Origin of the sequence: Shinella zoogloeoides (assembly GCF_022682305.1) — a bacterium.
GTDB classification, from domain to species: Bacteria; Pseudomonadota; Alphaproteobacteria; order Rhizobiales; family Rhizobiaceae; genus Shinella; species Shinella zoogloeoides_B.
This window is the reverse complement of sequence record NZ_CP093528.1, coordinates 4,022,501-4,080,171: the sequence shown is the minus strand read 5'-3', so window position 1 is coordinate 4,080,171 and position 57,671 is coordinate 4,022,501. Positions and strand designations below refer to the sequence as shown.

General features: G+C 62.8%; 41 protein-coding genes, 1 tRNA gene, 2 rRNA genes and 3 pseudogenes (1 of these 47 cut by a window edge). 21 read left to right on the top strand and 26 right to left on the bottom strand.

What is annotated here, in order from left to right; translation table 11 throughout:
• Positions 1 to 2,041, top strand: partial view of a transglycosylase domain-containing protein gene (locus tag MOE34_RS20155; protein WP_242219217.1) — the 3' portion only. Its footprint begins 200 nt before the window's first position; 2,041 of the gene's 2,241 nt are visible here — the last part of the coding sequence; the start codon falls outside the window, past its left edge; the stop codon is at positions 2,039 to 2,041.
• A gap of 20 nt (positions 2,042 to 2,061) precedes the next feature.
• Here MOE34_RS20155 and MOE34_RS20150 read toward each other — a convergent pair whose 3' ends face one another.
• Positions 2,062 to 2,430, bottom strand: a complete 369-nt coding sequence (locus tag MOE34_RS20150) for a hypothetical protein (RefSeq protein ID WP_242219215.1) — start codon at positions 2,428 to 2,430, stop codon at positions 2,062 to 2,064.
• A gap of 502 nt (positions 2,431 to 2,932) precedes the next feature.
• On the opposite strand from MOE34_RS20150, the gene dnaK reads away from it, so the two are divergent.
• The gene (gene dnaK, locus MOE34_RS20145; protein ID WP_242219213.1) at positions 2,933 to 4,834 is read left to right on the top strand and encodes a molecular chaperone DnaK; all 1,902 of its coding nucleotides are present in this window, start codon (positions 2,933 to 2,935) and stop codon (positions 4,832 to 4,834) included.
• A 226-nt stretch (positions 4,835 to 5,060) separates the two neighbouring features.
• Complete coding sequence (gene dnaJ, locus MOE34_RS20140; protein ID WP_242219210.1) at positions 5,061 to 6,194, top strand: molecular chaperone DnaJ; 1,134 nt, start codon at positions 5,061 to 5,063, stop codon at positions 6,192 to 6,194.
• 180 nt (positions 6,195 to 6,374) lie between these two features.
• Here the strand turns inward: dnaJ and MOE34_RS20135 are convergent, their stop codons facing one another.
• The 4 genes from MOE34_RS20135 to gcl all read right to left on the bottom strand — a co-directional run bounded on the left by MOE34_RS20135 (position 6,375) and on the right by gcl (position 11,307).
• On the bottom strand, positions 6,375 to 7,643 hold the full coding sequence (locus MOE34_RS20135; RefSeq protein ID WP_242219208.1) for a glycerate kinase type-2 family protein: 1,269 nt from the start codon (positions 7,641 to 7,643) through the stop codon (positions 6,375 to 6,377).
• 159 nt (positions 7,644 to 7,802) lie between these two features.
• Entirely contained in the window at positions 7,803 to 8,687 is an 885-nt protein-coding gene (locus MOE34_RS20130) for a 2-hydroxy-3-oxopropionate reductase (protein WP_160786807.1), read from the bottom strand.
• A 35-nt stretch (positions 8,688 to 8,722) separates the two neighbouring features.
• Positions 8,723 to 9,502, bottom strand: a complete 780-nt coding sequence (gene hyi, locus MOE34_RS20125) for a hydroxypyruvate isomerase (protein WP_242219206.1) — start codon at positions 9,500 to 9,502, stop codon at positions 8,723 to 8,725.
• 17 nt (positions 9,503 to 9,519) lie between these two features.
• Positions 9,520 to 11,307: a glyoxylate carboligase gene (gcl, locus tag MOE34_RS20120; protein ID WP_242219204.1), complete on the bottom strand. Its 1,788-nt coding sequence runs from the start codon at positions 11,305 to 11,307 to the stop codon at positions 9,520 to 9,522.
• Positions 11,308 to 11,471: 164 nt separating this feature from the next.
• Between gcl and bhcR the strand changes: the two genes are divergently transcribed.
• The gene (gene bhcR, locus MOE34_RS20115) at positions 11,472 to 12,299 is read left to right on the top strand and encodes an HTH-type transcriptional regulator BhcR (RefSeq protein WP_242219202.1); all 828 of its coding nucleotides are present in this window, start codon (positions 11,472 to 11,474) and stop codon (positions 12,297 to 12,299) included.
• 66 nt (positions 12,300 to 12,365) lie between these two features.
• Here the strand turns inward: bhcR and guaD are convergent, their stop codons facing one another.
• On the bottom strand, positions 12,366 to 13,676 hold the full coding sequence (gene guaD, locus MOE34_RS20110; protein WP_242219200.1) for a guanine deaminase: 1,311 nt from the start codon (positions 13,674 to 13,676) through the stop codon (positions 12,366 to 12,368).
• The gene (locus tag MOE34_RS20105) at positions 13,673 to 14,914 is read right to left on the bottom strand and encodes a urate hydroxylase PuuD (protein WP_242219198.1); all 1,242 of its coding nucleotides are present in this window, start codon (positions 14,912 to 14,914) and stop codon (positions 13,673 to 13,675) included. The genes guaD and MOE34_RS20105 overlap by 4 nt, the downstream gene beginning before the upstream one ends.
• 141 nt (positions 14,915 to 15,055) lie before the next feature.
• On the opposite strand from MOE34_RS20105, the gene MOE34_RS20100 reads away from it, so the two are divergent.
• Positions 15,056 to 16,000 (top strand): LysR family transcriptional regulator, encoded by a 945-nt coding sequence (locus MOE34_RS20100; protein ID WP_242219196.1) that lies wholly within the window; start codon positions 15,056 to 15,058, stop codon positions 15,998 to 16,000.
• Here MOE34_RS20100 and xdhC read toward each other — a convergent pair.
• From xdhC to uraH, 4 genes are read right to left on the bottom strand one after another with little or no spacing between them, the layout of a single operon-like run.
• On the bottom strand, positions 15,990 to 16,838 hold the full coding sequence (gene xdhC / locus MOE34_RS20095) for a xanthine dehydrogenase accessory protein XdhC (RefSeq protein ID WP_242219195.1): 849 nt from the start codon (positions 16,836 to 16,838) through the stop codon (positions 15,990 to 15,992). The genes MOE34_RS20100 and xdhC overlap by 11 nt on opposite strands.
• A gap of 4 nt (positions 16,839 to 16,842) precedes the next feature.
• Positions 16,843 to 19,200, bottom strand: coding sequence for a xanthine dehydrogenase molybdopterin binding subunit (xdhB, locus tag MOE34_RS20090; protein ID WP_242219193.1), 2,358 nt, complete (start codon positions 19,198 to 19,200; stop codon positions 16,843 to 16,845).
• A gap of 3 nt (positions 19,201 to 19,203) precedes the next feature.
• Entirely contained in the window at positions 19,204 to 20,688 is a 1,485-nt protein-coding gene (gene xdhA / locus MOE34_RS20085) for a xanthine dehydrogenase small subunit (RefSeq protein WP_242219191.1), read from the bottom strand.
• A gap of 4 nt (positions 20,689 to 20,692) precedes the next feature.
• The gene (gene uraH, locus MOE34_RS20080; protein WP_242219189.1) at positions 20,693 to 21,058 is read right to left on the bottom strand and encodes a hydroxyisourate hydrolase; all 366 of its coding nucleotides are present in this window, start codon (positions 21,056 to 21,058) and stop codon (positions 20,693 to 20,695) included.
• Positions 21,059 to 21,218: 160 nt separating this feature from the next.
• Here uraH and puuE point away from each other — a divergent pair, with 160 nt between their 5' ends.
• Positions 21,219 to 22,637 (top strand): allantoinase PuuE, encoded by a 1,419-nt coding sequence (gene puuE / locus MOE34_RS20075; protein ID WP_242219187.1) that lies wholly within the window; start codon positions 21,219 to 21,221, stop codon positions 22,635 to 22,637.
• Between the two features lie 304 nt (positions 22,638 to 22,941).
• The gene (locus MOE34_RS20070; RefSeq protein ID WP_242219185.1) at positions 22,942 to 23,427 is read left to right on the top strand and encodes an ureidoglycolate lyase; all 486 of its coding nucleotides are present in this window, start codon (positions 22,942 to 22,944) and stop codon (positions 23,425 to 23,427) included.
• Positions 23,428 to 23,568: 141 nt separating this feature from the next.
• On the opposite strand, the gene MOE34_RS20065 is transcribed toward MOE34_RS20070, so the two are convergent.
• The 3 genes from MOE34_RS20065 to MOE34_RS20055 form a co-directional block, all read right to left on the bottom strand.
• Positions 23,569 to 24,861: an NCS2 family permease gene (locus MOE34_RS20065; RefSeq protein WP_242219183.1), complete on the bottom strand. Its 1,293-nt coding sequence runs from the start codon at positions 24,859 to 24,861 to the stop codon at positions 23,569 to 23,571.
• A gap of 232 nt (positions 24,862 to 25,093) precedes the next feature.
• The gene (locus tag MOE34_RS20060; RefSeq protein WP_242219182.1) at positions 25,094 to 25,552 is read right to left on the bottom strand and encodes a YbaK/EbsC family protein; all 459 of its coding nucleotides are present in this window, start codon (positions 25,550 to 25,552) and stop codon (positions 25,094 to 25,096) included.
• 64 nt (positions 25,553 to 25,616) lie between these two features.
• Entirely contained in the window at positions 25,617 to 27,014 is a 1,398-nt protein-coding gene (locus MOE34_RS20055) for a DUF2793 domain-containing protein (RefSeq protein WP_242219180.1), read from the bottom strand.
• Positions 27,015 to 27,367: 353 nt separating this feature from the next.
• Between MOE34_RS20055 and MOE34_RS20050 the strand changes: the two genes are divergently transcribed.
• A complete protein-coding gene (locus tag MOE34_RS20050; RefSeq protein ID WP_242219177.1) occupies positions 27,368 to 29,383 on the top strand; it encodes a methyl-accepting chemotaxis protein in 2,016 nt (671 codons plus the stop codon).
• Positions 29,384 to 29,468: 85 nt separating this feature from the next.
• Here the strand turns inward: MOE34_RS20050 and araD are convergent, their stop codons facing one another.
• Positions 29,469 to 31,211 (bottom strand): L-arabinonate dehydratase, encoded by a 1,743-nt coding sequence (gene araD, locus MOE34_RS20045; RefSeq protein WP_242219176.1) that lies wholly within the window; start codon positions 31,209 to 31,211, stop codon positions 29,469 to 29,471.
• A 280-nt stretch (positions 31,212 to 31,491) separates the two neighbouring features.
• Between araD and MOE34_RS20040 the strand changes: the two genes are divergently transcribed.
• From MOE34_RS20040 to MOE34_RS20025, 4 genes are all read left to right on the top strand, one after another.
• Positions 31,492 to 31,797: a putative quinol monooxygenase gene (locus tag MOE34_RS20040; RefSeq protein WP_242219174.1), complete on the top strand. Its 306-nt coding sequence runs from the start codon at positions 31,492 to 31,494 to the stop codon at positions 31,795 to 31,797.
• A gap of 77 nt (positions 31,798 to 31,874) precedes the next feature.
• Positions 31,875 to 32,732 (top strand): sigma-70 family RNA polymerase sigma factor, encoded by an 858-nt coding sequence (locus tag MOE34_RS20035; protein WP_242219173.1) that lies wholly within the window; start codon positions 31,875 to 31,877, stop codon positions 32,730 to 32,732.
• Between the two features lie 443 nt (positions 32,733 to 33,175).
• Positions 33,176 to 35,095 carry a methyl-accepting chemotaxis protein gene (locus tag MOE34_RS20030; protein ID WP_242219172.1) on the top strand — a complete coding sequence of 640 codons (1,920 nt, stop codon included), beginning with the start codon at positions 33,176 to 33,178 and terminating at the stop codon, positions 35,093 to 35,095.
• Between the two features lie 140 nt (positions 35,096 to 35,235).
• Positions 35,236 to 37,026 carry a putative bifunctional diguanylate cyclase/phosphodiesterase gene (locus MOE34_RS20025; protein ID WP_242219171.1) on the top strand — a complete coding sequence of 597 codons (1,791 nt, stop codon included), beginning with the start codon at positions 35,236 to 35,238 and terminating at the stop codon, positions 37,024 to 37,026.
• A gap of 649 nt (positions 37,027 to 37,675) precedes the next feature.
• Here the strand turns inward: MOE34_RS20025 and MOE34_RS20020 are convergent.
• The 5 genes and pseudogenes from MOE34_RS20020 to MOE34_RS20000 form a co-directional block, all read right to left on the bottom strand.
• Positions 37,676 to 38,728: pseudogene (locus MOE34_RS20020) on the bottom strand (recombinase family protein); the annotation flags it as partial.
• Between the two features lie 19 nt (positions 38,729 to 38,747).
• Complete coding sequence (locus MOE34_RS20015) at positions 38,748 to 39,008, bottom strand: toxin-antitoxin system HicB family antitoxin (RefSeq protein WP_160788210.1); 261 nt, start codon at positions 39,006 to 39,008, stop codon at positions 38,748 to 38,750.
• A complete protein-coding gene (locus MOE34_RS20010; protein ID WP_242219168.1) occupies positions 39,005 to 39,424 on the bottom strand; it encodes a putative toxin-antitoxin system toxin component, PIN family in 420 nt (139 codons plus the stop codon). The genes MOE34_RS20015 and MOE34_RS20010 overlap by 4 nt, the downstream gene beginning before the upstream one ends.
• A 108-nt stretch (positions 39,425 to 39,532) precedes the next feature.
• On the bottom strand, positions 39,533 to 39,775 hold the full coding sequence (locus MOE34_RS20005) for a hypothetical protein (RefSeq protein ID WP_160788212.1): 243 nt from the start codon (positions 39,773 to 39,775) through the stop codon (positions 39,533 to 39,535).
• Positions 39,765 to 39,980: a helix-turn-helix transcriptional regulator gene (locus tag MOE34_RS20000; protein ID WP_160788213.1), complete on the bottom strand. Its 216-nt coding sequence runs from the start codon at positions 39,978 to 39,980 to the stop codon at positions 39,765 to 39,767. Before MOE34_RS20000 ends, MOE34_RS20005 begins: the two co-directional genes overlap by 11 nt.
• 355 nt (positions 39,981 to 40,335) lie before the next feature.
• On the opposite strand from MOE34_RS20000, the gene MOE34_RS19995 reads away from it, so the two are divergent.
• Complete coding sequence (locus tag MOE34_RS19995; RefSeq protein WP_170299625.1) at positions 40,336 to 41,205, top strand: OST-HTH/LOTUS domain-containing protein; 870 nt, start codon at positions 40,336 to 40,338, stop codon at positions 41,203 to 41,205.
• 98 nt (positions 41,206 to 41,303) lie between these two features.
• Here the strand turns inward: MOE34_RS19995 and traA are convergent, their stop codons facing one another.
• A complete protein-coding gene (traA, locus tag MOE34_RS19990; RefSeq protein ID WP_242219167.1) occupies positions 41,304 to 44,291 on the bottom strand; it encodes a Ti-type conjugative transfer relaxase TraA in 2,988 nt (995 codons plus the stop codon).
• A 178-nt stretch (positions 44,292 to 44,469) separates the two neighbouring features.
• On the opposite strand from traA, the gene MOE34_RS19985 reads away from it, so the two are divergent.
• A complete protein-coding gene (locus MOE34_RS19985; protein ID WP_215281027.1) occupies positions 44,470 to 44,796 on the top strand; it encodes a conjugal transfer protein TraD in 327 nt (108 codons plus the stop codon).
• A 1-nt stretch (position 44,797) separates the two neighbouring features.
• Complete coding sequence (locus MOE34_RS19980; protein ID WP_215281030.1) at positions 44,798 to 45,064, top strand: conjugal transfer protein TraD; 267 nt, start codon at positions 44,798 to 44,800, stop codon at positions 45,062 to 45,064.
• A 58-nt stretch (positions 45,065 to 45,122) separates the two neighbouring features.
• Here MOE34_RS19980 and MOE34_RS19975 read toward each other — a convergent pair.
• Both MOE34_RS19975 and MOE34_RS19970 read right to left on the bottom strand, forming a co-directional pair.
• Positions 45,123 to 45,322 (bottom strand): annotated as a pseudogene (locus MOE34_RS19975) (transposase); the annotation flags it as partial.
• Positions 45,323 to 45,373: 51 nt separating this feature from the next.
• Positions 45,374 to 46,312 carry a helix-turn-helix domain-containing protein gene (locus MOE34_RS19970; protein WP_187593247.1) on the bottom strand — a complete coding sequence of 313 codons (939 nt, stop codon included), beginning with the start codon at positions 46,310 to 46,312 and terminating at the stop codon, positions 45,374 to 45,376.
• Positions 46,313 to 46,395: 83 nt separating this feature from the next.
• On the opposite strand from MOE34_RS19970, the gene MOE34_RS19965 reads away from it, so the two are divergent.
• From MOE34_RS19965 to MOE34_RS19940, 6 genes and pseudogenes are all read left to right on the top strand, one after another.
• On the top strand, positions 46,396 to 47,673 hold the full coding sequence (locus MOE34_RS19965) for an ABC transporter substrate-binding protein (RefSeq protein WP_242218602.1): 1,278 nt from the start codon (positions 46,396 to 46,398) through the stop codon (positions 47,671 to 47,673).
• A 120-nt stretch (positions 47,674 to 47,793) separates the two neighbouring features.
• Positions 47,794 to 48,654 (top strand): carbohydrate ABC transporter permease, encoded by an 861-nt coding sequence (locus MOE34_RS19960; RefSeq protein ID WP_187593227.1) that lies wholly within the window; start codon positions 47,794 to 47,796, stop codon positions 48,652 to 48,654.
• Entirely contained in the window at positions 48,651 to 49,484 is an 834-nt protein-coding gene (locus MOE34_RS19955; protein ID WP_160788202.1) for a carbohydrate ABC transporter permease, read from the top strand. The genes MOE34_RS19960 and MOE34_RS19955 overlap by 4 nt, the downstream gene beginning before the upstream one ends.
• 11 nt (positions 49,485 to 49,495) lie before the next feature.
• Positions 49,496 to 50,578 carry an ABC transporter ATP-binding protein gene (locus MOE34_RS19950; protein WP_160788203.1) on the top strand — a complete coding sequence of 361 codons (1,083 nt, stop codon included), beginning with the start codon at positions 49,496 to 49,498 and terminating at the stop codon, positions 50,576 to 50,578.
• 179 nt (positions 50,579 to 50,757) lie between these two features.
• Entirely contained in the window at positions 50,758 to 53,010 is a 2,253-nt protein-coding gene (locus MOE34_RS19945; protein WP_242218604.1) for a glycoside hydrolase family 2 protein, read from the top strand.
• Between the two features lie 92 nt (positions 53,011 to 53,102).
• A pseudogene (locus tag MOE34_RS19940) lies at positions 53,103 to 54,209 on the top strand (IS3 family transposase).
• A gap of 101 nt (positions 54,210 to 54,310) precedes the next feature.
• On the opposite strand, the gene MOE34_RS19935 reads toward MOE34_RS19940, so the two are convergent.
• From MOE34_RS19935 to MOE34_RS19925, 3 genes are all read right to left on the bottom strand, one after another.
• Positions 54,311 to 54,387: transfer RNA gene (locus MOE34_RS19935), tRNA-Met, on the bottom strand.
• Between the two features lie 103 nt (positions 54,388 to 54,490).
• Positions 54,491 to 54,605, bottom strand: a 5S ribosomal RNA gene (rrf, locus tag MOE34_RS19930).
• A gap of 118 nt (positions 54,606 to 54,723) precedes the next feature.
• A 23S ribosomal RNA gene (locus MOE34_RS19925) occupies positions 54,724 to 57,607 on the bottom strand.
• Between the last annotated feature and the right edge of the window lie 64 nt (positions 57,608 to 57,671).

Below are 57,671 nucleotides of genomic sequence, written 5' to 3'. Positions count from 1 at the left end.
CGGCTTCTTCGGCCTTTTCCGCAGGCTCTTCTACTGGTGCGTCGTGCTCGGTATCTGGGGCGCCATCGGCGTCGGCGGTCTGGTGCTCTATTACGGCGCGCGCATGCCGAGCGCCACGAGCTGGTCGATCCCGGACCGGCCGCCCAACGTCAAGATTCTCGCCGTCAGCGGCGACATCATCGCCAACCGGGGCCTGACCGGCGGCGAGGCGCTGTCGCTGGAGAACATGTCGCCCTATATCCCGCAGGCCGTCATCGCCATCGAGGACCGGCGCTTCTATTCGCATTTCGGCGTCGATCCGCTGGGCCTTGCCCGCGCGATGCTGACCAACGTCACGACCGGCCGCATGGTGCAGGGCGGCTCGACGCTGACGCAGCAGCTCGCCAAGAACATGTTCCTCTCGCCGGAGCGCACGCTGGAGCGCAAGGTGCAGGAAGTGCTGCTCGCCTTCTGGCTGGAGCACAAATATTCCAAGGACCAGATCCTTGCGATGTATCTCAACCGCGTCTTCTTCGGCTCCAATTCCTACGGTGTGGAAGCCGCCGCGCGGCGCTACTTCAACAAGTCGGCGCGTGACGTGAACCTCGGCGAGGCCGCGCTTCTCGCCGGCCTCCTGAAGGCGCCCTCACGCCTCTCGCCGGCCCGCGACCCGGAGGCGGCGGAAGCGCGCGCCCAGGTCGTTCTCGGCGCCATGCGCGAGGAAGGCTACGTCACCGACAACGAGATCAAGAGCGCGATGTCGCAGACGCCGGCGCGCGCCAAGAGCTACTGGTCCGGCGCGCAATACTACGCCGCCGACATGGTGATGGCGCAGCTTCCGGGCATGATCGGCGACATCAAGGAAGACCTCGTCATCGACACGACGATCGACCTCGACCTTGAGAAGAAGGCCGACGAGACGCTCTCGGCGATGCTCGACAAGGACGGCGCGAAATCCAACGCCTCGCAGGCCGCCCTCGTCTCCATCGACGGCACGGGCGCGATCCGCGCGCTGGTCGGCGGGCGCGACTATGCGGAAAGCCAGTTCGACCGCGCCTCCAAGGCCAAGCGCCAGCCGGGCTCGGCCTTCAAGCCCTTCGTCTACGCGGCGGCGCTGGAAGCCGGCCGCTCGCCGCTGTCCGTGCGCAACGACGCGCCGGTGCGGATCGGCAACTGGACGCCGGAGAACTACGACCAGAAATACCGCGGCGAGGTGACGCTCGCCTCCGCGCTCGCCAATTCGCTGAACACCATCGCCGCGCAGCTCGTCATGGAGGTCGGCCCAGGGGAGGTGATCAAGCTCGCCCGCCGGCTCGGCATCGAATCGGACCTGCAATCGAACGCCTCCATCGCGCTCGGCACGTCGGAGGTGACGCTGGTGGAGCTGACCTCCGCCTATGCCCCCTTCATGAACGGCGGCTACAAGGCGACGCCGCACATCATCCGGCGCATCTCGACGGCGGACGGCAGGGTGCTCTACGAGAACACCTACGACAACCCGCCCCGCGTGCTGGAGCCGAACATCGTCTCGATGATGAACGGCATGATGATGCGCGTCATCACCGAGGGCACCGGCAAGAACGCCCGCATTCCCGGCTGGCCGGCCGCCGGCAAGAGCGGCACGACGCAATCCTTCCGCGACGCGCTCTTCGTCGGCTATACCAGCAACCTGACGACCGGCGTCTGGTTCGGCAACGACGACGGCAAGTCGATGAAGAAGGTGACAGGCGGGGGACTTCCGGCCAAGGCCTGGGGCGAGTTCATGACCGCCGCCCATGCCGGCCTGTCACCCTCCCCGCTCTTCGGCACCGCGAACGGCGACCCGCTGCAGGATCCGGCCCGCGCCGCGCCGCAGGAAGGCGGCGACCAGCTCTTCGACATCATCTCCCGCACGCTCGATACAGACGAGCGGCCCGCCGGAAACAGCGGCGAGGCGGTGGCGACCGACCAGACCGGCGCAGTCCCCCTCGACGACGGCCTCATCCCGCCGGCGGATGTCGGCGGCGAGCGCCAGACGGGCACCCGCCGCACGACCCTCTTCGACTTCCTCGTCGGCGGTTGACGCCCTACGGGCGGCAACCATCAGCCCCAGGCAATGGTGACATTTGACGGCTCGACCGGGTGATCCATCCAGACCCGGATACGGGTTTTCGTGGATGGCACCTGCACGATGGCGTATTGAGGCTCATTCGCGTCAAACAGAATGAGTTCTCTGTTGGGCGTATTCAAAATAGTGTCGGAATCCGGCTTTCGCGCCTCTACAATTTCGGAGTACGGCCCGAACGTTATATTCGTGTCTCCGTCACTCCAGTAATATGCCGGGATGTTGACGCAATCATCGGAAACGAAGATTCCCTGCCGGTCCATATGAACCGGAACATCAACATCCCGGCGGCCTGCAACATAAAAGCTTATATATTCCGGGGCGATCGACATGTGCTGCACAGTCATTTGTTAGTATCTCCCCTTCGATAAAAACCCGCCCTGCGCGTTACTGCACCACCAACAGTGTGGGTAGATCCTGCTTGGCTTGCCAACTGATTTTGGCACTTGGTGATCGCCAATAAAATGGCCTCGAGGCGTGCCGGACGTTTTGCAGCCATTGCCATCGGAACACCGCTGCTCATCCCAGCGCCGCAGATGGTGGCTCGCCGTTTCCGTACTTCTGCCCACCCTCCTCCCGCAACGCCGGCGGGAACCGCAGACAGTTGCTTGAATCCCGCGCGCGATTGCGGTTGATTGCAGGAAGCGCCGACGGTGTACGAATTCCTCCCGGACACGCTGATTTCGCGAGCTTTGCGGCTCGTCCATGTCTTGCAGTCGTCTGGAGTGGTCCTTATATACCCCGCAAAGCTCCGGTTCAGGCCGGGGTTTTCGACAAGACCATACCATTAGGGGCTGCCAAAAGAATGCCTGAATGGGTTCCGGCAGTTCGCTTGAAGGAGAGAATGACATGGCTAAAGTAATCGGTATCGACCTCGGAACGACCAATTCCTGCGTCGCCGTCATGGATGGCAAGGACGCGAAAGTCATCGAAAACGCCGAAGGCGCACGCACGACGCCTTCCATGGTCGCCTTCACCGAAGACGGTGAGCGGCTGACCGGCCAGCCGGCCAAGCGCCAGGCGGTCACCAACCCGGAAAATACCCTGTTCGCCGTCAAGCGCCTCATCGGCCGCCGCTACGACGACAAGCTCGTCGAGAAGGACAAGGGTCTCGTTCCCTACAAGATCGTCAAGGGCGACAACGGCGATGCCTGGGTCGATGCCCGCGGCAAGGGCTATTCCCCCTCGCAGATCTCCGCGATGATCCTGCAGAAGATGAAGGAAACCGCCGAATCCTACCTCGGCGAGACCATCACGCAGGCCGTCATCACGGTTCCGGCCTACTTCAACGACGCGCAGCGCCAGGCAACCAAGGACGCCGGCAAGATCGCGGGTCTTGAAGTGCTCCGCATCATCAACGAGCCGACGGCTGCCGCGCTCGCCTACGGCCTCGACAAGAAGGACGGCAAGACTATCGCCGTCTACGACCTTGGCGGCGGCACGTTCGACATCTCGGTCCTGGAAATCGGCGACGGCGTCTTCGAAGTGAAGTCGACGAACGGTGATACCTTCCTCGGCGGTGAAGACTTCGACATGCGTCTCGTCGAATATCTCGCAGCCGAGTTCAAGAAGGACCAGGGCATCGACCTGAAGAACGACAAGCTCGCCCTGCAGCGCCTCAAGGAAGCTGCCGAAAAGGCCAAGATCGAGCTTTCGTCCTCGCAGCAGACCGAAATCAACTTGCCGTTCATCACGGCAGACGCTTCCGGCCCGAAGCACCTGACGATGAAGCTGACCCGCGCCAAGTTCGAAGCGCTCGTCGACGACCTCATCCAGCGCACCGTCGCTCCGTGCAAGGCAGCCCTCAAGGATGCCGGCGTCACGGCGGCCGAGATCGACGAAGTCGTTCTCGTCGGCGGCATGAGCCGCATGCCGAAGGTGCAGGAAACCGTCAAGCAGCTGTTCGGCAAGGAGCCGCACAAGGGCGTGAACCCGGATGAAGTGGTCGCCATGGGCGCCGCCATCCAGGCCGGCGTTCTGCAGGGCGACGTCAAGGACGTTCTCCTCCTCGACGTGACCCCGCTGTCTCTCGGCATCGAAACGCTGGGCGGCGTCTTCACCCGTCTGATCGAGCGCAACACGACGATCCCGACGAAGAAGAGCCAGACCTTCTCGACCGCCGAGGACAACCAGTCGGCCGTGACCATCCGCGTCAGCCAAGGCGAGCGTGAAATGGCTGCGGACAACAAGCTGCTCGGCCAGTTCGACCTCGTCGGCATCCCGCCGGCACCGCGCGGCATGCCGCAGATCGAAGTCACCTTCGACATCGACGCCAACGGCATCGTGCAGGTCTCGGCCAAGGACAAGGGCACCGGCAAGGAGCACCAGATCCGCATCCAGGCTTCCGGTGGCCTTTCCGACGCCGACATCGAGAAGATGGTCAAGGATGCCGAAGCCAATGCCGAGGCCGACAAGAAGCGCCGTGAGGGCGTAGAGGCGAAGAACCAGGCCGAAAGCCTGATCCATTCGTCGGAAAAGTCGGTCAAGGAATATGGCGACAAGGTCACGGAAGCCGACCGCAAGGCCATCGAGGACGCGATTGCCGACCTCAAGGCCTCCGTCGAAGCCTCCGAGCCGGACGCCGAGGACATCAAGGCCAAGACCAACACGCTCATGGAAGTTTCCATGAAGCTCGGCCAGGCGATCTACGAGGCCCAGCAGGCTGAAGAGGGCGCCGCCTCGGGTGATGACGGCGACAACGTCGTCGATGCCGACTACGAGGAAGTCAAGGACGACAAGAAGTCGGCCTAAGCCTCCCGACATGCCGGCCGCGCCAAACGCGGCCGGTGCAACGGATAGCGAAAAGGCGGAAGTCAGCGCGAAGGGAAACAAGGCACCATGATCACTCCCGTTTATCGCGGCGACGACGTCATGGCCTTCCCTTCGCCGGGCTTCCGCCTTTCGCATGCGTGAGGCCAAGGCAAGCTTCCCGATACACAATAACAAGACCGTTCCCGCGAAACGGACGTGAACCCGAATGGCAAAAGCTGATTTTTACGAGACGCTGGGTGTCTCCAAGACCGCCGACGAGAAGGAGCTGAAGAGCGCCTTCCGCAAGATGGCGATGAAGTATCACCCCGACAAGAATCCGGGCGATGCCTCTTCCGAACAGAAGTTCAAGGACGTCAACGAGGCCTATGAAACGCTCAAGGACCCGCAGAAACGCGCGGCCTATGACCGTTACGGCCACGCCGCCTTCGAGCAGGGCGGCATGGGTGGCGGCGGCTTCGGCGGCGGTGGCTTCCAGGGCGGCGGCTTCTCCGACATCTTCGAGGACATCTTCGGCGAGATGATGGGCGGCGGACGCCAGCGGCGCTCCTCCGGCGGACGCGAGCGCGGCGGCGACCTGCGCTACAACATGGAAATTTCGCTGGAAGAAGCCTATGCCGGCAAGAATGCGCAGATCCGCGTGCCGACGTCGATCACCTGCGACGTCTGCACCGGCACGGGCGCAAAGCCCGGCACCAGCCCGAAGACCTGCGCCACCTGTCAGGGCTCCGGCCGCGTGCGCGCCGCCCAGGGCTTCTTCTCCGTCGAGCGCACCTGCCCGACCTGCCACGGCCGCGGCCAGACGATCAGCGACCCCTGCACCAAGTGCCACGGCAACGGCCGCGTCACGGAAGAGCGCTCGCTGTCGGTCAACATCCCGGCGGGTATCGAGGACGGCACGCGCATCCGCCTTTCCGGCGAAGGTGAAGCGGGCGTTCGCGGCGGACCGGCGGGCGACCTCTATATCTTCCTCTCCGTGAAGCCGCACGAGTTCTTCCAGCGCGACGGGGCGGACCTCTACTGCGCCGTGCCGATCTCGATGACGACGGCGGCCCTTGGCGGCACCTTCGACGTCGCGACGCTCGACGGCACCAAGTCGCGCGTCTCGGTGCCCGAGGGCACGCAGGCGGGAAAACAGTTCCGCCTGAAGGGCAAGGGCATGCCGGTGCTGCGCTCCAGCCAGGTCGGCGATCTCTACATCCAGATCCAGATCGAGACGCCGCAGAAGCTGACCAAGCGCCAGCGCGAGCTGCTGAAGGAATTCGACGAGATTTCCTCGAAGGAGAACAATCCGGAATCGGCGGGCTTCTTCGCCCGGATGAAGGAATTCTTCGAAGGCTGATCGCCTTGAAGGCACAAACGAAAAGCCCCGGCATTGCCGGGGCTTTTTTGTTGGCTGCAATGTCTCGCCGTCAAGGTCGAGCTTGACGCGGCCATTCATCCACGCGCACGGCGGCGATTGTGGATCCTCGGGTCGAGCCCGAGGATGACGACGGTGAGCGGAGGCGATCCGAGCTTCTTGCTACTGGATGAGGATCGCCCGGAAATCGTTGACGTTCGTGCCGGTCGGGCCGGGCACGAAGAGGTCGCCGAGGGCGTCGAAGGCGGTCCAGCTGTCGTTGCGCGACAGGAACTCGGCGGCGTCCTTACCCTTGTCGGCGAGGCGCGCGACGGTGGTGCCGTCGGCGAAGGCGCCGGCATTGTCCTCCGAGCCGTCGATGCCGTCCGTATCGGCGGCGAGCGCAGACAGGCCCGCAAGGCCGTCCGTGGCGCAGGCGAAGGAGAGCAGGAATTCGCCGTTGCGGCCGCCCTTGCCCTTGCCCTTGATCGTGACGGTGGTTTCGCCGCCCGAGAGGATGACAACGGGCTTTTCGAACGGCCGGTTGCGGCGCACGACTTCCGCCGCGATGGCGGCATGCACGCGGCCGACCTCGGAGGCCTCGCCCTCGATAGCATCCGACAGGATGACGGCCTCGACGCCGGCCTTCCTGGCGGCTGCTGCGGCGGCTTCCAGCGAGACGGCAGCGGAAGCGACCAGCTTCACCTCGTTGCGGGCATAACGCGGATCGGACGGCAGCGGCGGCTCATCCTTGCCGTCGCGGATGTGGCGCATGACGGCTTCGGGCAGGTCGAGGCGATAGCGTTCGATGAGGCGGAGTGCATCGGCGCGGGTCGTCTCGTCGGCAATGGTCGGGCCGGACGCGACGAGGGCGGGGTTGTCGCCCGGAATATCGGAAACGACCAGCGAAACGACGCGGGCCGGATGGGCGAGCGCGGCAAGCCGGCCGCCCTTGATGCGCGAGACCTGCTTGCGCACGGCGTTCATGGCGCTGATCGGCGCGCCGGAAGCCAGCAGCGCCTTGTTGACTGCGATCTCGTCGGCAAGGGTCAGGTCGCCGGCGGGCGCGGGCAGCAGGGCCGAGCCGCCGCCGCAGACGAGGGCGACGACGAGATCGTCTTCGGTGAGGCCCCGCACGGCGGCCATCAGGCGGCCAGAGGCGAGAAGGCCGCTATCGTCCGGCACCGGATGGGCCGCTTCCAGAACCTCGATGCGCTCGCAGACAACGGCATAGCCGTAGCGGGTGACGATGACGCCGGTCAGCGGCGCATCCCACAGGCGCTCGAAGGCGCGGGCCATCTGCGCGGCGCCCTTGCCGGCACCGATCACCACCGTGCGGCCCTTCGGCTTTTCCGGCAGGTTGGCGGCCAGCACCTTCTCCGGGTCGGCGGCGGAAACCGCGACGGAGAAGAGATTTTCGAGAAAGGCGCGCGGATCGGCGATGGTCGGCATGGAGTTCCTCCGGTGCATGCGAATGACTCATATAAACAGCCCCCCGCCCGCGCGCCAGAACCGCCTCCAGTCGGAAACGGCGCAGCGGGGCGAGGGGCTGTATCTCCTCCTCCAGAAAGGGTGACCGGGCGGGGCTCCCCTCCCCGCCCGGTCAGGCCGTCATGCGACGGCGTGGTTCGCCATGCGCTCCAGCGCCGTGACGAGACCTGAGTGATCGAGGCCTGCATCGCCATGGGCGGCGCACTGGTTGAAGAGTTCCTGCGTCGAGGCGGTGTTGGGCAGCGAAACGCCCAGCGCCTTGGCGCCCTGGAGAGCCAGGTTGAGGTCCTTCTGGTGCAGCGAGATGCGGAAGCCCGGATCGAAAGTACGCTTGACCATGCGCTCGCCGTGCACTTCGAGAATGCGCGAGGAGGCGAAGCCGCCCATCAGCGCCGCGCGGACGCGAGCCGGATCGGCACCGGCCTTGGACGCGAAGACGAGCGCTTCGGCGACGGCTTCGATGGTGAGGGCCACGATGATCTGGTTGGCGACCTTGGTCACCTGGCCGTCGCCGCAATCGCCGACGAGCGTGATGTTCTTGCCCATGAGCTGGAAGAGCGGCAGGGCACGATCGAAGCTTTCCTGCGAACCGCCGGCCATGATGGAGAGCGAGGCGTTCTTGGCGCCGACTTCGCCGCCCGAAACCGGGCCGTCGACATATTCCGCGCCCGTCGCACGGACCTTCTTGGCGAATTCCTTGGTGGCGATCGGCGAGATCGAGCTCATGTCGATGACGAGCTTGCCGGCCGAAAGACCATAGGAGACGCCGTTCTCGCCGAAGAGCACGTCTTCGACTTCCGGGGTGTCGGGCAGCATGAGGATAATCGTGTCGACCGTTTCGGCCAGCGCCTTCGGGCTTTCGACGATCTGCAGGCCGTTATCGACCAGATCCTTGTGCGGCGGGATGAAGAACTTCGAGGTGATGACCGTGTGGCCGGCATTCTGCAAATGACGTGCCATGGGGGTGCCCATGATGCCGAGGCCGATGAAACCGATATTTGCCATGATCTAAACTCCCAGTCTTGAAATTGTTCGATGGTTCAGCGGCCGATTTCAGTCAGCCAGCCGAGACCTTCCTGCGTCGTGGTGCGCGGCTTGTATTCGCAGCCGATCCAGCCGTCGTAGCCGAGCGCGTCGAGCGTCTTGAACACGAAGGGATAGGCGATCTCGCCCGTGCCCGGTTCATTGCGACCCGGATTATCGGCAAGCTGCACGTGGACGATCTGCGCCTGGTGCTTCTTGAAGGTGCCGATCAGCTCGCCTTCGGTGCGCTGCTGGTGGTAGAGGTCGTACTGGATATAGAGGTTGTCCGAGCCGACTTCCGCGATGATCGAGGCCGCCTGATCCGGGGTGTTCAGGTAGAAGCCCGGAATATCGAAGTGGTTGATCGGCTCGATCAGCAGCTTGATGCCGTGCTTGCCGAGTTCGAAGGCCGCCAGCTTCAGGTTGGCGACGAAGGTGGCGCGCAGCACGCTGTCCGGCACGCCGGCAGGCGAGATGCCCGACAGGCAGTTGATCTGCTTGCAGCCGAGCTTCGTTGCGTAGTCGATGGCCTTCGCCACGCCTTCGCGGAATTCGTCCACGCGGTCCGGCAGGACCGCGATGCCGCGCTCGCCGCCGGCCCAGTTGCCGGCCGGCAGGTTGTGCAGGACCTGCGTCAGGCCGTGCTTGTCGAGTTCGGCGCGGATCGCGTCCTTGTCGAAATCGTAGGGGAAGAGATACTCGACCCCTTCGAAACCGGCCTTGGCGGCCAGGGCGAAGCGCTCCATGAAGGGCGCCTCGTTGAAGAGCATGGTCAGGTTGGCCGCAAATTTCGGCATTTCGTTCTCCCTCTAACTCAATCCAGCAGGGCGGCGAGCGTCGCCGTCGGTGCATCTTCGCCGCGTTCCGCCAGTTCTTCGAACTCGACGACAGCGTTGATGTCGGCACCCATGGCGATGTTCGTGACGCGCTCGAGGATGAACTCGATGACGACAGGAACCTGGTGTTCCTTCATCAGCTTCTGCGCCGTGTTGAAGGCTTCCTGGAACTCGTTGGCGCTGCGGACACGGATGGCCTTGCAGCCGAGGCCTTCGGCGACCGCGACGTGATCGACGCCGTAGCCGGCTTCCGAGTCGGCATTCGCGTTGATGTTGTCGAAGGCGAGCGAGACTTCGAAGTCCATGTTGAAGCCGCGCTGTGCCTGGCGGATGAGGCCGAGATACGAGTTGTTCACGACGACATGCAGGTAGGGCAGCTTGTGCTGGGCGCCGACGGCCAGTTCCTCGATCATGAACTGGAAGTCGTAGTCACCCGACAGGGCGACGATCGGACGATCCGGATCGGCGGCGCGAACGCCGAGCGCTGCCGGCAGCGTCCAGCCGAGCGGGCCGGCCTGGCCGCAGTTGATCCAGTTGCGCGGCTTGTAGACGTGCAGGAACTGCGCGCCGGCGATCTGGCTGAGGCCGATGGTCGAGACGTAGCAGGTGTCGCGATCGAAGGCCTTGTTCATTTCCTCGTAGACGCGCTGCGGCTTCAGCGGGATCTGGTCGAAATGCGTCTTGCGCAGCATGGTGCGCTTGCGCTCGCGGCACTCGTTAGCCCAGTCCGACCAGTCGCGCAGCTTGCCGGCGGCCTTCCATTCCGTCGCGACTTCCAGGAAGACCTGAAGGGCGGCGCCGGCGTCGGAGACGATGCCGAAATCGGGCGTGAAGACGCGGCCGATCTGCGTCGGCTCGATGTCGACGTGGATGAACGTGCGGCCTTCGGTATAGGTCGGGATGTTGCCGGTATGGCGGTTTGCCCAGCGGTTGCCGATGCCGAAGACGAAGTCCGAGGCGAGCAGCGTGGCGTTGCCGTAGCGGTGCGAGGTCTGCAGGCCGCACATGCCGGCCATCAGCGGATGATCGTCCGGGATCGTGCCCCAGCCCATCAGGGTCGGGATGACCGGGACACCGATGATTTCGGCGAATTCGACGAGCAGGTCCGAGGCATCCGCATTGATGATGCCGCCGCCGGCGACGAGCAGCGGGCGCTCGGATTCATTGAGCATGGTCAGCGCCTTCTCGGCCTGGGCGCGGGTCGCGGCCGGCTTGTAGGGCGTCAGGGGCTCGTAGGCGTCGATGTCGAACTCGATCTCGGCGAGCTGGACGTCGATCGGCAGGTCGATGAGGACCGGGCCGGGACGGCCGGAGCGCATCGTGTGGAACGCCTTCTGGAAGACATAGGGGACGAGGCCCGGTTCCATGACCGTGACGGCCCACTTGGTGACGGGTGCCGCGATCTTCGCGATGTCGACAGCCTGGAAATCTTCCTTGTCGAGGCGCGCGCGCGGTGCCTGGCCGGTGATGCACAGGATCGGGATCGAGTCGGCGGATGCCGAATAGAGGCCGGTGATCATGTCGGTGCCGGCCGGGCCGGACGTGCCGATGCAAAGGCCGATATTGCCGGAGCGGGCACGGGTATAGCCTTCGGCCATGTGGCTTGCGCCTTCGACATGGCGGGCGAGGACGTGGCGGACCGAGCCGCGCGCCTTCAGCGCCGAATAGAAGGGATTGATCGCTGCGCCCGGTACGCCGAAGGCACAATCGATGCCTTCCTTTTCCAGAACCAGGACTGCTGCATCGACAGCACGCATTTTAGCCATGGGATTTTCCTCCGTCTCTCGCAACGGAAGGTACCGGATTCCATTTTCCGCGCAATGGTAAAATGGAAATTCATCCCATCAGATGGAAATAAACATTTTCAACGAATCTGGAACAATCGCCGCAAGCGGGCTATGGCATGATGCGGCGACGAGGAGACAAGGCCATGGCGGAGCATCAGGAAAAGACGCGGGGGCGGCCCGGCCGCAAACCGGCGGAGAATGCGGCACCCTCTTCCGTGCAGGTGCTGGACAGGAGCCTGAAGCTCCTCGATCTGGTGGCGCGGGCGGACGGTGCGGCGCTGACCGACCTTGCCGACCAGTCCGGCATGGCGCCCTCGACGGTGCACCGCCTTCTGACGTCGCTCGCCCAGCATGGCATGGTGACCCATGACGGGGAAACCGGCGCCTGGACCATCGGCGTGAAGGCCTTCGAGATCGGCACCGCCTATCTGCGCTTCCGCAAGCTCGGCACGATCAGCCGGCCGTTCCTGAAGCAGCTCATGGAAGGCTGCGGCGAGACCGCGAACATCGCCATCGAGGACGACGGCGACGTGGTGTTCATCTCGCAGGTCGAAAGCCATGCGCCGATGCGCGCCTTCTTCCGCCCCGGCCGGCGCGGGCCGATCCATGCCTCCGGCATCGGCAAGGCGATCCTCTCGACCTGGCCGGATGCGCGCATCGAGGCGCTGCTGGCAGGCCGGACGCTGCAACATTTCACCGACAAGACACGCGACAGCCTGCCTCTGCTGCTCGGCGATATCGCAAAAATCCGCGCACGCGGCTTTTCCATCGACGACGAGGAGCACACGCTCGGCATGCGCTGCGTCGCCGCGCCGATCTTCGACGAATATGGCGAGGCGGTTGCCGGCATTTCCGTTTCGGGGCCGGCGGTGCGCCTGCCCGATACCAAGGTGGATGCGCTCGGCCCGGTGGTGCAGGCCGCGGCGGAAGGGCTGACCAAGGCGATGGGCGGACGGCTCAAGGGCAAATGAAACGCCGCCGCATCCGGAGGGATACGGCGGCGCGATGGTGTTTACCGTCAGATGCGGGGCGGCGGGTTACGCGCGCGGCGCCTTCGCCTTCATCGCCTTGCCGGCGACATAGACCTCGGCGACGCAGCGGTCGTCGCCCATCGTCTGGAGGATGAACAGTTCCTCCATCAGCGATTTCGCCGTGCGCATGCGGTATTCCATCGCCGGCTTGGCGCTGGAATCGAGCACGACGATATCCGCGTCCGCCCCGGCATGAAGCGAGCCGATATGCTTTTCGAGGCCAAGCGCCCGGGCATTGCCGAGCGTCATGCGGTAGAAGGAATTGAACGGCGTCAGCTTCTGGCCGCGCAGGTGCAGCACCTTGTAGGCCTCGTCCATCGTCTCCAGCATGGAGAAGCTGGTACCCGCCCCCACATCCGTCGCCACCGACCAGCGCGCGCCGGCCTTGTCGAAGCGGTCGCGGTCGAAGAGGCCGGACCCCAGGAAGAGGTTCGACGTCGGGCAGAAGACGGCAACGCTGCCGGTCTCGGCGAGAACGCCGACTTCCCGGTCGCTCAGGTGGATGCAGTGGCCGAGCAGCATGCGCTCGTTCAAAAGGCCATAACGGGCATAGATGTCCGTATAATCCTTGGCTTCCGGATAGAGCGAGGTCGCGAAGGCGATCTCGTCGTGGTTTTCCGAAAGGTGGGTCTGGACGTAGCAGGTGGGGTTTTCCGCGACGAGCGCCTGGCTCATCTCCATCTGCTCCGGCGTGGAGGTGATGGCGAAGCGCGGGCTGATCGCGTAATGCGCGCGGCCACGGCCGTGCCACTTCCCGATGAGCGCCTTCGTTTCGTCATAGCCCTTCTGCGGCGTGTCGCGCAGCGCGTCGGGCGCGTTGCGGTCCATCATCACCTTGCCGCCGACCATGCGCATGCCGCGTGCCTCGGCCGCCGTGAAATAGGCGTCGACGCTTTCGGGATGCACCGAGCAATAGGCGACGGCGGTGGTGGTGCCGTTCGACAGAAGCTCGTCGAAGAACCTGTCCGCCACGGCCGCCGCATGGACGGCATCGGCGAACTTCTGTTCCTCGACGAAGATATAGGTGTTCAGCCATTCGAGAAGCTGGGCACCGTAGGAGGCGATGGCCTGAGTCTGCGGGAAGTGCAAATGCGTATCGATAAGGCCCGGCAGAACGAGGTTCGGCCGGTGATCGGCCACCTCGACATCCGCGCCGGCAAGCTTGCTGATGACAGCATAGTCGCCTGTGTCCGCCACCTTGCCGTCACGCACGAGGACGGCGCCGTCCTCGTGGTAGCGGTAGGAGGCCGTGTCGTCGATGCCCTGCGGCTCGGCGACGAAGGTCAGCACCCGTCCGCGGATCAGGAGATCGCTCACTGGATCTTCTCCCCGCTGACGGCGCTTTCGTACCAGGCGACGAAGAGCTTGCGCTCCTCGTCCGAGACCTGGGTGACGTTTGCCGGCGGCATGGCGTGCGAGCGGCCGGCCTGCAGGTAGATCTCGCGGGCATGGGCCGCGATCTGCGCGTCGGTTTCCAGCATCACGCCTTTCGGCGGCGTGACGATGCCTTCCCAGCCCGGCTCCTTGGCGTGGCACATGGCGCATCGCCCGGCGACGGTGTCGCGCACCTTCGGGAAGGCTTCCGCCGTTACGAAGGACTGCTGGGCGGCCGAGACCTTGGCGTCGTCGGCTTCACCCGTCAGCACCTTCGGCACCGTGGAAAGCCACATGATGATGACGAAAAGCAGCGCGGTGGCGAGCCACGTCCAGGTCGGGTTGCCCGTGCCGGCATGGGTCGTGTTGAAGTAGTGGCGGATCGTGACGCCCATCAGGAAGACCAGCGAGGCGATGATCCAGTTGAACTCCGTGCCGAAGGCCAGCGGATAGTGGTTCGACAGCATGAGGAACAGGACGGGCAGCGTCAGGTAGTTGTTGTGCGTTGAGCGCTGCTTGGCGATCCTGCCGTATTTCGGATCGGGCGTGCGGCCGGCGATGAGGTCGGCGACGACGATGCGCTGGTTCGGCATGATGATGAAGAACACGTTCGCCGACATGATCGTTGCCGTGAAGGCGCCGAGATGCAGGAAGGCGGCGCGCCCCGTGAAGAGCTGCGTGTAACCCCAGGCGACGACGACCAGGATGAAGTACAGCGCCACCATCAGCCGCGTGTTGTCGTTGCCGAAGGGCGACTTGCAGATGAGGTCGTACATGATCCAGCCGAAGGCGAGCGAGCCGAGCGAGATGGCGATGGCCACCGGCTTGGAGACGTTCAGCACATTCGGATCGATGAGGTAGAGGTCCGCGCCCGCATAATAGACGAGACAGAGCATGCCGAAGCCCGAGAGCCAGGTGGCGTAGCTTTCCCATTTGAACCAGACGAGGTGCTCGGGCATCTTGGCCGGCGCCACGAGGTACTTCTGGATGTGGTAGAAGCCGCCGCCGTGAACCTGCCACTCCTCGCCATAGGCGCCCGGCGGCAGGCCGGGGTGCTTCTTCAGGCCCAGGTCGAGGGCGACAAAGTAAAAGGATGAGCCGATCCAGGCGATGGCCGTGACCACGTGCAGCCAGCGGACTGCGAACATTACCCAATCCCAGGCTATGGCATATTCGTACATAGGGTCCTCCACCCATTTTCCATAAGCTTGTTTGCCATCAAGTTATTTACCCGGAAATCCCGGGGAATCCCCAAGTCTTTCAAAAAAATCTAAAAGATGGCCGCCCACTTTGCTCCGCACGCCAATGTGGTAGAAAGAATCATGTCCTATCTCGATAATGTACGCGTCTTCGTTCGCGTGGTCGAACTCGGTACCCTTTCGGCGGCGGGCCGCGACCAGCGCGTCACGCCCGCGGTCGCCAGCAATCGCATCAAGGAGCTGGAGCGTCACCTCGGCGTGCGGCTGTTCAACCGCACGACGCGCAAGCTCTCGCCGACGGAACATGGCCGTGTCTTCTACGAGGGCGCGGTGAAGATCATCGAGGCGGTGAACGAGGCGGAGGCGGCGATCGCCGATCTTTCGCGCAATCCCAAGGGGTCGCTGCGCATCACCGCCCCGCTCGGCATCGGCCGGCGTCTCATCGCCTCGGGCATTCCCGAATTCCACGACAAGTATCCCGACATCGAGGTGCGCGTGCGCCTGTCGGATCACAATGTCGATATCCTTGCCGAAGGCGTCGACGTCGCCTTCAAGCTCGGCGTGCTGGAAGACTCCAACCTGCGCATGCGCGGCATCCTCAAATGCGAACGGGTGCTCTGCGCCTCGCCGGAATACCTCGCCCGCCGCGGCACGCCCAGGACGGCGGACGCGCTGATCGCCGACAAGCACGACTGTCTCCTGCTGCGCTATCCCGGCTCCAAGGAATATTACTGGACGCTGGTGACCGCCGAAGGCCCGCGCAAGTTCGAGGTCGGCGGCCCCTATGACAGCGACGACGGCGACGTGCTTACCCAATGGGCGCTGGAAGGCCGCGGCATCATCAACAAGCCGCTCTTCGAGGTGAAGGCCCACCTCGCCGAAGGCCGGCTGGTGGAAATCCTGAAAGACAGCCCGCCCGCCACGGTCCAGCTCGCGGCGATCTATCCGCACAAGCGCTTCCAGGACCCGAAGGTCCGCCTGATGATCGACTTCATGGCGGAGCGCTGTCAGCGGCTCATCGGCAAGCTGCTGGGCGAGGAGTTGGTGACGGAAGACGCTAGCGACTGACTTCCTTCGCGGCATTTACCGGACTCGTGGACCAGATCAACGCCGCCGTCATGATCTCGGCGGTCGCCAAGGCGGCGATGACCGTCGGGCGCTTGTCCTTGATGGCCGTGCCACCGATGGGGCAGACGAGGTTTTCGAAAAGGTCCGGATTGCCGATCTCGCGCAGCAGCCAGCTCTTGAAGGTCGCGCGCTTCGTTTTGGAGCCGATCATGCCGACATAGGCGGCGTCCGGGCGCTTCAGCGCCTCGGCGGCGATGAGGAAGTCGAGCGCGTGGTCGTGGGTCAGGATGACGAAGCTGCTGCCGGCGGGCGCATCGCGCACCACGGCTTCCGGCATGGCGGTAAGGCAGGTCTCGATGCCCGGCACCGTGGAGGCGGTCAGTTCGTCCTCGCGCGTATCGACGAGGACGACGCGCAGCGGCGCGAGCGACAGCGCCATGGCGAGCGCATCGCCAACATGGCCGGCGCCGAAGACATAGACATGCGGGCGCGAGGCCATTTCCTTGTCGCTGCGGGCAATGAGGTCGCTCGCCAGCGCCGGGGTGACCGCCGCGAAGGAGAGGCCGACGCGACCGCCGCAGCACTGGCCGATCTCCGGGCCGAGCGGCACGCTCATCGGCTCGGCATCTGCGCCCAGGCGCAAGGCCCGCCGCGCATGGTCGATCGCCATATATTCGAGCTGACCACCACCGATCGTCGCGAAGATTGCCCGTTCGGAGACCAGCATCCAGGCATCGGTGTCGCGTGGCGTGGACCCTGCCGCGCCCGTAACCTCGACAAGGACGACCGCCCGCTCGCGGCGAAGGAAATCCCTGATATCTTCGCGCGCGGCGGGCATTGTCTCACCCCTTCTTTGCGGCTTTCAGCCGCTCGATGGCCATCAGCACGCATTCGGGCGTCGCCGGTGCGTCGAGGCGTGGGCAGATCTTGTGATCGGCCACGCTTGCGATGGCGTCCGAAAGGGCGTGCAGCACGGCAAGGCCGAGCGGCAGCGGCGGCTCGCCGACCGCCTTGGAGCGGTGGATCGTCGGCTCGTAGGCTTCCGACCAGTCGGTGAGCGCCACGTTGAAGATCTTCGGCCGGTCCGAGGCGAGCGGAATCTTGTAGGTGGAGGGCGCGTGGGTGCGAAGCCGCCCCTTGCCGTCCCACCACAGTTCCTCCGTCGTCAGCCAGCCCATGCCCTGGATGAAGCCGCCCTCGATCTGGCCGATATCGATGATCTTGTTCAGCGAGCGGCCGGTATCGTGCAGGATGTCGGTGCGCTCGACGACATATTCGCCGGTGAGCGTATCGACGGAGACTTCCGAGCAGGCCGCGCCATAGGCGAAGTAGTAGAAGGCGTGGCCGCGGCCCTTGGAACGGTCCCAGTGGATCTTCGGCGTCTTGTAGAAGCCGGCCGCCGAGAGCTGGACACGCGACATATAGGCCTGCCGCACCAGTTCGTTGAAGGAAATCTCGGCATTGCCGATGCGCACGCGGTTGGGCAGGAACACGACCTGGTCGCGCGGCACCTGATGGCTTTCCGCCGCGAAATCGATGAGCCGGTCCTTGATCTGACGGGCGGCATCCTGCGCGGCCATGCCGTTGAGGTCGGCGCCCGAGGAGGCGGCGGTCGGCGAGGTGTTCGGCACCTTGGCGGTTGTCGTGGCGGTGATCTTCACGCGGTCGAGATCGATCTGGAACTCTTCCGCCACCACCTGCGCCACCTTCAGGTGCAGGCCCTGGCCCATTTCCGTGCCGCCGTGGTTCATGTGCACGGAACCGTCCGTGTAGACATGCACCAGCGCGCCGGCCTGGTTGGACTCCGTCTTGGTGAAGGAGATGCCGAACTTCACCGGCGTCAGCGCAAGGCCGCGCTTGACGACACGGCTCTTCGCGTTGAACTCGGCGATGGCCTTGCGGCGGCCGGCATAATCAGCGCTTTCCTCCAGCTCGGCGACGAGGCGCTGGATGATGCAGTCCTCGACCTTCTGGTGGTAGGGGGTGAGGTTACGATCACCCTCGATACCCATCTCGTCGTAGAAGTTCAGCTTGCGAATCTCGAGCGGGTCCTTGCCGACGGCAAACGCCACCTCGTCGATGACGCGCTCGGCACCCACCATGCCCTGCGGGCCGCCGAAGCCGCGGAAGGCGGTGTTCGACACGGTGTTGGTGTAGAGCGGCGCCGACTTGGCGTGCACATGCGGGAAGAAGTAGCTGTTGTCGCAGTGGAAGAGGGCACGGTCGCCCACCGGGCCGGAAAGGTCCGCCGAGAAACCGGCCCGGAGGGCGAACGTGTAATCGACTGCCTGGATACGGCCTTCCTCGTCGAAGCCGACCTCGTAGTCGATGGCGAAATCGTGCCGCTTGCCGGTCGCGACCATGTCCTCGTCACGGTCGAGCCGGACCTTGACGGCGCGGTTCAGTTTCTTGGCGGCGATGGCCGCGATGGCGGCGCACTGGTTCGCCTGGGTTTCCTTGCCGCCGAAGCCGCCGCCCATGCGGCGTACCTCGACCGTCACGGCATGGCTCGGCACGCCGAGCGCATGGGCGATCATGTGCTGCGTCTCGCTCGGCCCCTGGGTCGAGCAATAGACGATGACCTCGTCGTCCTCGCCGGGAACGGCGAAGGAGATCTGGCCTTCCAGGTAGAAATGGTCCTGGCCGCCGAGCCGCATGCGGCCCTTCACGCGGCGCGGCGCGTTCTTCAGCGCCGCTTCCGGATCACCGCGCTTCAGCGTCAGCGGGGTAACGACCTGGCGGTGCGTATTGACGTCGAGATCCCAGATGTCGATGTCCGCCGGCAGTTCCTCGTATTCGATCTTGGCAAGGCGCGCGGCGCGGCGGGCCTCCTCGCGGGTTTCCGCGATGACGCAGAAGATCGGCTGGCCGTGGAACTCGACCTTGCCGGCCGCGAAGACCGGATCGTCGTTCATGCCCGAGGGCGAAACGTCGTTGACGCCAGGCACATCCTCATAGGTCAGCACGTCGACGACGCCGGGCGCGGCGCGGACCGCCGAGAGATCGACGGATTTCAGGACGCCGTGCGCGACGGTCGACAGACCAAGGCCGGCATGCAGGGTGCCTGCGGGCTCGGCGATATCGTCGATATAGATGGCGGTTCCCGCGACGTGCTTGTGCGCGGAATCGTGACTGACGCTCGAATGGACGCCGCCGTCGATCTTCTCAGCCTTGAGGTCGGGTGTGTGGTGCTTGTTCATGGCTCACGCAGCCTCGTATCTGGACACCTGTGCGGGCGTCTCGCTGGATGTGGTTTCCATATAGAACCGCAGGAGAAGGTTCTTCGCGACCAGCGCACGGTATTCGGCCGTGGCGCGCATGTCGGTCAGCGGAGCGTAGTCTTCCGCGTATTTCTCCATGGCCGCCTCGACGGTCGCCTCGGTCCACGGCTGGCCGACCAGGGCCTTTTCCACGGCGAAGGCGCGCTTCGGCGTTGCCGCCATGCCACCATAGGCGATGGTGATGGCTGCGACCGTACCGTCCGCGGCGAGCGCCAGACGGAAAGCGCCGAGCGTTGCCGTGATGTCCTCGTCGCGGCGCTTGGTGACCTTGTAGACGGCGAACTTTTCCGCCGCCGGCGGCACCGGCACATGCACGGCTTCGACGAATTCGCCCGGCTGGCGGTCCTGCTTGCCATAGGCGATGAAGAAGTCCTGCAGGGAAATGGTGCGCCGTTCCGCGCCCTTGCGCAAGGTCAGCCTGCTGTCGAGGGCGATCAGTGCCGGGGGCGTATCGCCGATGGGCGAGCCGTTGGCGATATTGCCGCCGATCGTGCCCATATTGCGCACCTGCTGGCCGCCGATGCGGTTGATGAGCGGGCCGAGCGCCGGAATGTGCTGTGCCAGCGTGGCGAAGGCCTCGGTATAGGTGACGCCGGCGCCGATGGAGACCACGCCGTCCTTGACGGAAAGCGACTTCAGCTCGTCCAGCCCGGCGATGAAGACGACCGGGGAGATGTCGCGCATGTGCTTCGTCACCCAGAGGCCGACATCGGTGGAGCCCGCGACGACCGTTGCGGTGGGCGAAGCTTCCAGCACGGCGGCGAAATCGTCGAGATCCGCCGGAACGACGAACCGCGCCTTGCCTTCGCCGATCTCGACGCGGGCGCCGTCGCGCAGCGCCTTGAGGCGCGCGATCATCGCGGCGCGCTCGGCGAGCAGCGGATCCTTGTCGGTGCCGCCATATTCGGAGATGGCGCGGGCGGCGCGCAGGATCGGCTCGTAGCCGGTGCAACGACAGAGATTGCCCTGCAGCGCGACCTCGATCTGCTCGTCGGAAGGATTAGGCGTCTGCATCCACAGCGCATAGAGCGACATGACGAAGCCCGGCGTGCAGAAGCCGCATTGCGAACCGTGATAGTCGACCATCGCCTGCTGCACGGGATGCAGCTTGTCGCCGGTGCCGGCGAGGTGCTCGACCGTCACGACATGACAGCCGTCCAGCGAGCCCATGAAGCGGATGCAGGCATTGACGCCTTCATAGACCAGCCCGCCTTGCGGGGTGAGGCGGCCGACGAGCACGGTGCAGGCGCCGCAGTCGCCCTCGGCGCAGCCTTCCTTGGTGCCCTTGAGCGAGCGGGAAAGGCGCAGCCAGTCGAGCAGCGTATGGTCGGGCGCGACATCGCGAAGGGCGACGTCCCGGCCGTTGAGGATGAAGCGCAGTTCGGAGCGGATCTTGGCGGCCGCCATGGGCTTAGCTCCCGCGGTAGGTGGAATAGCTGAACGGCGAGACGAGGAGCGGCACATGGTAATGCGCGCCTTCGTCGGAAAGGCCGAAGCGGATGGGGATGATATCGAGGAACATCGGGCCGTCGCCGGAGCGGCCGAGATAGTCGCCGGCATGGAAACGCAGCTCGTAAGTGCCGGCCTTCATGTCGTCACCCGAAAGCAGCGGCGCATCGCAGCGGCCGTCGTCGTTCGTCGCGACCGTCTTGATGAGATGGAACGCGTCGCCTTCGACACGGAAGAGGTCGATGCGCAGGCCTTCCGCCGGCTTGCCGAGGGCGGTGTCCAGAACGTGGGTCGTGAGCCGGCCGGCTCCGTGCGAATGAGACTGCATGTTTTCCTCCCGAGCACAATGCGCCTGCAATCACTATCGGCCAGCCTCTTTCCACTGAAAAGCAGAAAGATCGTTCGAGACTTTCAAATTTTCCTGGGGAATGGCCCGGGCGATTCTTGAGTTAGACATTCGTCATCAAAAACGTTTGGAGGAGCGTTCCATGCGATACTGCCGTGACATGCACGGATATGGGCAGACCCCGCCGGCCGCTGCGTGGCCGGGCGATGCGCGCGTCGCCGTGCAATTCGTCCTGAACTACGAGGAAGGCGGCGAGAACTGCGTGCTGCATGGCGACGCGGCCTCGGAAGCCTTCCTGTCGGAGATCGTCGGCGCCGCGCAGTGGCCGGGCCAACGCCACTGGAACATGGAGTCCATCTACGAATACGGCGCACGCGCCGGCTTCTGGCGCCTGCACCGGCTGCTGACGGAAAAGAACGTGCCCGTTACGGTCTACGGCGTCGCCACCGCCCTCAAGCGCTCGCCCGCCCAGGTCGCGGCAATGATCGAGGCCGGCTGGGAAATCGCCTCGCACGGCCTCAAATGGGTCGAACACAAGGACATGTCGGCGGACGACGAGCGCGCGGCCATCGCCGAGGCGATCCGTCTGCACACGCTCGTCACCGGCGAGCGGCCGCGCGGCTGGTATACGGGCCGCTGTTCCGTCAACACGGTCGATCTCGTGGCGGAGGCCGGCGGCTTCGACTACATTTCCGACACCTATGCGGACGACCTGCCCTACTGGTACGAGCATGGCGGCAGGCAGCAGCTCATCATTCCCTATACGCTCGACGCCAACGACATGCGCTTCGCCACGCCCCAGGGCTTCAACAGCGGCGACCAGTTCTTCACCTACCTGAAGGATTCGTTCGACGCGCTCTATGCCGAAGGCAAGGCCGGCAGCCCGAAGATGATGAGCATCGGCCTGCACTGCCGCCTGCTCGGCCGTCCCGGCCGCGTCATGGCGCTCGCCCGCTTCATCGACTACGTGCAGAGCCACGAGAAGGTCTGGATCGCACGGCGCGTCGACATCGCCGAGCACTGGGCGAAGACCCATCCGCCGCAGCCGCTTTCCGAGCGTCCCTCGCAGATGTCGGAAGAGGTCTTCGTCGAACGCTTCGGCGGCATCTTCGAGCACTCGCCGTGGGTGGCGCAGCGCGCCTGGGCCGACGAGCTTTCACCGGCGCACGACACCGCCCTCGGCCTTGCCGCCGCGCTCGCTTTCCAATTCCGCGCCGCAAGCGCCGAGGAGCGGCTCGGCGTGCTCGTCGCGCACCCCGACCTTGCCGGCAAGCTGGCGCAGGCCAAGCGTCTGACGGCAAGCTCGACCGAGGAACAGGCCTCCGCCGGCCTCGACGCGCTGACGGACGAGGAGCGCAGCCGCTTCACCGAACTCAACGACGCCTATGTGGAGAAATTCGGCTTCCCCTTCATCATCGCCGTGCGCGACAACACGAAGGCAAGCATCCTCGCCGCCTTCGAGAAGCGCATCGCCAACGACCGTGACACCGAATTCGCCACCGCCTGCAAGCAGGTGGAGCGAATCGGGTTCCTCCGGCTCAAGGCGCTGCTGCCGGCCTGAGCCGGAAGCGGCCGATCCGCCGCCCGCCGTCGGCGCTTGCCTGCGTCCGGCCATGGCGTCAATATAAGTGACGGTTGAAAGACCGGACGGGCACGACGGGGGACCTCCCCACCCTTGTCGAAGCCCGTCGATGTCCTGGCAGGCGATCCTGCCCGGACAGTCAGTTTCCGCCAGCCGCATTCATGCGTCAGGCGGTCATCGCGTGAAGAAGGCGGGTGCCCTGCGCAATCCGCCGGACCATTCATCCGGACGGCGGCATTGGCCGTCTGCGTGTTTCTGGCCATGTGGCCGAGGGAGGAAAACCATGAAGACCATCGAGATCAAACCGCTGACCCGTGAGGCCTTCGCGCCCTTCGGCCAGGTCATCGAGCGCGACGGCGCGCACAATTTCCCGATCAATGCGGGCAAGTGCACCCGCTTCCACGATCTCGCCAATATCGAGACGACCGGCGAGAAGGCGCGGCCGATGATCAGCCTGCTGCGCGGCGAACCCTATCCGCTGCCGCTGGAACTGAACATGGTCGAGCGCCATCCGCTCGGCAGTCAGGCGTTCATCCCGCTCGGCGAGGCCTCCTTCCTCGTCGTCGTCGCCGAGGAGACGGAGAACGGCCCCGCCGAACCGATCGCCTTTCGCACGGCACCGGGCCAGGGCGTCAATATCGGCCGCAATGTCTGGCACGGCATCCTGACGCCGCTCGATGCGGTCTCCGATTTCGCCGTGGTCGACCGCGGCGGCGAAGGCGTCAACCTCGAGGAGCACTTCTACAGCGAAACCTTCCTGGTCCGCTGAAGCCACCCATCGGTTTCACGGATCCGCCGGCCCGCCTCCACGGGCCGGCATTTTCGTAGCCGCCATTTGCCTTAACCGCACAAACGAAAACGGGCCGCGCGATGAGCGCGGCCCGTTCCTTTTGGATCGATGGGTTCCCGCCTATTCCGCGAAGAAGGCGAAGCGGATGACGAAGAGGGCCGCGACGACCGCCGTTGCCGGATGGATGTCCTTCCACTTGCCGGTGAAGAGCTTCAGCACCACGTAGCTGATGAAGCCGAAGGCAAGGCCGTTGGCGATCGAGTAGGTGAAGGGCATGGCGAGCGCGGTAAGCGCAGCCGGGGCCGCTTCCGTCAGGTCTTCCCATTCGACTTCCGTCAGTTCGCGCATCATCAGGCCTGCGACATAGAGCAGGGCCGGAGCCGTGGCATAGCTCGGAACGGAGCCAGCGAGCGGCGAGATGAAGAGGGCGGCCAGGAACAGGATGGCGACGGTGAAGGCGGTGAGGCCCGTACGACCGCCGGCCTGAACGCCGGAGGCGCTTTCGACATAGGCGGTGGTGCTGCTCGTGCCCATCAGCGAGCCGGCGACGATGGCCGTGCTGTCTGCAAGAAGGGCGCGGCCGAGGCGGCTCTTCTGGCCTTCCTGGATGAGGCCCGCGCGCTTGGCGACGCCGATCAGCGTGCCCGTGGCGTCGAAGACTTCGACGAGCACGAAGACGAGGATGACGTGCAGCAGGCCGCCATGCAGGGCGCCCATGATGTCGAGCTGCAGGAAGGTCGGCAGGATCGACGGCGGCATGGAGACGACGCCGCGGAACTCGCTGACGCCGAGGATCCAGGACAGGACCGTGACGACGAGAATGCCGATCAGGATCGAGCCCTTGACGCGCAGCGCATCGAGCACGGCGATGACGAAGAAGCCGAGGATCGCCAGGAGCGGGCCGGTCTGCTTCAGGTCGCCGAGGCCGACGAGGGTCGCCGGATTGTCGACGACGATGCCGGCGCTCTTCAGGGCGATGATGCCGAGGAAGAGACCGATACCGGCGGCGATGGCGCTTCTCAACGAATGCGGAATGCCTTCGATCAGCCAGCTGCGAATGCCCGTCACCGTGAGGAGGACGAAGATCATGCCGGAGATGAAGACCGCGCCGAGCGCCTGCTGCCAGGTGAAGCCGAGGGCGGCGACGACGGTGAAGGCAAAGAAGGCGTTGAGGCCCATGCCGGGCGCCATGCCGATCGGCCAGTTGGCCATGGTCGCCATGACCATGGAGCCGAGCGCGGCAGCCAGACAGGTCGCGACGAAGACGGCATCCCGGTCCATGCCCGTCGTGGACAGGATATCCGGGTTGACGAAGATGATATAGGACATGGTGAGGAAGGTCGTCAGACCCGCGATCACCTCGGTGCGCACGGTGGTGCCGTGCTCACTCAGCTTGAAAAGCCGTTCAAACATGTTTTCTCCCCCTGGCGGACGCGGATATGCGCCGCCGTGCGATAGATGCGGGCCATAGCTCCTCCAGCGGCCCGTCGCGGATCGTTCCGCGCCTGTGCGCGGCGGCTTCCAAAGGACAGGCCACCGTGATCACAGTTTCGTTATATTGCTTCTTCCGCGAGGTCCGCGCCAGCGGGGGATTTCCCCGGATTTTAGCGAAACTCTTTCACGACTTGCCGGGCTCGGCGGGCCGTCATTCGCACACGTCGACCCATACGCCGCCGACCAGCCCCGCCATGCGCTCCGGCGCGATGCGCACCGCCGCATTGGTCGCGCCGGCGGCCGGGACGACCTCCCCGAAAGCACGCAGCGAGACGTCGCAATAGACCGGCAGCGGCGAAGGCAGGCCGAAGGGGCAGACGCCGCCGACCGGGTGCGAGGTGGCGGCTACCACCTCTCCGGCATCCAGCATGCGGGGCTTTGCCGAAAAGCGGTCCTTGAATTTGCGATTGCTGAGCCGCGCCGTGCCGGCGGCGACCAGGAGTACGATCTCCTCGCCGACGCGCAGGCAGATCGTCTTGGCGATCTGTTCGGGGGCGACGCCATGCGCCTCGGCGGCAAGCGCCACGGTGGCCGAGCTTTGCTCGGTGACGAGCACGTCGATATCGGGGGCGTGTTCGGTGAAGAAGGAACGGACGGATTCGAGCGACATGGCATTTCATAGCCAGTCCGACGGCCCCGATGCAAGAGGCCGCCGGACCGCGAAGCGCAATGCGTCAGGCGTAGATGCCGCCCGAGGGCGTCGTGCCGACGGCGGAGCCGGGCAGGAAGGTCGCCGCCTTGCCGAAGGTATTGATGACGCCGTTGGTCTCGGCGATGTAGCGGCTGCCGGTGGCGCTGCCCGAAATCGTGGGGCTGGACAGCGAGACCGTGCCGGAATTGCGGGCGGCGGCGAACTGGGTGAAGGCCGGCGTACCGGTCAGCGTGAAGGTGCGCCCCTCGGCAAGCAGCACGCCCGCGCCGATATTCATGTGCCGGCGCGCGCCGCCGGTGATGGCGACATTGTCCTCCAGCACGATCTGGCAGGGATTGTCGCAGAAGATATGGTCGGCATTCGCGCCGACCGCGCCGTATTCCATCCTGCCGAGGCGCAGAGAGACGCCGTTGCCGACGGAAAGCCCGTGGATGAGGTCCGTGGCGATGGCGATACGGATGCCCGAAACACGCGCCTGCGCCCCGCTGCCGAAGACGAGGCCCGAGGACAGGACGACCGAGGCGGGCGTCGTCTCGTTGCCCTTGACGATCAGCGTTCCGCCTCCGGGAAGGGCGCGGGGAACCGTCGCCCCGGCATAGCTGCCATTGGCAAGCTCGATGGTGATGTCATAGCCTGCGGTATCCAGCTTATGGGCCTCGTTGATCGCCTTCTGGAGCGTCGCGAAGGGCGCACCCGCCGTCAGGCCGCTATTGCCGTCGTTGCCACCGGTCGAGACATAGTAGGTCCGGCCCGCCGTCAACTGCGGCCGCATGCCCTGCACGCCCGCCGGGAAGGCGACGCGCCCCGTCGCCGGATCGGCCACCATGGCGTCGTTGAAGGCGGAGCCATCCGCGCTCACCTTGATACGGAAGGTGTCGCTGCCGGCAAGCCCCATCTCGGCGCGACCGGACCAGTTAGTCTGGAACAGCAGCGAGGCGGTGTCGCCGGCACTGGCCTTGTTGACCTTGATCTGGTGTCCCGCGCCCTCGTTGTTGAAGAGCGAGGCGGGCGCGGCGACGGCAAGCCGGTTCGTCGCGTCCGCCGTGGCGTTGATGCCGATCCGGTCGGCGACGGCGATATCGAAGGCCGCCGACAGCCAATCGCCCGCCCTGAAAACGAGAAGGCGGTTCTCGTCGGTCACCTGGGCAAGCCAGCCCTCGCGCGGCGCATGGAAGGTCCATGCGCCGTCCTGCCAGGCGGCCACTGCCTTCGTCTGGCCGGTCCAGGCATCCGTCGCGCCCGCCGGGACGATGTAGCGGTCCCCGGCGGCCGGGCTTGCCGGCGGCGCGGTAACAGCCCTGCTCAGGACGGAGAGATGGAGAAGGGCATCCAGCGCCTTGAGGGCTTCGTTGTGGGTGACGTGCTTCTGCGCCTGCGCAGGCAGGATATAGGGAAGGTTCAGATTATCGGTCGCGTCCATTTCGTCCGGCTCCTGTGCGAATGTCCGAACCAGTATAGGAGCGCCGTGAAAGGCGGGGAAAATCGAGGCACTGCTTCGGAGGTCGACGCGCCTGCCGTATTCCTCCCGCACTATACGTAACTCACGCTAGGGAAGGCTTTCCGAGAGTTGCCTTCGATCAAGAATACTTGCGTTTCCGCAGTAAACAGGGCGGGGAAAAGGCCGCATTATCAATTTCCTAACCAATATGAGCAAGCCTTCCATCACTCCGGCGATGCGGCCGGGCTGAGCACTCATGTGCGACATGACTTCATGACAGCGGAAATGAATTCGGCGCTCCGGAAGAGACATGTCCACGCCAGGAAATGTCCGACATGAGAATCAAGACACAATTCATTGTCCTCGCCTCGGCAACGGGCGTGGCGATCGCAGGCCTGATCGGCAGCCTCTGGGGCTATGCCGGCGCGGCCGACGACGTCACCGGCGCCTACGACCAAAAGTATAAATCCTACCTGCTCGCCGACAATTTCCGTCAGTCGTCCGACGACCTGACCCGCCTCGTGCGCACCTATGCCGAAACCGGCGACCCCTCGTTCAAGGAACAGTACAACGCCGTCGTCGAGATCCGGAACGGCACCCGCGCGCGCCCCGAGGACTATCACCGCATCTACTGGGACTTCGTGGCGGGCGGCGAAGCCAAGCCCCGCCCGGACGGCGCGGCCGTCTCCATGCACGACCTGATGAAGCAGGCCGGCTTCACCGACGAGGAATTCGCCCTGCTCGGCCAGGCGAACGAGCGCTCCGACGCGCTGGTCACGATCGAGACCGAGGCGATGAACCTCGTGGACGCGGGTGCCCCGGACGCCAAGGAAAAGGCGACCGCCATGGTGAACTCGCCGGAATACCACAAGTTCAAGGCCGAGATCATGAAGCCGGTCGACGCCTTCTTCGTGAAGCTCGAGAACCGCACCCAGGGCGCCGTCGATGAGGCGAATGTACGCGCATCCTTCTACTGGACGCTGATCATCATCGCCATGTCGACGCTCGCCCTGATGCTCGCCATCGTCGGCTTCGTCACCTTCAAGCGCATCATCGGCGGCATGGACAAGATCCGTCACTCGATGGGCGAGGTGGCCGACGGCCATCTCGACAACGAGATCGCCCTTGCCAGGAACAACGACGAAATCGGCGACATGGGCAAAGCGCTGGAAGTCTTCCGCCAGGGCGCCATCGCCAACCGGCGCCTGGAGCAGGAAGCGGCGGAAAACCGCAAGCGCGCCGAGGCCGAACGCATCGCCCTGCAGGAAAAGGCCGAAGCCGACGCCGCCGAGCGGCTGCGCATCGCCACCTCCGGCCTTGCGGCGGGCCTGAAGCGCCTTGCCGGCGGCGACCTCGCCTTCCAGCTCAACGAGGCCTTCGCGCAGGACTTCGAGGCGCTGCGCCACGACTTCAACCGCTCCGTCTCCCAGCTCGGCACGACGCTGGCGGAGATTTCCGGCTCGATCTCGACGCTCGACACCGGCACCCGCGAAATCGCCTCCGGCACGGACGACCTGTCGAAGCGCACCGAGCAGCAGGCCGCCTCGCTCGAACAGACCGCCGCGGCGCTCGACGAGATCACCGTCAACGTCGCCAATTCCTCCAGGCGCACGGAGGAGGCCAAGGACGTCGCAGGCCGCGCCAACCGCTCGGCCGCCGAATCCGCCCAGGTCGTCTCCCATGCGGAAGAGGCGATGCGCAAGATCGAGGAAAGCTCACAGCAGATTTCCAACATCATCGGCGTCATCGACGAGATCGCCTTCCAGACCAACCTGCTTGCCCTCAATGCGGGCGTGGAAGCGGCGCGCGCCGGTGAAGCCGGCAAGGGCTTCGCGGTCGTGGCGCAGGAAGTGCGAGAGCTTGCCCAGCGCTCCGCCCAGGCGGCGAAGGAGATCAAGGGGCTGATCCACAACTCCTCCACCGAGGTCGAAAGCGGCGTGAAGCTGGTGCGCGATGCCGGCACGGCGCTGAAAACCATCAGCGAGTTCATCGTCGAGATCAACGCGCATATGGAATCGATCGCTACCTCCGCCAAGGAACAGTCGGTCGGCCTTGCCGAAGTCAACACCGCCGTCAACCAGATGGACCAGACGACGCAGCAGAACGCCGCCATGGTGGAGCAGTCGAATGCCGCCTCCAACACGCTCGCCAACGAAGCCGTGCGGCTGCGGGACCTCGTCAGCCAGTTCCGGCTGGAAGGCGCATCCTCGGCGCCGGCCGGCGGCATGCGCAGCGCGCGGGCGAGCGATACCGCCCACGCCTCCCCCGCCCGGGCGCTCGGCCGCAAGGTAAGCGCCGCCTTCAGCGGCAATGCCGCGCTCGACACGAAGGGCGAGTGGGAAGAGTTCTGAGAACGCAGCCCCGCTCAAACGAAAAACCCGCCTGCGGCCTCGCAGGCGGGTTCTTTATTTCCGGGGCACAAGGCCCTCAGGATCGTCAGTGCGAATCCTTCGGCACATCGTTGCCGCGCGCGCCGCGCAGGAAGTCGAAATCGGCGCCGGTGTCCGCGCCCGTGACGTGATCGTGATAGAGCATGCCGTAGCCGCTTGCCGGCCGCTCGACCGGGCTTTTCCATTCGGCAAGGCGGCGCTCGATCTCGCCCTCGGGCACATCGAGATGCAGGCGCCGGTTCGGCACGTCCAGCTCGATGAAATCGCCATCGCGCACGATGGCGAGCGGCCCGCCGGCAGCGGCTTCCGGGCTGGTGTGGAGCACGACGGTGCCATAGGCCGTGCCGGACATGCGGGCATCGGAAATGCGCACCATGTCCGTGATGCCCTTCTTCAGCACCTTTGGCGGCAGGCCCATATTGCCCACCTCCGCCATGCCGGGATAGCCGCGCGGACCACAGTTCTTCAGCACCATGACGCAGGTCTCGTCGATGTCGAGATCGGGATCGTCGATCTTGCGCTTGTAGTCGTCGATATCCTCGAAGACGACGGCGCGGCCACGGTGCACCATCAACGAGGCGGTGGCGGCGGACGGCTTCAGAACCGCACCCCTGGGCGCCAGGTTACCCTTGAGCACCGCGATACCGCCCTGCTGCGCCAGCGCCTTCTCCGTCGGCAGGATGACGTCCTCGTTCCAGTTGGCGACGTCCTTGACCTCGTCCCAGATCCTCTCGCCCGAGACGGTCAGCGCCTCCTTGTGGAGAAGACCCGCCTCGCCGAGGCGCTTCAGCACGACCGGCAGGCCGCCGGCATAGAAGAACTCTTCCATCAGGTATTTGCCGGACGGCATGAGGTTGACGATGGTCGGCACGTTGCGGCCGAGACGGTCCCAGTCGTCCAGCGTCAGGTCGATGCCGACGCGGCCGGCGAGCGCCAGGAGATGGACGACCGCATTGGTCGAGCCGCCGATGGCGCCATTGGCGCGGATGGCGTTCTCGAAGGCCTCGCGGGTGAGGATGTCGGAAGGCTTCAGGTCGTCCTTGACCATCTGGACGATGCGGCGGCCGGTGAGCTGCGCCATCACGCGGCGGCGGCTGTCGACGGCGGGGATCGCGGCATTGCCGGAAAGCGCCATGCCGAGCGCCTCGGCCATGGAGGCCATGGTCGAGGCGGTGCCCATCGTGTTGCAGGTGCCGGAGGAACGGCTCATCGCCTGCTCGGCGTCGAGGAAGTCCTCCTTGCTCATCGTACCGGCCTTGATCGCCTCCGACATCTGCCAGAGCGCCGTGCCGGAGCCGACGCGCTCGCCGCGGAACCAGCCGTTCAGCATCGGCCCGCCGGTAACGACGATGGAGGGAATATCGGTGGAGGCCGCACCCATCAGCAGCGAGGGCGTGGTCTTGTCGCAGCCGACCAGCAGCACCGCACCGTCGATCGGCTGGGCGCGCATGGTCTCCTCCACCGCGAGCGCGGCGAGGTTGCGATACATCATGGCCGTCGGCCGATAGGTGTTCTCCGAGGCGGAGAAGACGGGAACTTCCAGCGGGAAACCGCCCGCCTCCCAGACGCCGGCCTTCACCTTCTCGGCAAGCTCGCGCAGGTGGCCGTTGCAGGGGGTGAGGTCCGACCAGGTGTTGAGAATGCCGATCACCGGGCGCCCGTCGAACAGGTCGTGCGGGTAACCCTGGTTCTTCAGCCAGCCGCGATGGTAGATGTTGTCGCGCGAGGTGCCGCCGTACCACTCCTGCGAACGCAGTTTGCGCGGCCAGGGGGAGGGTTTGAATGTCATTGTCGTGCCTTGTCTCTGGTGCCTGCGGGCAATGAGCGCGCGTCTGCAGACGCAAATCGCCATCCTCCCCATGACTGACAGGGAAGCGCGGAAGCCCCATAACAGTCAAATCATCAATCGATATCGTTGCATATCAAAGGCGTCATGATACCGCGACATTTATTGCCGCAAACGCAAGAAGCTCCGGAACCGGCCGCCGCCCGCAAAAATCTTCCCCGCTGCGATCCGTTTGCCGTTTCCGGATCGTCCTTGGCCTGTCCGCAACAGAAGGAGATATGCCATGTCCGAGAAGCCCGTGATCCTGGTCAATCACCTCACAGTCGATCCCGGCAAGCAGGATGCGCTGATCGCGCTGCTATGCGAGAACACGCAAACCCTGATCCGCACCCTGCCCGGCTGGAGAACGACGCGGCTGATCGCGGCGGCGGACGGCGCGGGCGTGGTCATCTATTCCGAATGGGAGACGCCCGCGGCCGTCGCGGCGATGCGCGACGATCCGCGCATGAAGGCCTATTTCCCGAAGATCGCCGCGCTGGCGCGCTTCAATTCCCTGCTCGGCTCGGAAGTGGCGAATATCACCCCATGAGCCTACCAGCGGATCCATCGATCCCCATCGACAGCACTGCCTGATCCCGGCAGAACACGACATGGAGGACGGCAGCGATGAACATGGATGCCTTCGAGGAACGGCTGAAAGCGCTGCGGCCACGCCTGCATCGCTACTGCGCGCGCATGATCGGCTCAGCGATCCACGGCGAGGACGTCCTGCAGGACGCCCTCGTCAAGGCGCTCCATGCACGACACCAGGGAGCGGAGGTGGACAATCTCGAAGGCTGGCTGTTCCGCATCGCCCACAATACCAGCCTCGATTTCCTGCGCAGCCGGTCGCGCAACGCGGTCGTTCCCCTCACCGAGGATATCGAAGCCGCCACCATGCCTCAGACGGAGGTCGTCGCCGTCAGCTTCCGGACCTTCCTGCGATTGCCGGAGCTGCAACGCTGCGCGGTGATCCTGAAGGACGTGCTGGGCCATTCGGTCGAGGAGATCGCCGCCATCGCCGATTGTTCGCCGGCGGCCGCCAAGTCCGCCCTTCAGCGCGGGCGCGCGGCGTTGCAGCAGCTTTCCCGCGCGCCCGAGGACGCGCGGCTGCCGCTGATATCCGACGCGGACCGACGGAAGATCGCCGCCTATGTCGATCTTTTCTGCAGCGGCGATTTCGACACGATTCGCGCCATGCTCGCCGACGACGTCAAGCTCGACCTGGTGAACCGGCTCCAGTGGCAGGGCCGCGAGAAGACCACGCCCTATTTCACGCGCTATGCCGAAGTGTCGAAATGGCGCTTCGCCCTCGGCGCGGTCGAGGGCCTGCCGGCCATGCTGGTCTTCGACGGCGACGGCCCCATGGACGGCCCGGCGCATTTCGTGCTGGTGGAATGGTCGGACGGCCGGATCGCCGCGATCCGCGACTTCCTGTTCGCTCCCTATGTGCAGGAGGCGGCGGACTGGGTGCGTCTGGGCTAGGTTCCCAGCTCATCAGCAGCACCGCCGACGTCGTCCTCACGCAGGACACGCGCGCATTTGCCGCGGCGCGAATATCCAAGCAAAAGTTGCATCGATGATGAGAATATTAACCACCCCGGGAGCACACTCCTCTCAGTGAGCATGGCCGACGCCGAAGATCAAAGCCACCACTACGTGACTGAATGACAAGCAATATTTGACTTATGTCAAGGACTGACGGGGGAAGATCGGGTGTCGATGACCGCGCCCGGAGCGGGCGGCGGCAAGGAACCGCCCTCCCCCGCAGATACGGAACATGCAGCATCAGGTTGCATGCATTCGCCGCATGGATCGCAGCGGCGGCGCCCTCCGGGCGTGATGCAAACCCAGGCAACCACGCCGACCGGCAGCGCCAGCGCGCCTCGCCGAACGCTCTTTTCCGCATCCCATACCAAGAGACCAGCATGAAAAACCTCTCCATCAAAGCCTCGCTCGTCGCGCTGATGAGCGCCATCATCGTCGTCGTAGCGATCTCGTCCGCCATCGCCCTGCAGAGCATCCATTCCATAACGGCCTCGGCCGAGAAGGTCGGGAATTTCTGGATCGAGCGCCTGCTGTCCTCGCGGGAGGTGAAGAGCGACTTCGCCGATATGCGCCTCACGCTCGCGCGCCTGGCCATGGTCAACGACGAGGCGGAGTTCAAGGCGGAGATGCAGGCGCTCGACGCCGCCAAGACAAAGCTCGAGGCCTCGATCGTCAAATACGAGGCAGGCGTCTTCTCCCCGACCGGACGGGCGCTCATCACCGAAATCCGCACGCTTGCCGCAAACTACCTCGCCGACAGCGCCCCCTATATCGCTCACGTCAGGAACCATGACCTCGAAGCGGCGCGCACGGCCTTCACCATGGACATGAAGCCGCTCGCCATCCGGACGAACGACAAGATTTCCGAGCTTGTCGCCTTCATCATGACGCAGACCGAAGGCGAGGTCACCGCCGCCGACGAGGCTGCGAGCGACGCCTTCACGCTCTCGCTCTCCATCGCCGCCGTCGCGGTCCTGATCAGCCTTGCCGGCATCTATGTCATCGTCGCGCGCGTCGCCAATCCGATCCAGCGCATCACCGGCGCCATGCGCGGGCTGGCGGGCGGCAATGTCGCGGATGCAATTCCCTTCACCGGCCGGCTCGATGAAATCGGCGCGATGGCGGGCGCCGTGCAGGTCTTCCGCGAAAACGCCATCGAGCGCCTGCGCCTGGAAGAGGAGGCCGAAGCCAGCCGCAGCCTCAGCGAAAAGGAACGCCTGGAGCGCGAGGCGCAGAAGGCACGGGAAGCCGCCGACGTGAAATTCGCCGTCGACAGCCTGGCCGACGGCCTTTCCAGGCTCTCCAACGGCGATGTCTCCTACCGTATCAGCCAGCCATTCACCGCGACACTCGACGCCGTGCGAAGCGATTTCAACGGTTCGGCCGAGAAGCTGCAAACGGCGCTCGGCCGGGTTGCCGAAAACGCCCGCGGGATCGAAGCCGGCTCGAACGAGATCCGCTCCGCCGCCGACGATCTCGCCAAGCGCACCGAGCAGCAGGCCGCCGCCGTCGAGGAAACAGCCGCCGCGCTCGAGGAAATCACCACCGTCGTGAAGGACACCGCCAAGCGCGCCCACGAGGCGGGCCAACTGGTCGCCGGCGCACGCAGCCACGCCGAAGCCTCCGGCGCCGTGGTCCACCGTGCCGTCGGCGCGATGGAGCAGATCGAGAAATCCTCCAACGAGATCTCCAACATCATCGGCGTCATCGACGAGATCGCCTTCCAGACGAACCTGCTTGCGCTCAATGCCGGCGTCGAGGCCGCGCGGGCCGGCGAGGCCGGCAAGGGCTTTGCGGTCGTCGCCCAGGAAGTGCGCGAGCTCGCCCAGCGCTCGGCCAATGCCGCCCGGGAAATCAAGACGCTGATCGTCGCCTCGAAGACCCAGGTTCAGGAAGGCGTGCAGCTTGTCGGCGACACCGGCCGTGCGCTGGAGACGATCGTCACCGAGGTGCAGGAGATCAATCGCCATGTCAGCGCCATCGTCGAGGCGGCGCAGGAACAGTCCTCCGGACTCCAGCAGATCAACACCGCCGTCAACCAGATGGATCAGGACACCCAGAAGAACGCCGCGATGGTGGAGGAGACCACCGCAGCCACCCACAGCCTGTCGCGCGAAGTAGTCTCGCTCAACGAGCTGCTGGCCCAGTTCAAGCTTTCCGGCGCGCCGCGCGCGGCCCCGCCGGTCCGCCACGGAGCCGGTTCCGCGGCCGTCTCGCCGGTGCGCGCGCTCGGCCGCAGGCTGGCCGGCGCCTTCGCCGGCAATGCGGCCGTCAAGCAGGACGAATGGGAGGAATTCTAGGCGTCGGGAGAGCGCCTGCCAGGGCGGGTGCCTGAAACAACGGCTGGCGGGGCTTCGGTCCCGCCACCCGAGGCATGGAGGCGGCGGCCGCAGACCGGCCGGTCGAAGCACTTTTAATGGCAACGAGGCGAAGCACGTCCATGCTGACACTTGAAAGCACCACGCCAGCAGAAGAAGGCGCGAACGGCCTGTCGACCCTCCTGGAGGGCACGGCCTCGATGCTGCGCGCCGTCACACGCTTTCGGCCGGAAGAGGATTTCATCCGCTATGCGCTCGATAATTCCGCCATCGTGGCGGTGACGGACGTGCGCGGAACGATCACCTATGTCAACGGCACGTTCTGCGAGATCAGCGGCTATACGCAGAGCGAACTGATCGGCTCCAACCATCGGATGCTGAAGTCCGGCCTGCACGACACGGACTTTTTCCGCGCCATGTATCGCGAGATCGCGCAGGGGCGCATCTGGCACGGCGAGATTTGCAACCGGCGCAAGGACGGCTCGCTCTACTGGGTCGATACGGCGATCGTGCCCCATATCTCGGAAAAGGGGAAGGCCGACAGCTACACCTCCATCCGCTTCGACATCACCGCCCGAAAGCAGCTCGAAGTCGAGTTGCGGGCGAGCAAGGAGCATTTGAAGCACCTCGCCAACCACGATCCGCTGACGGACCTGCCGAACCGGCGGTGCTTCCAGGAGTTTGTCGAGGCGACCGTGGCGCGCCATTCCGGCGCTGGCCGCAGCTTCCACCTCGCCTTGCTGGATGTCGACACGTTCAAGGAGATCAACGATTCCTTCGGCCACCATGCGGGCGACCAACTGCTGCAGACGGTGGCCGCGCGCCTGACCGCGCATTGCCCGCGGGACGGTTTCATCGCGAGGCTCGGTGGGGACGAGTTCGGCATCATCCTCATCGACGCCTCCCCCGCCGCCGCGGCCGCCATCCTCGAAGGCATTCTCCAGAGCCTGCGTCAGCCGATAGAGATCGGCGTAAACACGCGCCGCTCTTCCGCCAGCCTGGGCGTCGCCGTCTTCCCCCGCGACGGGCGGAATTCCGAGGCGCTGATGAAGGCTGCGGACCTTGCGCTCTACCATGCCAAGGCGCTCGGCCGCGACCGCTACGAACTGTTCCAGCCTGCCCTTCGCGAGGCCGCCGAACGACGTTCGGAATTGCTGGTGGAAATCGAGGACGGCTTGCGGCGCGACAGCTTCCTGCTGCACTATCAGCCGATCGTCGCGCGAAACGGCGGACAGATCTCGCTCGAGGCGCTGATGCGCTGGCGGCACCCGCAGCGCGGCCTGCTTACCCCCGGGGCCTTTGAGGAGGGCTTTTCGGATCCCGCGGTTCGCGCCGCGCTTGGGCTATTCATGCTTGAACGGGTCTTCCAGGACTTCTCACGCTCTCCAGCGCGGGATCTACCGTTGGGCCGCATTGCGATGAACCTCACCAATTCCGACTTCCGCTCGGACGCCTTCGTCGACCGGTTCTTTGCACTTTGCACGGAAACAGGGATCAGCCCGCAGCAATTCAGTGTCGAGGTAACCGAGGGCATGTTCCTCGGGTCGCATCAGAAACGCGTGGAGGACGGCCTGCAGCGCCTGCACGACGCCGGGGTCGAGATCGCGCTGGACGATTTTGGGACGGGATACGCATCATTGACGCATCTGCGGCAATTGCCGCTGGACCGGCTGAAGATCGACCGCAGCTTCGTGTCGAACATGGCCACCTCACGGGAGGACCGGGCCATCGTCCGCGGCATCGTCGAGATCGCGCACAGCCTCGGCAAGCTGGTGACGGCGGAAGGGGTTGAGACCCTCGAGCAGGTGGAGCTCCTATGCGCAATGGGCTGCGATCATTTGCAGGGCTGGCACTTCGGCAAGGCATGCGCACCCGACCGTCTGCCTGACGTCCTCTCGTCGTTGGCGTTCTGACGATAGGCTTAGAACGCCAAAAGCCCCCGTGCATTTGTGCGACGGGGGCTTTTGTTGTTTGGTTGCGGGGGCAGGCTTCCACCTTTGTCCTAACTTCCCCCGGTCTGTGCCGGTGTTCCGCCTCCACGAAGTCGAGAATGCCGAACAACTCGCCGCGTAGCTTGGCGTGAACCTCGCCGCGCTTCTCGCCGGGCAGGAGCACGACTTCCTCGATCAGTGAGCGCAGTTCCTCGGCGGCAATGCGGCCATCGTCGTCATCGTGCAGCGCATCCGTGAACCGCTCGACGCGCTTGTGATAGATGCTGGCGATATTGGGATGCACGTCCGGCGTGTCGGGCGGAACCTGCAACTGGCGGGTGACGATTTCAGCCTTCTGCCGTTCCAGCTCGTCCATCCGCGCTTTCATCGAAGGCTGATACATGCCGTCCTCGATGGCCGCGATTATCCCGGCAATGGCCTTCTCGATCTTGTCCAGCGCCCTGCGGTCCTGCTCTCCTTCTGCCCTGCGCGCACGATTGAGGCGGTTCATTTCCTCGGCGAAAGCCCGGACAGTTTCCTCGACAGCACGGCCCGAGATCAGCCGGTCCCTGAGGCCGGACAGCACGCGTTCCTCGATCTTTTCGCGGGTGATGGTCCTGTTGTTGTCGCAGGTGCCGCGCCGGTGATGATTGAGGCAGCCATAACGGTCGCGCATGATGAGACCGTATTTGCCGTAGCAGCAGCCACAGGTCAGCAGGCCGGAAAGAAGGGAAACGGGCCGCTTCTTCTCATGGAGCTTGCGGGCCTTTGCCTTCCTGATGCCATCGACGGTCGCCTCGAACCGGACGGCAATATCCTTCTGCCGCGCGCGAACCGCGTTCCAGAGCTCATCATCCACAATGCGCAGATGCGGAACCTCGGTTCTGATCCATGCAGTTTCCGGGTTGATGCGAGACACGCGCCTGCCGGTGGACGGGTCTTTCACGAACCGCAGCCGGTTCCAGACCAGCACGCCCGTGTAAAGCTCGTTATTGACGATGCCGGTGCCGCGCGAGACATGACCGCGAATGCTGGTATCACCCCATGCCCGACCAAGCGGGCCGGGAACGCCATCGCGGTTCAGATCGACGGCGATGGCCTTGGGGCTTTTACCGGATGCAAACTCGCAAAAAATGCGTAGGACGATCTCGGCTTCCTCGCGGATGATCGCCCTGTCACCACGGATCGGCTCGCCATTGCCGTCCAGCTTTTTCACCACCCTGTAGCCGTAGCAGAGACCACCGCCCGCCTTGCCCTTTTCCACCCTGCCCCGCAGGCCGCGATGAGTTTTCATGGCAAGGTCTTTGAGGAACAGCGCGTTCATCGTGCCTTTCAGCCCGACATGAAGCTCCGAGATTTCGTCCTCGGCCAAGGTGACGATGGTGACGCCCGCGAATTTCAGATGCTTGTAGAGGGTCGCCACGTCCGCCTGATCGCGGCTGATCCGGTCCAGCGCCTCGGCCAGCAGGATATTGAACTCGCCTTGCTGCGCATCGCGCATCAGGCGCTGGATGCCGGGCCGTAGGATCGTGCTGGCACCGGAAATCGCCGCATCCTCATAGGAACCGACGATCTGCCACCGTTCCCGCGCCGCATGTTCGCGGCAAAGCCGGAACTGGTCCTCGATGGACGCCTCGCGCTGGTTGTCAGACGAATAGCGGGCATAGAGGGCTGCGCGGGTCATGGTGTTGGCCTCCGTTGGATTAATCCTTGATGGCATCCTGCGGCATCGGCGGCGCATCCGGTGCCCGGTCCAGAAGCCGGGTGAGATCGCCCCGCCGTGCCGCCCCGGCGTGGGCTTTCATGAAATCAGCGGCGGTTTCCACCGCACCGATCTTCTGCGCAACCGCCGAGACAATCCACTGGTTGAGCGACACGCCGTCCTCATGTGCCAGACGCGCCGCCGTCTCCTTGAGCGACTGCGGCAGTTGCAGCGGGTATTTGTAGCGTTGGGTCTGCGTCATGTGTTCAGCCTCCTGACGATCTCTCCCGGCGTTGCAATGGTAACACCCACCGCAAGCGCCGGGCGGAAATCCTTGACGTTATGCGTCACGATGGCCTCGGCCTGCCCGTTCAGCGCGGCCTCCAACACCATCTCATCGGCGACATCCGACAGCATGGGGCGCGTTCGAAACGAGATATCGACGCCCTCGGATACGGCGGCAAGCGCGCTCATCACCGCTGCGACGTCCTCCAGGCTGTGCGCCGTCGCCTGCCGGATTTCCTCGCGGCTCAGCACCGCCTCATATTCCAGAAACAGCGCCGTCGAGCAAAGCGGTGTCAACATACCTCGATCAACGAACCGCAGGAGCAAGTTGCTCGCCCCGTTCCGGCTGCGGAAGGCAGCCACGATCACGTTGGTGTCCAGAACCAGTCTCATGGCAAACAATATGGGGACATCCCATAAGATGTCAATGTTGCGCCCAACGAAAGAACATGCCCGGCACTGCCACCCACGGGAAATATGGACGAAGCGCGCACCTCTTGGTCAATCCTCATCACCCGCATCCTGTCCGGCCCCATCGCGAAGTGGCGGCCTGTTGTCATTTGCGGCCTGCAACGTCGCGAAATGCTCCCGCGCGATCTGCGTGCCGATTAGCCGGGCGATGGTGAGCACCACCCTGTCGAGCCGCTCGGACGCATCGACCGCATGACCGTCATTCCGCCCATCGGGCGGGCGATTGTCGTTTGCCGGTCTTTCTCGTCCGGGATGTTTCCCATCATCGACCATGGCCCACCTCTACCTCTGGCCGCCATCCGGCAGGATCGGCGACCCAGCGGTCGAGGTCGGATTCCTTCCACCCCGCGCCGTTGGTGCTGATCCTGAACTTTGCAGGGAATGTACCCTCCGCCATCTTGCGATAGATGGTGGACCGCGACAGGCCGGTGCGGGCAAGAACGGTCTTCAGGCGAACGATACGATCTGGTTGACGCATGGCTGATCTGCCTCCTGCTGGTGATTTCTGACGATTGCAGAGGCCAGACAGGCCAGTGAATTATCGTTGTGCAACTGATATTTAGCCAGCGTAGGGCTGTGGCGTAGAAACGGCGGCAAATAGGAAAACCCTACAACCCCGGACCAGCGCCCTGCCGGGGGCGATGCCGTGACGAAGACGGGTTCGGCATCGGGATTACAGCCTGAGTCGGACCTGATGCCGGACTCCTGCTTGCAGTTGGCGCGCAGGGATTCCAGTTGCGGATCACGTTGCGGGCTGCTCACTATGTCGCCGATGAGGGATTTCGTGGGGCTTTGCAGCCCCGTGCCGCTGGGGAGCAAGAACAGGAAACGGCATGACGCCATTGTCGGACGAAGCGCTGCCAGCGCGTCAACGTGAAGTACAGCGCTTGCTGGGGCGATGTCTGCTGCGGTTGCAGCAATACGAGCGCCTGATCAAGGCTATTGTGGCGCATCATGAACTCACCGGGCCGCCTCATGCGTTGGAGACGATCCGGGCGGCGCGGATCGCAGACAGCGCGCGCAAAACACTCGGCACGCTGATCGGCGATCTGCTCGGATCGTATCTTGCACCCAACGAGATCGGCGACACACCCAAGGACCTTCCCGATTGTCCAGCGGAACCCGTTATGGTCAGTTTCCGCATAGGTCTGAGCCTGTCGGACGCGGATTTCGCCCGGCTAAAAAATGAACTCCGGGAACTGGTGGCGCTGCGAAACGACCTTGTTCACCATTTCATCGACCGGCACGATCTATGGAGCGTGGATGGATGCCTTCGCGCCTCTGATGCTCTGGTCGCCGCCTACAGCCGTATTGACCAATACTTCGAACAACTGCGGGGATGGGCGGAACATATGGAGCAAACCCGGCGTCTGGCCGCAGAGTTCGCCCAGTCGGATGCGTTCCGCGATCTGATCGTCAACGGCATCGCCCCGGACAGCACTGTGTTTTGGCCAGTTGCAGGCATCGTCAGCGCCTTGCGGGAGGCCGCCGGTGAATTGGCCGTCGATGGATGGGCATCCATTGCGGAGGCAGGAAGGTGGATTGCCGAGCGGTTCCCGGAACAACTCCCTGCGAAATACGGGTGCAGCAGTTGGCGGCAGGTTGTGCATGAATCGCGAATCTTCGATCTTCGGTACTTCGAGATCAACGGGCAGCGTTCGGCCCGATACCGGGAAAAAGAAGGCACCGCGAACACAGGCTGAAATAGGTTTGCGAGGCGGCAGTCCCGAACGGCAGGTTCCAGGGAAAGTATCGCTGCCATCCGCATTTCCCAAAGTCAGCCCAAATCCGGCGCGCTATTTTACAATCCGATACTTCGGCCTCTGCCGAGGCCGTGACTGAGGGCGAGTTGCCGCCCCAGCCTCATCCCTGAGTCAAAATCCATGCTGATTCCGAGTTGCCTCTTGCGGCCTTCGAGCAAGGATTCCATCTGCGCATCGCGCTCAAGGCCCATCGCCATGTTGCCCATTTCTTTGCGTGCAGCCTTGTAGCCGGAATAGTCACCCGCAGCATATTGCCGGTCGCCGGTCTGTTTGAGGTCCCGCCAGCGTTCCACGAAGCGGTCGGCGCGCAATTCGGGGTTCTGGCGCATCTCGGTTTCCTGTTGCACGGCCTGCCTTGCGGGCATGGCGCGCTCACGATCCCCCGAAGCCACATCCGTGGCAAACGCGGGGTTCCGCTTGTAAACCGCCTCGGCATCGTGGGAACCGTGGGGCCGCAGATCGTTGAAGGCCGCACGGGCCTCGTGCAGTTCCTGCACCTGTCCGGGTGTCGCGGCCATGTCCTGCGCCTGACCCTTGAAGATCGCGTCCACGGCACGGGCATGACGGACAAAAGCCCGGCCACGGGCGCGGCGCAATGCGGCCTCCGCGTCTTCCCCGATCTGCTGCTCCGCCACCGGCTTCCCGGTCCGTTCCCTTTCCCGGCCAGTTCCAGCCTCGGGGCCAGGCACGCCGTCGCCGGGGGAACGCACCCTGTCCAGAATCCCATCGACAGCATCGCGCACCCGTTCCGGTATCAGCCTGCGCATGATCTGGGCAACGCGGGCACGGAAGCTGATGCCGCGCCGCTCGGCATAATCCTGCGCCGGGTCGAACTGCTCGTAATCCGTGGCCATGTCCTTGGCCCGATCCCGCGACAGGGTATTCACCAGCCTGTCCTGACTGGCGAAGTCGTCGCGGCCAAAATGCAGGTCGATGCTGTCGCGGTGCCGCGACAAGGCGACATAGCTACCGTGGGCGTCCATGCCCGGCGTTGCCAGCACATGCGTCCGGTCCACCGTCATGCCCTGCGCCTTGTGGATGGTCGCCGCATAGCCGTGGTCGATGCGGTCGTAGTCTTTCAGGTCGAAAGTGATGGACCGGCCATCGTCAGTCTGCGCCGTCATACTCTGCGCGCTGACTTCCTCGATAGTGCCGAGCGTTCCATTCTTCACGCCAAGCCCGCGCTCGTTTTGCAGGAACATGACGCGATCCCCGGCGGCGAAGCTGCGTTCGCCGCGCTCGACGGTGACGCGCACGTCTTCGCCCAGATCGCCAGCCTCCCGCATCCGGTAGCGGGCCGCCTCGTTGAGCTCCCGCACCTCGGCATTGGTGTGGGTGAGGATGATGCGGCTGCTGTCCGGTTCTGCCTGCCGATTCCGGTCCCAGCCGTCGATCAGATCGTCGCGCGCCTGTTCCCGGCTTTGCGCCGCATGCACCATGCCATGCGCGTCATAGGCATGAATCGCCGCGCCCGTCCTGCCGGTTGCCAGATCGCGGGTGGAATCCCGCTGCCAGTCCTCGCGCTGGCGGCGAACCTCGCCAATCTCCGCGCCACCGTGCCGGTCGTGGATCGAGCGGAAGGCCGCGCCCGCCTCGATGGATTGCAACTGCTGCGGATCGCCAACCAGAACCACCTTTGCGCCAGCCTCGGCGGCATGGGACAACACCCGTTCCATCTGCCGCGTGCCGACCATGCCCGCCTCGTCGATGACAAGCACATCGCGGCTGGTGAGCATGTCGCGGCCATTCTGCCAGCCATGTTCCATGCTGGCGATGGTGCGGGATGCAATGCCCGATCCGCTTTCCAGATTCTCGGCCGCGATGCCGGACAGCGCCACGCCGCGCACCTCATAGCCTGCCGCCTCCCAAGCCTCGCGCGCGACACCCAGCATGGCGCTCTTGCCCGTCCCGGCATAGCCGACAACAGTGCCAAGATCGCGCCCGTCCGTGACATGCGCCAGCGCCTCCGCCTGCTCGCCCGACAGGACAAGGCCACGCTGTTCGGCGCGGGCCAGTGCTGCCTCTCTGTCCCTGCCGCTGACCTCGTGCCGCTCCTTTCCGGCCATCATCTCTGCGGTGCGGTGCAGGCGCTGTTCCGCCTCGATCATATCGCGGGTGGTGAATCTGTCGTCGTCGCGTCCGTCCTGTCCGAGTTCGACCAGATCGGGCGCGTTGCGCATCGCGCCCATCACCTCGTTATACTGCTCGATGCCGTCGCTGTGCCGATGCGCGAACATCGCCATGTCGCGGCGCGTGAAGGTCGATTGCTGCTGCGTGATCGCGTCCAGCGCCACCGATGGATCGGCGATGATCCGGTCGCCATTGTTGCGGGCAATCTCGCGGTGCAGTTCGGCGCGATCCGCTACGTCCAGCCCTTCGCCTTCGATGCGCTGCGCGGGTGCGCCGATCTGGCTTTGCGGTTCCAGTCCGATGCCCTGCGCCTCAAGGCTGCGATGGTCAATCCGCGCGTCGATGTCGAGTTCCGCCAGCCGCTCGTTGACATGTTCGGCCCAGCGTTCCCGCCAGCGCTCGACCATTTCCGTGCGGTTCCAGTTGCGCACCTTCGGGCCGAAACCGTTCTCGTCCACGCTGCGCATGGTCAGCATGACATGGGCATGAGGCTTCGGCATCCCGTCCTCGCCGATGTCCCAATGCACATTGAGGTCCGCGATCATGCCCTGATCGACAAATTCTGCCTGCACGAAGTCGCGGGCAAGCTCGATGCCCTGCGCCCGTGTCATCTCGCGGGGGATGGCAAATTCCACCTCACGAGCAAGCTGGGCGTCCTTGCGGACCTCGAACGCCTCGACATCGTTCCAGAGCCGTTCGCGGTCGCCAAGATGCTCGGGCGCACCCTCTGGCAACATGACCTCGGAATGGACGACACCGCGCTTGGCGGAAAAGTCCTGCACACGGTCGATGCGCTCATCGCGCATCCGCGAGGCCGCGCGGTAGGCGGCGGAAGCCACCGCGCTCGATCCGGCCTTGCGGCCGATGACCTTGACGTGGAGATGATAGATAGCCATGCGGCCATCATCAGCACGGCAAAGCGCACGTCGGAACGACGTATAAGCGCGCCCTCCCTCGAAAAAATCTCGGGATGGACCGGCCCGTGCCACACCGTCCCGGCAACATTACTGCCTTCTGCTGTCCGCGCAACTATCATCGTTGCATCAACAGCTTGTAGGGATGATGGAGGCCGCAATGCGCAAACCACGGGACTATGACGCGGAACTGAAGGCGCTGGAAGACAGGGCGCGGGAATTGAAAGCGCTCAAGGTGACAGGGCTTGGCGAACTGGTGATCGCTACCGGAGCCGATGCCCTCACCGCCGATGAACTGGCCGGTGCGCTCGTCGTGCTGGCCGAAACCAAGGACGCCGGGAAGAGGGAGGCGTGGGCCAAGCGCGGCGCGGCTTTCTTTCGCGGCAAGTCGCGGCGATCTTCATCAGCGCCTGACCGCGACAGTGGCGGCGCTCAAACGCAACCGGGCGGCGCGCAATCGGCATCAGGCGGCGCGGGCGCGACATGACATGCGCACATGGCAGGTCGAACGCCGCAAGCGCACCCGGCATCTGATCGAACTCGGCGGCCTTGTCGTCAAGGCCGGGATCGTAGACCTGACCGGCGACGACCGCGCCATGATCTACGGCGCGATGATCTGGATGGCCGAAAAGCTCAACAGCGAGGACGGTGAACGGGCGCGCGAACTGTGGGCCGAAAAGGGGAAAGAGGCGTTCGCGGTGGAACCTCCGGCGGATACACATGACGGAATCCAGCCGCCGCAGGATCGGGCATGACCGATGGCGGGCGGCGCGGAGACCCAACATATCGCAGCGCCGACCGCCATCGCGCGGCAAGCCGCCATGCTCCGCCCGATGACGCCATGTAAAGCAGCGCATTCACGACCTCGCGCAGGTCCGTCTTGCGGGGGCGGCCGATCCGCTCGGCGTCGGCATCAACGGCTCGACCAGCGCCCACTCCGCGTCCGTCAGGTCGCTTGCGTAGCGACGGCAGCGCGGTTCATAGTGAGGGCGAGCGGTTTCGGTCCAGGGCATAATGATCTCCGTCGAATCTCAGCAATCCGACAGAATCACAACCCGCTGAAATCACTCACCTCTTTTTGGAGCAGACACTAATTTGTCAAAGAGCTGAGGCACCAAGGCCGTTCCTTGCTTGCGGAAATCAGAGGGCGACATCCCAGCAATTTTGCGGAAGCTTTTGTTGAAGGCGCTGAGAGACCCAAAACCGCTATCCATAGCGACATGCAAGATGTTGGCGTCTTTGTTGAGCAGCCTTGCCTGAGCATAAGAAAGGCGCATGAGGTTCAAGTAATCGTTCAATGTCATACCAGTCGACTTCTTGAACTGGCTCATCGCATATTTCGGATGTAGGCCGGCGGCAGCAGCAATGTCGTTACATTCGATGTTATCGAGGAAATGTTCCGCAATGAAAGCAGACATCAGACTGATTTTGCGGGACGAAAATTGCTCCGCAGTTTGAGCCGGAGAAATATCATCTTTGACGCGGGGGACCAATTGGAAAGGTTCGAAACGCACCCGCTCCAGTCGAAGCAGTAACTCGCTCACCGCCTGTTGCGCTCGTAGCGGATCACCCGATCTATTGTAACGGTCCCAGCGTGGAAAATTGGCGACATCTGAAGCGTCTGTTGCCTTAATGAGCAGGGTAGAGCCCGCAATCAGCCGGCGTTGGACTTCGCCTGGCAAACGCAGCCGGAAAAAATGCACCAGAGGAAGATGCGCGCCGGCGTAGATCGGATCAGTGGAAGCGTCGTCCATATGATGCGGCAGTCCGCCCCAAAACAGCGCCATATCGCCAGCGACCAGACGCAGGTCATAGTCAGCCATGCGATAGTGCACCCAACCGCGCATGATAAAATTGACCTCGACCTGCGCATGCCAATGGGGTTGGCGCATAACCAACGGCGGGTGATGAAACGTCTGCAGTACGCTCGGAGTGCCCTCCACACTGTTGGCGTTTAGCTGATAGTAGGTGCGTCCGCTAACCTTACCTTTGGACAAGTTTATCGCCCTTTCGGCCAAGACAGCCGTTGCCCATCCCGTAAAATTCAGGCGCTCCGAGAGGAAGAGCAATCGAAATGGGAGGAATCATGCGCACCATCATCGGGTGTGCCGCGCTGACACTTTTGACCAATTTTAGCGCGAGCACGGCATTCGCACAATCAACGGAAATCAGGATCTGGAGCTGGAATATCGCGGCATCATCGCTGAAAACGACCGCAGCCGAGTACATGAAGCAACATCCAGACGTGAAGATCATCGTCGAGGATTATGGCAACGCGCAGGTTTTTGACAAGACGCTGGCTGGATGCGCCGCAGGCGGTGTTGGCTTGCCTGATATCGTCACCATTCAGAATGGCGACGCGGAAAGCTTCTGGAGCCAGTTTCCAGACTGCTTCACCGACCTGAAGGCTTTGGGTTATACGCCTGAGGTTCAGGCCAAGTTTCCGCAATTCAAGCGGACCGAACTGGAAGTTGGAGACAAGGCTTATGCCATGCCGTGGGACACTGGTCCTGTCGTTATGTTCTACCGGCGCGATCTTTATGAAAAGGCTGGTGTCGATCCCGCCACGATCGTTACCTGGGATGATTTTATCGCCGCCGGCAAGAAGATATCTGAAGCCAATCCGGGCGTGGTGATGAGTCAGGCCGACCTGAATGGCGACGACGAATTCATGCGCATGATCGGTAACGAGCAGGGCTGCAACTACTTCTCGGATGACGGGAGCGAAATCACGATCAACCAGCCTGCCTGTGTTTCAACGCTGGATACGATAAAAAAGCTCAAGGATACTGGAACCATCTCTGCCGCAAAATGGGATGAGAAAATCCAGTCGGTCGTCGCCGGCAAAGTGGCCACCCAAATGTATGGTGGCTGGTATGAGGGCACGTTGCGCACCAATGCTCCTGATTTGGCGGGCAAGTGGGGCGTCTATACCATGCCGAGCGTGACCGCCGATGGCCTGCATGCGGCCAACGTTGGTGGATCGGCTCTGGGTATCACCTCGATTTCCGCGAACAAGGAAGCTGCCTATGCGTATCTGAATTACACGCTTGGCACCAACGAAGGGCAGATCTCCATGCTCAAGGCTTATGGGCTTGTGCCTTCGTTGATCTCGGCCCTCGACGATCCTTATGTGCACGAGAAGCAGCCCTATTGGGGTGACCAAGCCATATGGGTAGACATCCTGTCCGGTCTGCCGAGGATCAGGCCGTCGCGCGGCACGGCTTTCTATCAGGACGCTAAGTCGGCCTACCGCACTGTTCAGGTGAAATATCTTGAAGGCGGATACCCTGATGCCAAGACGGCGCTCGACGATGCGGCCAAGCAGATCTCGTCCGCTACCGGACTGGAAATCGCCCACTAGGTTTGTTGGGTAGTCAGGTCTTCTCCCGCCTGACCCTAGCCGCGCAATCCCGCATTTTTGCGGGATTGCAGCGTGCTGCAGAAAATAACCTTTGGGCTCCAAAAAACTAAAGGAGACGACATGCGCAGCAACAACCGCACAGCTTACGCATTTCTGCTGCCCTACCTATTGATCTTCTTGGCTTTCTGGGTTTGGCCAATCATCAATTCATTTATTATCTCGCTACACGTGACGCGGGTGAACCCTTGGAGGTTTGCGCCGCTGGCAAACTGGTCGCGGCTGTTCAATGATCCAGACTTTTTTAACGCGCTGAAAAACACGCTGCTGATCCTGGTTATCCAGGTTCCGATAATGATCGCGCTGGCGACGTTGATGGCGGTGCTGCTGAATTCGCAGGCGCTCAAGGCCCGCGGTCTGTTCCGTTTTGCTTTTTTTGCGCCAATCGTCGTTGGTGAAGTCGCGTATGCGGCTGTTTTCAGGCTCATGTTCACCGACGATTTCGGTGTCGTCAACAAACTGCTTGAAACAGTAGGGATCGGCGGCATTAGCTGGTTTACGAGCCCAACCGCAGCAATGGCTGTCATTATTATGGCGGTCACCTGGCGCTGGGCAGGCTATAACGCGATCATCATCCTTGCTGGTCTGCAATCTGTTCCTGAAGACGTCTACGAAGCGGCAACGCTCGAACGGATATCCAAGGTAAAACAGTTCTTCTATATCACGCTGCCGCTACTGAAACCGATTATCACCTTCTGCGCTGTGATGTCGATCATTGGCGCTATGCAGCTCTTTGCCGAACCTTTCCTGATCACGGACCGTGGCGGACCAGGGTCAGCGACCGAAACGCTCGGTGTGCTGCTTTATCGGCAAGGCTTCACCTCGGGCAACTTTGGTTATGCCTCAACCATCGCGTATGCAATCGCTGCGTTGGCTGTGGTGATCTCAATGGTTCAACTTTGGCTGACTAGGGAACCGAAATGAGCAAGTCTAGACAACAGCGACTGCGGGCCATTGGCCTGCACGCACTACTCATCCCGCTCGCGCTAATCTGGGTGTTCCCGTTATGGATGATGGCAGTGTTCGCCACATTGCCCGACCACGCGATCTTTTCGCCCAACATTGTTCTGTGGTTTGGCACAAGCTTCTTCGACAATATCAGCAACCTGCAGGCAGATACCGATTTTCTGCGCGCCATGTTCGTATCGATTGTCGTCGGCATCATCTATACCATACTGTCAGTCATGCTGACGGCCATGGCCGGGTGGGCACTGGTGCGGTACCGGTTCTTTGGCAAATCACTGGTACTGGCCATTCTTCTAGGCACGATAACGTTGCCCTATTTCGTCGTCGTGATCCCGCAGTTTGTGATGGTTGCGCGCGATTTCGGGCTGGGCAACACTTGGTTTGCTTTGATCGGTCCGCCGCTATTCTACTCGCTCGGCGTTCTTTTCATGCGACAGGCTTTCACGATGATGCCCGCCGAGCTTTTCGACGCAGCTCGTGTCGAAGGTGTCAGCGAATGGCGCATCTTTTTCCGTGTCGCTCTGCCTCTGGCCCGACCAACGATGGCGGCGCTGTCGATCATCCTCTTCCTCTACAGCTGGAACAACTATCTGTGGCCGCTGCTGATCTCCAGTGATCGTACCATGTTCACTGCGCCGGTCGCACTGGGTAGCCTCATTGGGCCGAGCAAGGTCAGTTGGGGTGGCATCATGGCAGGAGCAGTGCTTCTAACCGCTCCGATGATCGCCGTTTTTCTTCTTTTGCAACGTCATTTCGTGGCCGGCATCACTGCAGGCGCGGTCAAGTAGGGATTGGAACCATGGTTGGTCTTTCGCTCAAATCAGTCGTTAAGCGCTACGGCGCGATAGAAATAGTCAAGGGTGTCGATATCGAGATCGCCTCTGGTGAGTTCGTTGTTTTCGTCGGCCCATCTGGCTGCGGCAAGTCTACTCTGTTGCGCATGGTCGCGGGCCTGGAGGATATTAGTAGCGGCGAGATGCGCATCGGCGATCGCGTCGTCAATGATGTCGAGCCGGCCGACCGTGGTATAGCCATGGTGTTCCAGTCCTATGCGCTTTACCCGCATATGACCGTCGGCCAGAATCTCGCCTTCGGTCTGCGCATGAACGGTAACCCGGAAGAAGACACCAATCGCCGGGTCAAGCACGCCGCAGAGATATTGCAGATCGGTCACTTAATGGAGCGCCGCCCAAAAGCGCTATCAGGTGGCCAGCGCCAACGAGTTGCTATCGGACGCGCGATCGTGCGGGAGCCGCAAGTATTCTTGTTCGATGAGCCGTTGTCCAACCTTGACGCGGAGCTCAGGGTGCAGATGCGCGTCGAGATCGCGAGGCTGCACAAGGAGCTGGGCGCGACCATGATATACGTTACCCACGACCAGACCGAAGCGATGACGCTGGCGGATAAGATCGTCGTCCTGCGCGGTGGTAATGTAGAGCAGATTGGCCGCCCGCTAGACCTTTATGACAATCCGGCCAACATGTTTGTTGCCGGTTTCGTCGGCTCGCCGAAGATGAACTTCCTTGCCGCGAGAGTAGTCAATGCGGCTGCCGGCGCTGTGACCGTTGAGCTGGTCAACCAAGGCGGCGCACACCTGACCCTGCCTCTGAAGGACATACCGACGCCGGGAACGGATGTAATTTTGGGGCTGCGGCCGGAGCATTTTGCTTCTGCCGGCGCGGGTGATTGTGACATCGTGCTCAACGTTGATGTTGCCGAGCATCTCGGCGCCACAAGCTATGTCTATGTTGGCACGGGAACAAAAGAGCCGCTGATTATCGAACGCCACGAATTCCGTTACGTCGACGATAAGCGCCTCACGGTTGGTATCCCGGCGAAACGCGCTCTATTGTTCGCCAAGAATGGCGCGCGCCTCTACTAACAAAGGACGAGCCTAGAGAGCAGGGCATCGTCCAGCATTTTCGCATCGACTATGGCACTGTCATAATAGATACGAAGATCAAAACATTACCTATTCGAAATGCGTTCTTTGCCATGCAGAGTAGTTCTGCCATGGCACTCTTGTGTCTGCAAAAAACATGAAGGGATGAATTAGATACTATGCGTGCGGTGCAAAAAATATCTGATGACTGGGTATTCCACGATCATTTCGTTCCTGAATTGATCGCGGAACTGTGGGATGGTGAGGCAGTTTCATTGCCACACAATGCAGTGAAACTTCCCTTCAACTATTTTGACGAGAAGTGCTATCAGCACGCATTCATCTATCAGAAGAAGCTGCCATGGCAGACGGCGTTCGAAGGTAAGGAAGTTGTCCTGCGTTTCGATGCCGCTATGGCCGACGCCGTCGTCTGCCTGAACGGCAAACAAGTGGCCGCACATAAAGATGGCTATACGCCGTTCGAGGCCAGGCTGACTGACCTGCTGGTGAACGGCGATAATCTGATTACGGTCAAGATCGACGGCAGCGAGAACCCGGAAATTCCGCCGTTCGGCGGGATGATCGACTATCTGACCTATGCTGGCATTTACCGCGATGTGTGGCTTGAAATCCGGTCCTCAGTCTCGATTGCCAAGATGAAGGTCGAGACAGGCAATGTGCTTGAAGCGGCCAAGTCGGCATCGGTTCGCTGCTGGTTTGACAATCCTCAAGACCTCCCACTTGAAGGCGTTGTCGTTGCGACGCTTAAAGATGGAGAGGGTAGCGCTATAGTTGCCGTATCGGCTCCGCTCGACGGCGCATCGGCGCTGTTGCGGTTTGATAACCTGACCGGTCTTGCTCTGTGGGATATCGACAATCCGGTTCTCTATGAGATTTCCGTCGAACTTACGACAACCTCCGGCACCGATCAGATTTCGAGCAAGTTTGGTTTCAGGACTGCCGAATTTACCCCGGACGGCTTTCTTCTGAACGGCAAGCCTCTGAAGCTGATGGGACTCAATCGCCATCAGTCATTTCCCTATGTTGGTTACGCCATGGGCCGGTCAGCACAGGAACAGGATGCCGAACTGGTGAAGCGGGTGCTGAAGTGCAATGTCGTGCGCACCTCGCACTACCCACAATCCACTTACTTCCTCGACCATTGCGACCGCATTGGTCTGCTCGTGTTCGAAGAGATCCCGGGCTGGCAGCACATTGGCGGCCCCGCCTGGAAGGCGGAGTCGGTCGAGAATGTCCGCCGTATGATAGAGCGCGACTGGAACCATCCCTCGATCATTATCTGGGGCGTTCGCATCAATGAATCGCAGGACGATCATGACTTCTATACCGAGACCAATCGCCTTGCTCGCGAACTTGACCCGACCCGCCAGACGGGCGGTGTTCGCTATATCGATGAAAGCGAGTTGCTTGAAGACGTTTATACGATGAACGACTTCAGTCAGGGCTCCGAAGAACTGCCCGGCAACAACCGCCCACACGTCGCGCTGCGCAACCAGCGCGAGGTAACCGGACTATCAAAGGTGGTTCCCTATCTGGTGACCGAATTCAACGGCCACATGTATCCAACGAAACGAACTGACCAGGAGCAGCGTCAGGCCGAGCATGTTTCACGCCATTTGCGTGTGCTTGATGCGATGCATGGCGACCCGAACGTTTCAGGTTGCATCGGCTGGTGCATGTTCGACTACAACACCCACCAGGAATTCGGCTCAGGCGATCGCATCTGTTATCATGGCGTTATGGACATGTTCCGCGAGCCGAAGTTCGCGGCCTATGCCTACATAAGCCAATGTGACCCCTCCGATGAAGTCGTCTTGAAGCCTGTGACCTATTGGGCGCGAGGAGAGCGCAATATTGGCGGCGTGCTGCCGTTGATCATTTTGACCAATTGCGACGAGATCGAGTTTCGCTACGGCAACCAGTTGTCCAAGCGGGCAGGGCCTGATCGCCAGAACTATCCGCATTTGCCGCACCCGCCGATTGTCTTTGACGAGCGCCACTTCCGGCCTGAAGAGATGGGCCTTTGGGGTTCGAGTTGGCAGGACGGAACATTGGTTGGCTACATAAACGGCGAGGCAGTCAAGGCAGTTCAGATGTCTTCAGCTCCTGTGCCGACGACGCTGCAGGTCGAGGCAGATCAGACCAGTCTGAACGCAATGGAAAGAGATACTGTGCGCGTTATCGCGCGCGTTCTCGATCAGACCGGCAATGTCCTGCCGTATCTCGAAGGGTCGATGGAGGTCGATGTTGCGGGTCCCGCAATACTTCTTGGACCGAATATCGTTCCCATTCGTGGTGGCATCGTCGGGTTCTGGCTACAGGCGAATGGCGAGCCGGGAGACATCGATATTGGTGTTTACTGGCCGGGTTTGGGCGGGGAACGCATCCGTGTTGTGTCCGTCGGACTGTAGCTTGGCAAACACCCCGGCGCTTTCCTGTCCGGGTGACGTTGCCCCCTTGAATGCCCTCGGTTTGAACTGGACTCCGTCGAAAGGAGACGGAGATGAAGAGAAGCCGGTTCACGGAAGATCAGATCATCGGCGTGCTGAAGGAGCACCAGGCGGGAATCCCGACTGCAGAGCTGTGCCGCAAGCACGGGATCTCGGAGGCAAGCTTCTACAATTGGCGTAACCGCTATGGCGGCATGGAAGTGTCGGACGCCCGGCGGCTGAAGAGCCTCGAGGACGAGAACCGCAGGCTGAAGAAGCTGCTAGCGGAATCGATGTTGGACGTCGCGACGCTGAAAGAAGCGCTGGGAAGGTTCTGACGCCCAGGACAAGGAAGCGCTTCGTGGCTTGGGCGATCGAAGAGAAGTGCTATTCGCAGCGGCGTGCCTGCGGTCTGATCGGGCTCGACCCGAAGACCTACCGCTATGCGTCGCGGCGACCGGACGATGCCGCCGTGCGGACGCGGCTGAAGGAGCTGGCGCTTGAGCGGCGGCGGTTCGGCTATCGGCGGCTGCACATCCTACTGCGGCGGGAAGGCATCGAGCTGAACCACAAGAAGCTGTTCCGGCTCTACCGGGAAGAGCGGCTGACGGTGAAGAAGCGCGGTGGTCGCAAGCGGGCGCTGGGCACGCGGGCGCCGATGACGCTGCCGCAGGGACCGAACCAGCGGTGGAGCCTGGACTTCGTCTGCGACATGCTCGCCGATGGCAGACGCTTCCGCATCCTGGTGGTGGTCGACGACTTCACCCGCGAGTGCCTGGCGCTCGTGGTCGACACGTCACTGTCGGGCATGCGGGTGGCGCGGGAACTGGACTCCATCGTCGAGACGCGCGGTCGGCCGCTGATGATCGTCTCCGACAACGGTACCGAACTGACGTCGCGAGCGATCTTGCAGTGGCAGGAGGACCATCGCGTCGAGTGGCACTACATCGCGCCCGGCAAGCCCACCCAGAACGGCTTCGTCGAGAGCCTGAACGGCCGCTTCCGCGACGAATGTCTCAACGAGCACCTGTTCCGCGGCATGGCTGCTGCACGCCGTATCATCGAACAATGGAGGATCGACTATAACGAACACCGGCCGCACACGAGCCTGCGTGGCCTCACGCCAAACGAGTGCAACCCGGTCCAGATCGAACCACAAGGAGAACAGAGTCCAGTTATGAACGAGGGCTGATCGGGGGCAACGTCACGGGGCTTTGTGTTGTTTGCCGATTTCGGTGTAAGCTGTTGTTACACTTCGATTTCTAGCGAATTATGACAGAAGTGGTTGCGGGGGCAGGATTTGAACCTGCGGCCTTCAGGTTATGAGCCTGACGAGCTACCGGGCTGCTCCACCCCGCGTTATTCGTTTTGTTTTGCATGCAAAAGGGCCGCTTTGAGGGCGGCCCGTTATCGGCTTGGGCCGAGGATTGTTTTGAGAAGACTGATTGATTGCCTTTAGCAGACCTGGCAGCGACCTACTCTCCCGCGTCTTAAGACGAAGTACCATTGGCGCTGGGGCGTTTCACGGCCGTGTTCGGAATGGGAACGGGTGCGGCCACCCCGCCATAACCACCAGGTCGGCTAAGGGCAATCAATTGAGAAGCTGGTAGAAGGGGTTACCTTCGTTTGTCTTTGTTTGTGAACACGCCTGGCATCACCGCCTCTTCTTGAGGCTGGTGAGCATGAACAATGAGAACGATCAAGCCAATCGAGCTATTAGTACCGGTAAGCTTCACACATTGCTGCGCTTCCACACCCGGCCTATCAACGTGGTCGTCTTCCACGGCTCTCAAGGGAATACTCGTTTTCAGGTTGGTTTCCCGCTTAGATGCCTTCAGCGGTTATCCATTCCATATATAGCTACCCTGCTATGCCCTTGGCAGGACAACAGGTCCACCAGAGATATGTCCATCCCGGTCCTCTCGTACTAGGGACAGATCCTGTCAATATTCCTACACCCACGGCAGATAGGGACCGAACTGTCTCACGACGTTCTGAACCCAGCTCACGTACCGCTTTAATTGGCGAACAGCCAAACCCTTGGGACCTGCTCCAGCCCCAGGATGCGATGAGCCGACATCGAGGTGCCAAACAACCCCGTCGATATGGACTCTTGGGGGTCATCAGCCTGTTATCCCCGGCGTACCTTTTATCCGTTGAGCGATGGCCCTTCCACGCGGGACCACCGGATCACTATGACCGACTTTCGTCTCTGCTCGACTTGTCAGTCTCGCAGTCAGGCGGGCTTATGCCATTGCACTCGACGACCGATTTCCGACCGGTCTGAGCCCACCATCGCGCGCCTCCGTTACTCTTTCGGAGGCGACCGCCCCAGTCAAACTACCCACCATACACGGTCCCGGATCCGGATAACGGACCGCGGTTAGACATCCATGACGATAAGGGTGGTATTTCAAGGATGGCTCCACAGAAACTGGCGTCCCTGCTTCAAAGCCTACCACCTATCCTACACATGCCGACACGAATGCCAGTGTAAAGCTATAGTAAAGGTGCACGGGGTCTTTCCGTCTAACCGCAGGAACCCCGCATCTTCACGGGGAATTCAATTTCACTGAGTCTGCGTTGGAGACAGCGGGGAAGTCGTTACGCCATTCGTGCAGGTCGGAACTTACCCGACAAGGAATTTCGCTACCTTAGGACCGTTATAGTTACGGCCGCCGTTTACTGGGGCTTCGATTCAAAGCTTGCACCTCTCCTCTTAACCTTCCAGCACCGGGCAGGCGTCAGACCCTATACGTCGTCTTGCGACTTCGCAGAGCCCTGTGTTTTTGATAAACAGTCGCTACCCCCTGGTCTGTGCCACCCCAAAACACTTGCGTGCCTTGGGGTCACGCTTCTTCCGAAGTTACGCGTGCAATTTGCCGAGTTCCTTCAACGCAGTTCTCTCAAGCGCCTTGGTATGCTCTACCTGACCACCTGTGTCGGTTTCGGGTACGGTCTATACGGTGGAGCTATTTCCTGGAACCGCTTCCCTGCCCACCCAATCCAATAAGGATGAACAAGTTACGCAATCCGTCACTACCACCAGGCCCACGAATATTAACGTGGTTCCCATCGACTACGCGTGTCCGCCTCGTCTTAGGGGCCGGCTAACCCTGCTCAGATTAACTTTAAGCAGGAACCCTTGGTCTTTCGGCGAGGGAGTCTCTCACTCCCTTTATCGTTACTCATGTCAACATTCGCACTTCCGATACCTCCAGAGGCCCTCACGGGTCCTCCTTCGCAGGCTTACGGAACGCTCCGCTACCACTGGACTTGCGTCCAATCCTCAGCTTCGGTGCATGGCTTTAGCCCCGTTACATTTTCGGCGCAAAACCCCTTAATTAGACCAGTGAGCTGTTACGCTTTCTTTAAATGATGGCTGCTTCTAAGCCAACATCCTGGTTGTTTTGGGAGTCTCACATCCTTTCCCACTTAGCCATGACTTGGGGACCTTAGCTGGAGGTCAGGGTTGTTGCCCTTTTCACGACGGACGTTAGCACCCGCCGTGTGTCTGCCGACTAGTACTCCTCGGTATTCGGAGTTTGGTTAGGATCAGTAAGACGGTGAGTCCCCATAGCCCATCCAGTGCTCTACCCCCGAGGGTATTCGGTCGACGCTCTACCTAAATAGATTTCGCGGAGAACCAGCTATCTCCGAGTTTGATTGGCCTTTCACCCCTAGCCACAAGTCATCCCAATCTATTGCAACAGATGCGGGTTCGGTCCTCCAGTTGGTGTTACCCAACCTTCAACCTGCTCATGGCTAGATCACTCGGTTTCGGGTCTAATGCAACTAACTGAACGCCCTGTTCAGACTCGCTTTCGCTGCGCCTACACCTACCGGCTTAAGCTTGCTAGTTACACTAAGTCGTTGACCCATTATACAAAAGGTACGCCGTCAGCCTTGCGGCCTCCGACTGCTTGTAGGCAACCGGTTTCAGGTTCTATTTCACTCCCCTTGTCGGGGTGCTTTTCACCTTTCCCTCACGGTACTTGTTCGCTATCGGTCATGCACGAGTACTTAGGCTTGGAGAGTGGTCTCCCCATGTTCAGACAGGATTTCACGTGTCCCGCCCTACTCAAGGACAATGCCTGTTCTACGTGTACGGGGCTATCACCCGCTAAGGCCGGACTTTCCATTCCGTTCCACTTTATTCAGCATTGCCACTGGCCTGGTCCGCGTTCGCTCGCCACTACTTGCGGAGTCTCGGTTGATGTCCTTTCCTGCAGGTACTTAGATGTTTCAGTTCCCTGCGTTCGCTTCTTACCCCTATGTATTCGAAGGTAAGATACCTTATTTCAATGCTTGGAAACCTGAACTGTTGTCCTCACGGCCGAAGGCCTGCGGACGGCGCGCCGGATAACCGGCGACGGCCTCTGGCCTTGCGAAGTCTTCGACTTCGTTTGCCCAAAAGCCAACAGAACAGATTTTCCAAGCATTTAAGGTGGGTTGCCCCATTCGGAGATCCATGGATCAAAGCTCATTCGCAGCTCCCCACGGCTTATCGCAGCGTATCACGTCCTTCATCGCCTGTGCATGCCAAGGCATCCACCAATTGCCCTTACGACACTTAATCGTTCTCATTGTCTATGCTCACCATCTAGCCGCCATCCCAACAGGAATGCCGGCGGGCAGGGCTA

Coding starts and splice junctions, on each gene's coding strand:
- MOE34_RS20150 (WP_242219215.1), bottom strand. CDS start 2,430: ATGACTGTGCAGCACATGTCGATCGCCCCGGAATATATAAGCTTTTAT.
- dnaK (WP_242219213.1), top strand. CDS start 2,933: ATGGCTAAAGTAATCGGTATCGACCTCGGAACGACCAATTCCTGCGTC.
- dnaJ (WP_242219210.1), top strand. CDS start 5,061: ATGGCAAAAGCTGATTTTTACGAGACGCTGGGTGTCTCCAAGACCGCC.
- MOE34_RS20135 (WP_242219208.1), bottom strand. CDS start 7,643: ATGCCGACCATCGCCGATCCGCGCGCCTTTCTCGAAAATCTCTTCTCC.
- MOE34_RS20130 (WP_160786807.1), bottom strand. CDS start 8,687: ATGGCAAATATCGGTTTCATCGGCCTCGGCATCATGGGCACCCCCATG.
- hyi (WP_242219206.1), bottom strand. CDS start 9,502: ATGCCGAAATTTGCGGCCAACCTGACCATGCTCTTCAACGAGGCGCCC.
- gcl (WP_242219204.1), bottom strand. CDS start 11,307: ATGGCTAAAATGCGTGCTGTCGATGCAGCAGTCCTGGTTCTGGAAAAG.
- bhcR (WP_242219202.1), top strand. CDS start 11,472: ATGGCGGAGCATCAGGAAAAGACGCGGGGGCGGCCCGGCCGCAAACCG.
- MOE34_RS20105 (WP_242219198.1), bottom strand. CDS start 14,914: ATGTACGAATATGCCATAGCCTGGGATTGGGTAATGTTCGCAGTCCGC.
- MOE34_RS20100 (WP_242219196.1), top strand. CDS start 15,056: ATGTCCTATCTCGATAATGTACGCGTCTTCGTTCGCGTGGTCGAACTC.
- xdhC (WP_242219195.1), bottom strand. CDS start 16,838: ATGCCCGCCGCGCGCGAAGATATCAGGGATTTCCTTCGCCGCGAGCGG.
- xdhB (WP_242219193.1), bottom strand. CDS start 19,200: ATGAACAAGCACCACACACCCGACCTCAAGGCTGAGAAGATCGACGGC.
- xdhA (WP_242219191.1), bottom strand. CDS start 20,688: ATGGCGGCCGCCAAGATCCGCTCCGAACTGCGCTTCATCCTCAACGGC.
- uraH (WP_242219189.1), bottom strand. CDS start 21,058: ATGCAGTCTCATTCGCACGGAGCCGGCCGGCTCACGACCCACGTTCTG.
- puuE (WP_242219187.1), top strand. CDS start 21,219: ATGCGATACTGCCGTGACATGCACGGATATGGGCAGACCCCGCCGGCC.
- MOE34_RS20070 (WP_242219185.1), top strand. CDS start 22,942: ATGAAGACCATCGAGATCAAACCGCTGACCCGTGAGGCCTTCGCGCCC.
- MOE34_RS20065 (WP_242219183.1), bottom strand. CDS start 24,861: ATGTTTGAACGGCTTTTCAAGCTGAGTGAGCACGGCACCACCGTGCGC.
- MOE34_RS20060 (WP_242219182.1), bottom strand. CDS start 25,552: ATGTCGCTCGAATCCGTCCGTTCCTTCTTCACCGAACACGCCCCCGAT.
- MOE34_RS20055 (WP_242219180.1), bottom strand. CDS start 27,014: ATGGACGCGACCGATAATCTGAACCTTCCCTATATCCTGCCTGCGCAG.
- MOE34_RS20050 (WP_242219177.1), top strand. CDS start 27,368: ATGAGAATCAAGACACAATTCATTGTCCTCGCCTCGGCAACGGGCGTG.
- araD (WP_242219176.1), bottom strand. CDS start 31,211: ATGACATTCAAACCCTCCCCCTGGCCGCGCAAACTGCGTTCGCAGGAG.
- MOE34_RS20040 (WP_242219174.1), top strand. CDS start 31,492: ATGTCCGAGAAGCCCGTGATCCTGGTCAATCACCTCACAGTCGATCCC.
- MOE34_RS20035 (WP_242219173.1), top strand. CDS start 31,875: ATGAACATGGATGCCTTCGAGGAACGGCTGAAAGCGCTGCGGCCACGC.
- MOE34_RS20030 (WP_242219172.1), top strand. CDS start 33,176: ATGAAAAACCTCTCCATCAAAGCCTCGCTCGTCGCGCTGATGAGCGCC.
- MOE34_RS20025 (WP_242219171.1), top strand. CDS start 35,236: ATGCTGACACTTGAAAGCACCACGCCAGCAGAAGAAGGCGCGAACGGC.
- MOE34_RS20015 (WP_160788210.1), bottom strand. CDS start 39,008: ATGACGCAGACCCAACGCTACAAATACCCGCTGCAACTGCCGCAGTCG.
- MOE34_RS20010 (WP_242219168.1), bottom strand. CDS start 39,424: ATGAGACTGGTTCTGGACACCAACGTGATCGTGGCTGCCTTCCGCAGC.
- MOE34_RS20005 (WP_160788212.1), bottom strand. CDS start 39,775: ATGGTCGATGATGGGAAACATCCCGGACGAGAAAGACCGGCAAACGAC.
- MOE34_RS20000 (WP_160788213.1), bottom strand. CDS start 39,980: ATGCGTCAACCAGATCGTATCGTTCGCCTGAAGACCGTTCTTGCCCGC.
- MOE34_RS19995 (WP_170299625.1), top strand. CDS start 40,336: ATGACGCCATTGTCGGACGAAGCGCTGCCAGCGCGTCAACGTGAAGTA.
- traA (WP_242219167.1), bottom strand. CDS start 44,291: ATGGCTATCTATCATCTCCACGTCAAGGTCATCGGCCGCAAGGCCGGA.
- MOE34_RS19985 (WP_215281027.1), top strand. CDS start 44,470: ATGCGCAAACCACGGGACTATGACGCGGAACTGAAGGCGCTGGAAGAC.
- MOE34_RS19980 (WP_215281030.1), top strand. CDS start 44,798: ATGCGCACATGGCAGGTCGAACGCCGCAAGCGCACCCGGCATCTGATC.
- MOE34_RS19965 (WP_242218602.1), top strand. CDS start 46,396: ATGCGCACCATCATCGGGTGTGCCGCGCTGACACTTTTGACCAATTTT.
- MOE34_RS19960 (WP_187593227.1), top strand. CDS start 47,794: ATGCGCAGCAACAACCGCACAGCTTACGCATTTCTGCTGCCCTACCTA.
- MOE34_RS19955 (WP_160788202.1), top strand. CDS start 48,651: ATGAGCAAGTCTAGACAACAGCGACTGCGGGCCATTGGCCTGCACGCA.
- MOE34_RS19950 (WP_160788203.1), top strand. CDS start 49,496: ATGGTTGGTCTTTCGCTCAAATCAGTCGTTAAGCGCTACGGCGCGATA.
- MOE34_RS19945 (WP_242218604.1), top strand. CDS start 50,758: ATGCGTGCGGTGCAAAAAATATCTGATGACTGGGTATTCCACGATCAT.